This window comes from Gemmatimonadota bacterium (genome assembly GCA_009835325.1).
In the GTDB taxonomy this organism is placed as follows: Bacteria; JAAXHH01; JAAXHH01; order JAAXHH01; family JAAXHH01; genus JAAXHH01.
In genome coordinates this window covers 57,672-109,040 of the sequence record VXWP01000059.1, presented here as the reverse complement: position 1 = coordinate 109,040, position 51,369 = coordinate 57,672, and the positions used below count along the sequence as shown (strand labels likewise).

Sequence of the window (51,369 nt, the reverse complement as noted above, 5' to 3'; positions counted from 1 at the left end):
GTATCGGGGTCTGCGCAGGCCACGACACAGGCCATGCACACGCCCACGCCACAGGGCATGATCCCCTCGAGGGAGACTTGTCCGTCGATACCGGCTTCCCGGGCGATTTCCTGGCAACGCCGCATCATGGGCGTCGGTCCGCAGGCATAGAGATAGGCGCATCGACGTGGCGAGGAAGCCAGTTCCCGTTCCAGCAGGTCCGTCACCAGGCCGTGGTGGCCGGTCGTGCCATCGTCGGTCGCCAGCCTGGCGTCGACGCCGTATTCGCGGAATTTCTCTTCACCGCTCAAGAGACCCGCCGTTGCTGCGCCGAAGAGTACCGTCATGTCCGCCGGCCGCGCCCGTCCATCCCTTGCCGTCTCCTGGACCAGGGAGAGAAAGGGCGCCACGCCGACGCCCCCGGCGATCATGATCACCGGCCGTCCCGCACGGACGGGTTCGAAAGTCCTCCCAAGGGGGCCGAGCACGTCGACCCGTTCTCCGCGGCGGCGCGTCGCCAGGATCTCGGTGCCGCCGCCGACGATCCGGTATATGAGCCCGAAAACGCCGCGTTCCGGATCCCGTTCGGCTATGCTGAAAGGACGCCTGAGCAAAGGGGTGTGACGGAGCCAGGTCTGCCTGCTGCTGTTCTCCGAGACATCGGAAGCGATCAGGTGTACGAAGTGACCGGGCAGGGCGTGTCGTGTGATTTCGGGTGCCAGCAGGTCGATCCAGTACAGGCCGGGACCGATTTCACGGTTGGTGAGGATCTCGGCGTCGTACTGGCAGATGGGGATGGTGGACATGCTCCACTACAATACAGCCGGCCGGCCCGGATGTCAACGCATCATTTGTCCGGAGCCGGGGCCGAGGCCGGGTCTGGAGCCGGTGCCGGGGCCAGATCCGGGTCCGCGTTCGTGGCAGGAAGCAGTTCCTCCATGAGGCGGATCTTGTCGCGAACGGAATTCGCCTGTTCAGACCGGGGATGGCGTTCCACGATTTCGCGGTAGCGGTCGAGGGCGGTGTCCGGATCGTCGAAATGCGTCTCTGCAAGCCAGCCCAATGCATAAAGCGCCTGCGGCGCGTATTCACCATCCGGATCCCGTTGGAGGACCATTTCGTAGAGCCCGCGCGCGGAGTCCGGCCGGTCGGTTTCGAAAAGCAGCCGTTCCGCCTCGGCGAAGAGCCGGTCCGGGGGCAGTTCACCTACGATGGGTTTCGACCGCAGGATGGCTGCTTCCACGGCGTGCGCGGTCCCGGGATACCGAACGGCGATGGAATCGAAGACCGAACCGGCGTTATCCGTGTCATTCAGCATCTCGTCGAGTATCCAGCCCCTTGCGAATGCGGCCTTGGCGGCCATGGAGGGATCATTCGACGCTTCTTCTATGGCGCGGTACTGGCTCAGGGCCGAGTCGGCCATCTCCAGCTGAAACAGGTACAGTTCCGCCAGCTGGTATCGCAGGCCGACCGCGTCTTCCGTCAGTTGCGCGTAGTTCGACGAGGTATTCGAGTCGGGATCGCCGGAGGATTTCATCGCTTCCATCGCGGCCAGCAGGTTTCCGAGGTTACCGTCCAGGCGCCGCAGTTCGCGTATGGCGCCATGCTTCCTGTCGGCCTCATCCCCGACCCAGAATGAACGCGGACTCGTGCGCCGCGCCTCGTCATACCACTGCTCTGTCAGATCGAGATCTCCCGCGGTCCGGTATAGTTCCCCCAGTTCGAACATGGCCCGGGAGACTTCCTCCGCGTGACTCCGGTCGGACTCGAAATAGGTGATGAGCGACTCGTACGTGGAGACGGCCGAATCATGCAAGTCCATTTCAGCCAGGCACGCGGCGATCGCCAGCATCACCTCGGGGTGGTAGTCGCTGAAGGCGCGCTGATCCAGCAACGACTCGAATGTCCGCAGCGCAGCCGGCAGATCCCCCTCGCGCCGCAAGCTTTCACCCAGCATGAAAGCCGCCTGAAACTTGAGCTTCCGAGTACGTGCCTGGTCGATGGCATGGGCGAGTTGTTCCCGAGCTTCGGAGAACCGATGCTCCTCCAGCCTGGCAAGTGCGATGTGGTACCTGGCTTCCGCCTCCCGTTCATCGCCGGGCCGCGTTTCCAGCACTTCCTGGAACCGCGCGACGGCTTCCCCGTAGCGGGCGCCGCCCAGGGCGATCTTTCCCCGAAGCATCAGGGCGTCCGGAAACCGGTCGCTGTCGGGAAACTCCCTGACGAAGCGTTCCAGCTGCTCATCGGCCCGGGTGGAATCTCCCGCGTTGAGGAGGCTGTTGCCCAGGGAAAAAACGCAGTGGCCGGTAAATTCGCCGTCCGGGAACAGCCTCAGCACCTGCTCATATCGCTTGATAGCCTGCAGATGCTGTCCCTGTATCGACCGGACGTCGCCGATCAGGACCAGCGCGTCGTCTACATAGGAACTGCCGGAGTGGTCCCGAAGGACGAGACCCGCGTTTTCGACGGCAAGCTCGTAGGAGGCAAGGGCCAGGGGCGGTATGCCGCCATCGGGAGTCTGCTGGTTGAGACGTATACGCTCCCCTTCCTTGAACGCTTTCCTGGCGTTGTAGAAGGTATTGTAGTACGCGCATCCGATGATCACGCACACCAGGGTGAACAGGATCAGGGAAGTCCTGCGCATCTCAATCTCCGAACTTGTAGCCGACGCCCCGGACGGTCGTGATGATATGCACGCCGTGGCGTTCGATCTTCATGCGCAGCCGTCTCACGTGCACGTCCACCGTCCTCGTACCGCTGAAATAATCGTATCCCCAGACGGCGGTCAGCAACTCGTCCCGCGTAAACACCCGTCCCCTGTGCCGGGCCAGGTGCTTGAGCAACTCGTACTCCTTGAGGGTCAGGTCGATCGCCTTGCCCCGGATCGTGACTTCGTAGTTGCCCAGGTTGATCAGCAGGTCGCCCCATACGATCATGTCCTGGATCTGCACGCTGTGGCGCCGCCAGAGGACGTTCTTGATGCGAAGATCGAACTCGCGGACGTTGTATGGCGCGCAGATGAAATCGTCGATTCCCCGGGTGACGTCGAGGTCGCCGATGGCGTCACAGCCGGTCAGGACGATGACCGCGGGGGCGTGCCGGAACCCGCGCGACCGCAGTTCGTCCATCACGAAGGGAAGGACCGTCCGGGGCCGGTCCGTCTGGATGAGCAGGACGTCCGAATCGGGTATGCGAGCGTGGAGGTCTTCAACAACGGTGTACTGCAGTTCCGTTAAGGGGTAACCTGCGCCGCTCAACCACCTGATCAGCGGTTCGACGGGTTCCTGGCGGGCAATAAGGATCGATATTCGGGGAAGCCCGTTGCCGCTAAGTCTAACGGTCATGGGTTCTCACTACAGGCCCACGTTGGAAGGAGCAACCGGTTGCGACGAACGGGCTATCCCGCGAATGGCGTCAAAACGGAAGATCGTCGTCGGAATCGGACTCGGGCGAAGAAGGCGGCACTTCCGTCGCCGTGCTTTTGGTTCCTCCGGGCGCGTCCGATGCAAGCTCATTCTGCTGGCGGGCACTCAGCATTTGCATCTCGTTCGCCACGATCTCGGTCATGTACCGTTTCATCCCGTTCTGATCCTCCCAGGAACGGGTCTGCAACCGTCCTTCGACATACACCGGCGCGCCTTTCTTGAGATACTGGCCGCAGATCTCCGCCAGTTTCGAAAAGGCCACGATACGGTGCCATTCCGTTTCTTCCCGCCGTTCTCCGTCCTGCGTGTTCCACTGGCGCGTCGTGGCCATGCGGAAGTTGACCACGGCCCGGCCGGCAGGCGTATACCTCATCTCGGGATCCGCGCCGAGATTACCGATCAGAATGACTTTATTCAAACTGGCCATTGGGGATGCTCCTTATATGAAAATTAGTGAAATGAGTATAGCGCGATACACAGAGCGAGTCAAGCGAATTTCCCGCTGTCCCGGGACCGCCGCGCGGGATAAAACCGCTTGCTTATCCCCGGTATCGCACGCTATATTCGAATAGTCGAGGGACCTTTTCAAAACATCGTAACTATTGTTGACGGAACCCGACATCGGACGCGTCGGAATGCCCTCCCCCGGCCCGTTATCCGCCCGATTGGCCCATGACCCTCCCGGTTCACCTCTACCGATACGTGTTCAAGGCGCACGTCGGTCCCTTTCTTTTCTCCTTCGTGGTCATCACGTTCATCCTCGTGATGGACATCATATTTCAGATCGCCGACCTCATCATCGGCAAGAACCTCGACCTGTTCATCGTGCTCGAGGTTTTTTTCCTCAACCTGGCCTGGATCGTCGCCGTATCGATCCCCATGTCCGTGCTGGTCGCCAGCCTCATGGCCTTCGGCCGGCTTTCGGCCGATAACGAGGTCACCGCGCTCAAGGCAGGCGGCGTCAGTTTCTTCCAGATGGTCTCGCCGGTCCTGGCAGCGGGAATCCTACTGGGGAGCGGCCACCTGTTCTTCATGGACGTCATACTGCCCGAAGCCAACTACCGGGCGCGTTCGCTCATGAACGATATCCACCGTGCGCGTCCCACGTTACTCTTCAACGCAAACATATTCATGAAGGACATTCCGGGATACAGCATCCTGATCGACCGGGTCAACCCGAGAAACAACGAAATCTCCGGTATCACCATCTACGAGACGGGGAACCTGAGCTACCCGCGCCTCATGACGGCTGAGTCCGGTGAATTCCACGTCAACGAGACGGGCAGCCGGCTCGATCTCATGCTGTACGACGGAGAACTGCTTCAGCAGGACGAATCTTCGGGGCGCTATTTCAAAGAGATCTTCGAGCGGCAGCGGTTCACGATCCGCACCGAACCGGCCGGCGTCCAGCGATCGGAGGCGGGGATCCGGGGCGACCGCGAGCTGAACATCGAGATGATGCGCGCCAGAATCGATGAATGGCAACAGGAGATCGACGCAGCATCCGCAAAACTGGTACCCGGCCCGGTTCTCCCGGAGGCAAAGGCGGATTCCCTCGAGGCGGCGAGGGACCGGGCGGAGCGGACGGTATCGCTGAGGCAGCGGCAGAAGAACAGCTACATCGTGGAGATCCACAAGAAGTACGCCATTTCAGCGGCCTGTTTCGTCTTCGTGCTGATCGGCGCGCCGCTGGGGGTTCGCATCCGCCGCGGAAGCATCGGCGTCAGCGTGGGCGTCAGCCTGTGCTTCTTCTTGCTGTACTGGGCCTGTCTGCTCGGCGGTGAAGAACTGGCGGACCGCGACATGATCGATCCCGTCTGGGCGATGTGGGCGGCGAATATCGTCATCGGCGTTCCCGGCGCCTTCCTGGTCTGGGTTACCGGCCGGGACCGCATCTGACAGTCAGCCTGGTCAGCCTGGACAGCCTGGTCGCCCCTGGACACGCTTCAATTCGCTTCGATACCACCGGAGGAACGCCGTTACATGTCCCTGATCACCCGGTACGTACTCCGCCTGTTCGTCACCGCCATCGCCGTCAGCCTGGTCGCCTTCGTCAGCATCTTCTTCGTCGTCGATCTCATCGAGCAGCTGGATCGTTTCCTCGACCGCGAGGTGGCCCCGGTATACATCGCGCTCTACTACGTCTATTACACCCCCTATATCTTCGTACTCACGATTCCCGTCAGCCTGCTGCTCGCCAGCCTGTATACCTTCGGCCAACTGACCAGGCTGGGCGAGCTGACCGCCATGAAGGCATCGGGGCTCAGTGTGTACCGGCTTCTGCGGCCCATGCTCCTCGTCAGCGCGGTCGTAAGCGCGTGTCTGTTCTGGGCCGGTGAATGGCTCGTGCCCCATACGAGCATGAAACGGGCCGAAATCCAGTCGGAACACGTCGACCTGCAGGGCGGAGCAGGCCAGCACATCCGGAACGAAGTGTTTTTCAGGGGAGAGGGAGGGCGCCAGTTCTATATCCGCGTATTCGACGGACGCGACGCGGAGGGCACGGGGGTTTTCGTCACCGAATTCCGCGACAGCCTCGTCTCCAGCGTACTCACGGCGGAAAGCGCCGCCTGGAAAGACGGGCGCTGGCTGCTTTCCAACGGGGTGGAACGGCGGTTCCGGCCGGGAGGCGGATTGTCCGAATACATTACATTCGCCGAAATGGAACAGGACGGATGGTCCGAAACGCCGGAAGATTTCATGCGTGGGCAGAAACGTCCCGAGGAGATGAGCTACGACGAACTCGACCAGTTGATACAGAACGTCCGGCGCGGAGGCGGAGACGTGCAGGGCTACCTGGTGGACCTCAATCTGAAGATCGCCTTTCCCAGCGCGGGCCTGATCATCGTGCTGCTGGGCGGCGCGCTGGCCTCTCACCTGAGACGGGGCGGTGTAGCGGTGGGATTCGCCCTCAGTATCGGTATATGTTTCGTCTACTGGGGGCTGCTCCGCTTTGCCCAGGCCTTCGGACACGCCGGATTGCTCGAGCCCATGGCGGCGGCATGGGGCGCCAACGCCCTATTCTGCCTGGTGGCCCTGATTCTGCTGGTCAGAGCGCCGAAGTGAGATTCGCTGCGCGCAGCAACACCCTGGTCCGCCAGACGGGCTGCCCAGCCCATGGCGGCTCAGGCGTGGTTCCTTAGCTCCTCCGCCTTGTCGCAGTTCTCCCAGGTAAAACCCGCTTCGTTGCGGCCGAAGTGTCCGTAGGACGCCGTGGGTCGGTAGATCGGCCGGCGCAGGTCGAGGCTTTCGATAATACCCTGGGGCGTCAGGTCGAAGTGCTTGCGGATCAGACGGGTGATCTCCAGGTCGTCGGCAGCGCCGGTACCGAAGGAATTGACGTTGACGGAAACCGGCTCCGCCACGCCGATGACGTAGGCAAGCTGGATCTCGCATTTCTCGGCCAGTCCGGCCGCGACGACGTTCTTGGCCACGTAGCGGGCCGCGTAGGAAGCCGAGCGGTCCACCTTGGTCGGGTCTTTGCCCGAATAGGCCCCGCCCCCGTGGCGGCAGTAACCTCCGTAGGTGTCCACGATGATCTTCCGGCCGGTCAGGCCGGCGTCTCCCTGGGGTCCGCCGGTGACGAAACGGCCGGTCGCGTTGACGTGGTACTTGATCCGGCCCGGGTCGATCAACTCCTCCGGCAACGCGGGACCGATCACCTCGTTGACGATGTCCTCCCGGATCTGCTCGTTCGAAACGTCCGGGTCGTGCTGGGCGGCGATGACCACCGTGTCGATCCGGCGGGGCTGGCCATCGACGTATTCCACCGTGACCTGCGATTTGCCGTCGGGACGCAGATACGGGGCCGCGCCGTTCTTCCGGATCGCCGCGAGGTTACGGGTCAGCCGGTGGGCCAGGGTGATGGGCAGGGGCATCATCTCGGGGGTCTCGTTGGTCGCGTAGCCGAACATCATGCCCTGGTCGCCCGCGCCCTGCCGGTCCACCCCCATGGCGATGTCGGCGGACTGCTGATCGAGGGAGACGACCACGCCGCAGGACTCCCAGTCCAGCCCGAACCCGGAATCCGTATACCCGATGGATTTGACGGTCTCGCGGGCCACGCTTTGCGCATCCACGTGGCCGTCCGTCGAGATTTCTCCCCCGACGACCACCAGGCCCGTGGTGACGAAGGTTTCACAGGCCACGCGGGCGTAGGGGTCCTGTTCGATGACGGCGTCCAGCACCGCGTCGGAGATCTGGTCGGCGACCTTGTCGGGATGGCCTTCGGTAACGGATTCGGAAGTGAAGAGGTAACCGGGTGTCATGCGTCATGCTCCTGATGATCGACCCGTGGGTCGGGAACGATCGGGTTCGTGGTTTCGGTAATCGGTCAGACGAAAACTTCGCAGCGCGCGCCTTCCACGCCGTCGGGACTGTGCGGACCGTCGGGGCTGTGCGGACCGTCGGGGCTGTGCGGGCTGTGCGGGCTGCCCAGACCACCCCGGCCGACCGAAACGCGCCTTACCGTATCGGCCAGGACGGCATGGGGGGTAACGATGGAACCCCTGAGATCGCAGTTCTCGACACGGGCGTGGCTTCCGATGGTGGCGTCACGGACGACGGTGCACGCGACGGAAGCCCGGGACGAGATGGCGACGTGAGGTCCGATGACGGACCGGTGGACCCGGGCGTCGGACGCGATGTCTACCGGCGGAATGATCACGCTGCCGGGAATGTCGCAACGCCCCCCGTTCAGGTCGAGCAACCGCCTGTTGGCCTCCAGCAGGCGGTCCGGCGTGCCGCAGTCGTACAAGTCGTCGACTTCAAAGGGGACCAGGTGTTCGTCTCGTTCCACCATCCACTGCAGGGCGTCCGTCAGCTGATACTCGTTCCGGGTCCTTCGGCCGGACCTTACCAGGGTTGCCAGACCTTCCATGAGCGGCCGCGGACTGGAGAAACAGTAGATCCCGGCGATCGCGAGATCCGATGCGGGATGATCGGGTTTCTCTACCAGCCGGGTGATCCGACCGTCCTCGATTTCAACCAGTCCGTACCGGCTCAGGTCACCGGAGACCCGCTTGACGCCGATGGCGTTGCCGGACGGCTCCCCGGCCAGGAAAGCAAAATCAGAAAGATAGATGACGTCTCCCAGCAGGACCAGGAGCGGCTCGTCATCCACGAGGTCCGCACACAGGTGCACGGCGTGTCCGATCCCGAGCGGCTCGCGTTGCACGACGTACCGGGCTTCGAGGTCATCCCTCCGGTCGACGTACCGGCGGATGGCGTCGCCCGATGGCGAGATCACCAGCACGACGTCGCGGATGCCCATGCCGGTTACCTGGTCGAGCAGGTATTCCAACACCGGCTTGCCGGCGACGGGGACCAGGGCCTTGGGAGTCTCAAGCGTGACGGGGTGCAATCGGCTGCCGCTGCCAGCGACGGGAATGATGGCTTTCATTAAACTTCCTTGCACGTGTGCACCCTCTCCCGGCGGAACGCGCCGGGACCGAAAAGAACGGTTCAGTAAGTAACAGCGGACCAGGGCCGTGCGCAACAGAAATCATGGTCGCAGGTACCGAACGGTACGCTTGTTCAGAAGATCGAACCGAGCCAGGCGCCGAGGGCTTCCATCCGGCCGGTCAACAGGGAGATGCGCGCCATGACCGTGTACCCGAATGCCGCGCCGAAGGTCACCATCAGCACCCAGATGCCCGCGCGGGACACGTGTCCCAGCGCGCCCTTGTGCTCCACGGAGAAGAAGAAGTACACCAGGCCGCAGATCACGCCCAGGACGAGCACGATGTGGGAAAAGCTGGCGCCCCAGAGCAGATTACCCGAAGTGTCGAGCACCACGAGGGGGATCATGGTGCTCTGGACCTGGATGATGAAGTCCGAATCGAGGAAGCGGGGCAGGTTGAATCCCGCCGCGCCGCCTACGATGAAGGCCAGGGCCCAGCGGCTGAGCCAGGCCCAGCGGTCGATCAGGCGGGTGAGCAGCAGCAGTCCGAAGACGGCGGGGATGAGGTAGTAGTAGTCCGGCGACCGGCCCTCGGCGCCGGGCACGACGCTCGACATGAGCGAAGGGAACAGCTTGCCGAGCAGATTCGGCACCAGGTGGTCCCAGAACCCGACGGCCATCAGGTAAGCGGCCGAAACGCCGACGAACAGGTGTTCGGCGAACTTGTAGAAGGGATTGTCCCGGTACAGGAAACTGAGGATCATCAGCGTGAGGGCCGCGTCGATCCAGAGCATCAGCGTTACGTCCATAAGAAGTCCTCTACGTCCGGCGTCATACCCGGCCCCCCTGGCCTGTCCGGTCCGCCCGGCCAGACCGGCCGAGGAAGTAGGCCAGGTTGCCCAGCAGGACCAGCAGGACGATCAGCACGTGGGTCACGACCTGGGGACCCATGCGCATGGTGGCCTCCATCGTGGCGTTCCGGTAGGCCGGATACCGGTCCACCAGGGCGGACTCGTACTCGGAAGCCCCTTTGAGGCCACCCATCAAGCCGACCAGCTGCTGGGGATAGTAGGGATAGAGTTCCGGTGCCACCACGGCCGTACCGCCGCCCATGACGGGAATTCCCGCGATGTCGCCCGCGAACTGGATCCACTCCTTCAGTCCCGGGTCCCCCGCGGTCAGGCTCAGGATGATGACGTAATCCACCATCTCGTCCACGTCCGCGGTTATGGGAAGATCGTCGAGCGGCGTGCCCTCTGCGTCGGCGTTGACCAGCGTCCTGAAGTTGACCACCATGGTGTTGATCGCGCCGCCCAGACCGGCCTTGTACCCCAGGTTCACGTAATCCCGCCCGTATGCCTTGTCCGGGAACTCCACGGGCAGCATGTTGTCCGTGATCTTCTTGATCTGTCCCACCCCTTCGGGAAACAGGGTGAAGAAGGACACCTCGTGGCCGCGGGTCATCGTATGCCGTACGAGGGCCTTCGCCATGGGGTCCAGCTCGGGCGCGGTGTCCGGGCCGTAATCGAAGGAAAGGAACACCCGCGACCCGGACGGTAGCCGTTCCACGGTGTCGAAGATCGACTGTACGATAGGCGTGGGGCTGTCCTGGAAGCGGGGTTTCAGGAGCAGGGGGATGCAGACCGCCGCCCCGATGAGCACGAAGATGATCCGGCGATCGATCTGAAGGATGGAATCGGGAATCCGCATGCTTATTCTCCCCGGCCCAGGTAGTTGCGTTCGATCCCCAGGATGATGCGTAGAGATGTCGCGATGACCCCCAGGGCGATGCCGATCATGATGGCCCGCTGACCGGCGGTATTGGGCCAGGCCATGATCCAGTTGGCCAGGTTCGGCAGTTCGAGGAAGGCCAGGCTTTCCGGCATCCAGGCCGTCATCCACGCTCCTACGGGGGTCCTGCCCAGCAGGATGACCATGGCGGCCGACAGGAGGATGGTAGCCTCCTTCGTGCGCGCCCTGAAGGCGCGGTACGAAGCCGAGGCGACGAAGAAGGCCAGCAGGGAGAACATGGTGGCCGACAGCGGGTTGTAGACCCCGTCGAACATGAAACGCAGCCAGGAACCCGAGGCCAGGATCTCCCCGCCCATCCCGCCGGGGTTGCCCACCTTGAACAGGCCGATTACCAGGGTGACGAGGAAGGCCACCAGGGTGACCACGCTGTAGGGCCAGTCCGCGGCGCGGCTGGAAACGCGTTTCAGGTGTATCTTGAGCAGGCTCCCTCCGCCGAGGATGAACGCGAAGACGGTAATGATGGCGAAGTAGTCCGAGAAACTCTCGTAGAGCGTATTGAAGGGGCCCCGCGTCACGAAGTATCCCGTAATCAGGACCACGCCGATGATGAAGGTGATGATAAGGGGTATTCTACGGCGCATGGGATCTACCTGAATAGCCAGAGCACGATTTCGGAGACTTCGCGGACGGTTTCACTTCCGGTAATGGATTCCAGGGTGGCCAGCGCACTGCCGGCCAGGATGAATATGATGGCGATGCCCTTGCCGGCGTCCTGTCCCTTCAGGCTGCCCAGCATGCGTGGTTCCTTGGACAGGTACGCGCTCGCGGCGAACAATTCCTCTCCGATCAGCGTATAGTCGCAGGCCGCCACGAAGAAGGGCAATTGGGGAGGTCTTGCCGTTCCCGCGATCTGTATGGCCCCGATGGAGTTGCCCGTTTCCGCCAGGATAAGGGATTCGGCGTAGAACCCGCCCAGGTAGAAACAGGCGGCCGGCTTTTCCCGCACGATGATGCCGTCGACGGCCGCCGCGTATGCGAACTGCGCATCCGAGACGTAGTGGATGTCGTCCTCCTGGTAGGCGTCGGGACGGCCCGCGGAAAGGTAGGACTGCTGCACGGTTTCCCGGGCCACGCTCATGACGAGGGACTTGCGTACGGGCACGTGCAGCCTGGAATCGTAGCCCGCGATGATGGTGGCGAGATGGCCCAGCAGGTTCATGGACGCGATGGTCTGCACCTCGTCCATGTCGTTCAGGCCGGGGACGTATAGGATGGGCTTGCCCATCTCCGTCGCCCGTCCCACGGCTTCCTCCACCGTCTCCAGGCCGGCGATCTTGCGTATGAATAGCGGCCGGCCCGCGGAGGCCAGCACGACGTAAAGCAGGATAGCGCCCGTCAGGATGATCCCCAGGACCAGGGCCTGGGTCCGGTCCGCGTTGAACCAGCCGGATTCGGTGCCGGCCTGGGCCAGAACGGGATCCGCCTGCAGCAAGGAGAAGACCGCTGCGGACGCGAAGACCGCACGCAGCAAGGTGGAGATCGCCGCGAACGCGCAGACCGCACGCATCAGCCCACTCGAATGGGGTACACCACACAGTATGCGGGTGGTTGGGAAGCGGTGCATCAGGTCTCCACGATCTCCACGTTCGCCCGGGGTACCGTCACGAGCGCTCCGTTCGTCCTGCGCGCTTCCAGCACCCGGGCGAAGGCGCCCGTGGGAAGCCGCACGGGTTGTTCGGGCAGCGACGCCACGGTGGCGAGTTCCCCGAACCAGGGTTCTCGGATCAGCCGTACCAGCGAACCGGCTTCCAGGCCGCGGCCGGCCGGGGCCGCCCGATCCGAGGAGGCCTGATCAGCAGACGCCTCGTCGCCGTCGGATTTAATGATGATCTCGGGACGGATCACACCGGCCCGGATCTGCGTGGCGCCGCTCAGGGAAGCTTCGCGGTCCTGCATGGAACGGAGCAGTTCGAAGGTGCGTTCGGCCATGGGCAGCCGTCCGAAGCCTTCGGTGACGATCATGGTCAGTCCGATGTCTTCCCCGCCAGTCACCGCGACACCGATCTGGTATCCAAGGAGGTCGCCGATATCGTGGTACCGCATGCCGCCCACGACCACGCCGGACGCGCCGACCTCTATCAACTTACGCAACGCGTCAAGGGTGATCATGGATCCGCAGCAGACGATCCGGCCCCGCAGGCGGTCATCGATCATCTCACCGTTGACCTCGTCTTCCGGCGATTGGACGATCTGGTGTATGGGCGCGTGCGTTTCGCCCCCCACGCCGAAGATCCCCTGAATGCAGGCGCCGGCCGTTTCCACCACGACGCCCTCCCCCGGCAGCGTTTCGGTGACCGTGCCGTCGAGGTAGGCGTTGATCCGCACCGGCGTCGACGGTTCCCGGATGAGCACCTGTCCGGTCACTTCCGAGACCATTTCGATGGTGCCGCTCTCGGGACAACGAACGCTGGACTTGAACAGACCGAATATGCCCTTCGATTCGGCGATCAACTCGCCTCTCGCCACCGGTTCGTCCCGATGCTTGAGCATGCAGCCCGGCACTTCCTCCGGTGCGATGGCCAGTGCATTGGCGACGTTGACGTTGTGCACCGGGCCGGGTAGAAAAGTTTCGGCGACCACCGTGTCGGGCCGTACCCGGTCGCCGACATCTACCAGCACCTGTCCGCTCAGGGGCAGGCGGCGCGTCCTGGCGACGACGGTCCGCGGCGATACGCGCAGGCCGGATGTATAGGCGTGGGCCATCAGCCGGACTCCGGAAAAAGGTCGAGTGCGCGGTAATCCCTCTGCAGCGTTTCTATCCGTTCTGCCGCGTCCTCCGGCGGTTGAAGCGGCCTGCCGCGGGTGTCGATGATCACGCCCAGGGGGCCGTTCCGCACGGTACGGGCGACGGTCACGCCCCGTCCGGAACCGGCGTCGAACCCGCGGGACGGCGAGACCTCCAGGGCGACCTCCTCCGCCTCCCCGGCCGGAATCGCGGCCAGTTCGCCCACGGCCGCCTCGTGCGTCCATTCCGCGTCGTCCGTCCTCGCCTTTACGGTCGCGCACGGGGCGCCGGGCGATCCGGTACCCACGGGTGCGACGCACGGACCGAGATGGACGAGGCAATCCCGGTCGAAGACCTCCAGCGCCGCGGTTTCATGTACGGTCGACAGCACGCCCAGGTGGGGCACCATGAAGATGCTGTCCACCGCCAGGTTCGTGATGCCCTCCGGCTGGAAGGCGTCCACCATCATCAGCGCGGCCTGCGCCCGGCTCGGCGCGTGGGAGAGCACGCCCCCGCTGCCGATGACCAGGTCCAGGTTCATCAGGTCGACCAGGGTCCGGCCGCCCGTCTGCTGGTCGAAGGTGTCCGATATCGTTCTAAGCTGTTGCACGCCCTTCAACTCGACGGCGAAGTTCCTGTGCTGCTCGAAGGCCAGCCGCAGGGCCTCGCGGGCCACGGCCTGCTCGATGATCAGCTCCTCCATGGTCTGGGGAATGCTGGTGGGCCGGATCATCTTGTTGCCCATGCGGTCCTTCAGGTCGGCGTCGGTCAATTCAAAGGGCAGCCACCGCGCGATGTTCTCCAGTCCTGCCTCCGTCAACACGTTGGAAATGCTGTAGCTCATGCCGAGATTGGCGCTGACGGTCCGGTTGAACGCGCCGCCGAAGACCGAAAACACGTCGGTAGTCGCACCGCCGATATCAACGCCCAGCACGTCGATTCCGTTTCGTTCCGCGACGACCCGCACCATCCGTCCCACGGCGCCGGGCGTAGGCATGATCGGCACGTGGGTCCACGCCATCAGGTCGCCGTAGCCGGGCGCCTGGGCCATCACGTGTTCCATGAACAGGGTGTGGATCTGTTCCCGGGCGGGGCCCAGGTTCTCCGCTTCGAGCACGGGCCGCAGGTTGTCCACCTGGCTGAGTTCCGTCCGTTCGGTCAGGATCCGGGCAATGTCCTCGAGGGCGTCGGCGTTCCCGGCATAGATCACCGGCAGGTCGTAGCCGCTGCCCAATCGGGGTCTCGGGTCCGCCGCGGCGATCAACTCGGCCATCTCGACCACGTGGGACTTCGTGCCACCGTCCACACCGCCGGACAGCAGGATCATGTCAGGACGGAGCTGGCGTATGCGTTCGATGCGCTCGTGGGGCAGACGCCCATCGTTGGACGCCAGGGTTTCCATGACGATGGCGCCCGCGCCCAGGGCCGCCCGTTCGGCACTTTCGGCGGTCATGCTCAAGACCACGCCGGCCACCATCATCTGAAGCCCGCCGCCGGCACTGCTCGTCGAGACGTAGATGTCCACCCCTCGGCCGCCCTCGGCGGGCGACACGATCCGTTCTCCGTCGAGGATCTCGCGGCCGGACTGCTCCTCCACCTCGCGCACCGCGTTGAGGACGCCCCGCGTGACGTCCTCGAAGGGCGCTTCCACGGTTGTCGGCGCCTCGCCGCGGACGACGAGACGGTACGCGCCGTCCCGCCGCTCGATCAGGATGGCCTTGGTGGTCGTGCTGCCGCAGTCCGTGGCCAGGATGACGTTGATTTCTGTTGGAAGGGCCATGGAGTCAGTTTGCCGTGTCATCCGCCTCGGAGGCGTGATGCTCTATGCGCTGGATCAGGAACTCCACGTTCTCCCGGCGCTCGATGGCCTCGGCGATCCGGTCGTAGTCCGATGCGTCCACCACCATGTGTATGAAGGGACTCAGGAAAGCCATGAACTGGCCGCCCAGAAACGAGAGGGGTTTCATGGATTCCAGGAAGAGGACCGCGGGCGCGGTGAGCTCGCGTGCGGCTATGGCTTCGGCGATTCGGTCGAGCAGGGCCTGCTGCTCCGCCAGGGTCTCTGATGAATCAGGCAATGTACCGATAACCTTGCTCAGTTTACCACGAACTCCCGGCCCGCATGTTCAGCGATCCATTCGCGCAGCGGGATATCTTCCGGAAGAGGCGAGGTATAGCCATGGCCGCCCGAGGGTCCGGCGCCCAGGAGTTGCCGGCGGATGGGGTCGCTTCGGTCCATGTAGTGGTCCACCGTCATGTTGTCCCGGGGACGCAGCCAGCGGTAACTGTAGCCGTAGAACAACACTTTGCGGGTGAGATCGGAGTAGTTGATCCCGGAAGCGTGCCAGAGACGGCGATCGAAAAACACCGCGTCGCCGGCCGCGGCCCGAATCGGTACGGCGCCTTCCGGATCCAGTTCTGCGTTTTCGGGAAAGTCGATCGCCTCGTTTTGATGGCTGCCCGGAATGGCGTGGAAATTGCCCCGGTCGGTCGCCGTACAGTCGCTCAGGAAGAAGGCCACTTTCAGCGACACCCGCGGACGGGGCGTGGTCTCCAGGTCGATATTGAGCCTGCCGCTGTCCTGGTGCCAGCCCAGGCGCCGTTTTTTAGGCTTCTGATCCGCCGGCGACGGTGGCGAAACGATTAAATGGGAATGGTACAACTGGATGTGCCAGCCGAGAATACCCCAGACCTTGGGGAAGGTCTTCGGCCAGTCAAGCAGTTCCAGCAGCAGGTCGTCCTGGCCGATGATGTCGAAGTGGTTCTTGATACTGTAGGGGCTGCCCCCCATGTTCGGACGGCGTTCGGCATCGATGCGGTCCGCGATCCTCCCCAGTGCTTCGACCATGTCGCCCGGCAGGACGCTCTCCACGATGAAAAAACCCTGTTCATCGAATCGTCGCCGCTCTTCGTCCGTCAAACGGTAGGCAAGACAGGAAGGGTCCATGGCGGGGCTCCGGGTTCGAAACACCTGAACTTCGCGTAACGTGCTTGTATTTTCTTAATGATTCACCACCTGATGGTCAACCTCTTTGAAGACGGGGCCTGCCGCGCCCGGGTGACGGCCGGACGTGCCGCCGCGCCGGGTCCCGGTTCGCCACCGCGCACTATTCATGCTTCCCGAACCAGGAACTTCGCCCGGATCTCGGGACTTTCTTTGTACCCGATCCGAATTGCCCGGGCCCGCACCCGGTACTCGCCGGCCTCGAGCCGGAGCGGTTCGGTATACAATAGCCAATGGGGGTTGTCCCCGGCCTCGAGCGCGTAGGCGATGGATGCGCCCTGCGTTGCGCAATGCAGTTGCAGCAGCATGGGTCCATCATAGGTGCCGCCCTCCGGAGCGGGTTCGATCCCGGGACTTTCGGCGCATATGGGCACGCAGACCACGGGGGCGGTCTCGGGCTGGCGGCCTTCCGGATACCAGGTCCGGACCATCTCGCTTTCGGGGATGCGGCCCATGTCCCCCACTTCTTCGATCCATGCATCGAGCGCTTCGCGCATCCGCTCCAGGTCGCCGCGGATCCGGGGATTACCGGCCAGGTTGTGAACTTCATGAGGATCGGCCACCGTGTCGTAAAACTCCTCGACGGGCCGGGGGTACCGGAACAGGGCCGACTGCGCCTCGTCGAGGCCGCCCTCCACGCGAAGCCGCCAGATCTCCTGCATGATCGGATGACGGTTGCGGTAAGGAATCCAGGAAAGATACGGCAGATCGGGCCGGTAGTTCCGGATGTACTTGTATCGGCCGTCGCGCACGGCCCTGACCATGTCGTAGGACACGTCGTGGCGGTCCCTGCTGGCGTAGACATAGTCCCGTGACGGCCGGGCCTGCTCCCCGAGAAAAGCGCGGCCCTGGATATGGTGCGGGATTTCTACGCCGGCCAGGGACAGCATCGTGGGACCCAGGTCGATCGTGCTGACCAGGTCTTCGCATACCCGCCCGCCTTTCAGGTCCGGTCCCCGCGCGATGAGCGGCACATGTATGCCCGCGTCATAGGGCCAGCGCTTGCCCCGGGGCAGGGGACCATGATCGCTCCAGTTGAAGACGTAGGTATGGTCGGCGAGTCCGTCTGCTTCCAGCTGCTCCAGTAGCGTGCCAAATTCCCGGTCGTTGTGGGCGATATGGGTGTACATGCGGGCCAGGGTCTCCCTGACCTTCGGCGTGTCGGGCAGGTGGGGCGGCGGCTCGATGGCTTCGGGATCGAACTCGGGCGACGGGCACTTCTCCGGCCACATCCCGCTTTCATGGCTGCGCATGAGGTTGAAGACGGCGAAGAAAGGCTGGTCCGGATCGGGCCGGTTGCGCCAATGGGCCGCGTCGCCCTGGTCGTCCCAGGCCGTCAGCGGCGGCTCGAACTGGTAGTCGGTCTTGAAGTTGTTCGTGCAGTAGTAGCCTGCCGCCCGCAGGTACTCGGTGAAACACTTGACGTAGTGGGGCGGAACCGCGGAATATGGCGTGGGCAACTCGGGTACAGCGGGATCGGCGTGAGTGGTCCGCATGTGGTGCGTACCGACGGAAATCGCGTACATTCCTGTGATGATGGCCGAACGGGCCGGAGCACATACCCCCGACGTGGAAAAACAGCGCGTCCACCGGCACCCCTCAGCCGCGAACCGGTCCACGTTCGGCGTGCGGGCTACCGGGTCTCCGTAGCAACCGTAGTAAGGGCCGGTGTCCTCGAAGGAAATCCACAGGAGGTTGGGTCTGGAACGGGAAGGCATGGGGCGCACTCGTCTCACTGTATACAGCAGGACTGAAGAAACCAATTAGATTCAAGCTTCAGTGATTTACGAACAGAGCGGGCGTTCGACCTACGTCCCGATCACAATCCCGTCACCGTCTCCTCGGCCAGTTGGTCGACGACCGCCTTCAGGTCACCGGTTTCATCATAGGTTCTGAGTTGCCGGTCCGCGCTGCTCCCCCGCTCGAGCATGACCCGGATGTACTCGATCTCCTCCCGGACGCCGAGTGGATCCACGACGTCGTCCACGATATCCAGCAGTTCTTCGATGAGGAATCGCAGGGGCACTTCCTCTTCCTTGCCGAAGTCGACCAGGCTCCCGTCCAGCCCGTCCTTGATGGCGCGCCACTTGTTCTCGGCCACCAGGTCGCGCCGGTAGTACCGCCATGACTGGTTCTCTCGCCGAAGCCGGATCAACTTGGCCGCCACCGCCCTGACCAGGGCCACGATGGCCACCACTTCGTCGATTTTGGTGATGCAGTCGCAGATGCGGAGTTCCAGTGTAGGAAAACGGGGATGGGGCCGCACGTCCCACCAGATTTTCGTGGGCTCGTCCATGCAGCCGGTCTTGATCATCGTCTGGATGAAATGGTCGTACTCGACGGCCGAGTCGAACCGATCGGGTATGCCGGTCCGGGGCAGCTCGGAGAACACGATGCTCCGGTAGGATTTGAGCCCCGTGTTGTCTCCCATCCAGAAGGGGGACGAAGACGACAGGGCCAGGATGTGGGGTAGGAAATAGCCGATCTGGTTCATGGTGTCGATGCGCAGTTCCCGATCGGGAATGCCGACGTGGATGTGCATGCCGAAGATGAGCAGGCGGCGGGCGACGTATTGCAGGTCGGCGACCAGGCTGCGATACCGGTCTTTCTCGGTGATTTCCTGCTCCTGCCAGCGGGAAAAGGGGTGGGTGCCGGCCGCCACGATCCGGTGGCCGCTCTTTTCCGCGATTTCGGACACCATGCTCCGAAGACGGGCGATCTCCCTTCGGACTTCCTTGATGTCCCTGCAGACCTCGGTACCCATTTCCACCTGGGACTGAAGGAATTCCGGCTTGACCTGGTCGCGAAAGACCCGCTTCCCTTTTTCTAAAAACTCGGAGATGTAGGAAGTCAGTTCCCGCGACTCGGGGTCGATGATCTGATATTCCTCTTCGACGCCGAGGGTCATTTCTTCTAAGGTCATGGTACGTGCCGCTCCAGTTAACCAGGTCCGGTCGATGGACCGTTGTTCATCCTGCCGCCGGTGATCCTGTTGACTGATACGGGTTGACTACTACGTGCTCGGTTATTACGAATCTGCTTGTTGCGCGTTGTTAAGCGCGCGACTTCCGCGATCCGAACCAGACACCCACCGCCCCGACAAGCGGGTTGAGCCAGTTGAACCATGCCGGATGAACAGCACCCGCGGTCGCCTCCATCAGCGACACATCGTCGGGACGCGGTCCTGCCGCCATCTCCACCGGCGTCAGAGCCCTCACCACCCCGAACACGATCACGAGGCCGATCAAAATCGTGGCAGCCCTGGCATCGTGCCCTATCCGGACGCAAACCAGGCCGGCGATGTACGCCCCTACGAACCCCAGCACGAGCGAACCGAGCGCCCAGCCGACAGGTACTTCCCACGAACCCGGCTGGAAAGCGCCCGTGGGTCCCACGGCCACCCACAGCAGCGAGAAGAGTACGAAGAGTACGGCGGCCATGACAACGTAGCCGACGATGGCCGCGAGGATGTTCCTGAGCATCATGTTCCTCCCTGAAAACGAGCGCCATGCCCGTGGACCACATGATGGACGACGAGGTCTAGGCGATCGTCACGCCTGGTCCTTCTCCGCCATAATCTGAATCAAGTTGCCGCACGTATCGTCGAAGGCGGCGATAACAACGGTGCCGGCATCCGTTGGCGGCTGTACGAACCGCACGCCCTTTGCCTCGAGACGCTCGTGTTCGGCTGCGACGTCGTCGACCGAGAAGGCAGTCCAGGGAATGCCGTCCTCCACAAGGGCCTTCTTGAACGGTCGCATAGGGGGATAGGCGTCAGGTTCGAGCACCAGCTCCGTTCCATCCGGATCCTCCTTGGATACCAGGGTGATCCAGGAATGTTCTCCCAGGGGTATGTTGTGCTTCAACTGGAAGCCCAGTGTTTCCGTGTAGAAGCGAAGCGCCTTCTGCTGGTCATCTACGGTGACGCTGGTGTGTGTGATTCTCATTGCTCGATGTCCTCCTCTGTTGGGTATGAAGCGTGAGCCCGAGAAACTAAGCGGTATTTAAAACCACGGGCTGTCCCGCGTCAATGGACGCGTGCACGGCGTCGATGACCCGCATGTTGCCCAGGCTGTTCTCCGGTGGAATCCGGTGCGGCCGGCCGGATTCGAGACATTCGCCAAGGTGTCGCAGTTGATTGGTGAATTGAAAGACCGGGGTGAACCGGATGGTCCTTTCTTCCCCGTCGTTTTTTCTGATTTCCAGCACGACCGGGTGATCTTCGTTGTTCCAGGCCATGTCCATCCGCATGTAGCCGTCCGTACCGAACACCTCGAACTCCTGGGAACTATGGAACCGGAAGGAAAAGGCGCACTGCGCGCTGATCTCGCCGGGGAATTCGAGTTGCGCCAGGACGGACTCGGGCACCCGTGACCGCTGGCCGTAGTGGCCGCGCGCATGGACCTGTTCCGGTTCGCTTCCCGTGATGAACCGGGCGTGGTGTATGCAGTAGCAGCCCAGGTCGTAGGTGGCGCCGCCGCGCTTGTTCCTGTTGAACCGCCAGTTGTAGTCCGGTCTCAGATTATCTGGATCTACCGCCGCGGTAAAGGTACTGCGGATCAACTTGACCTTGCCGATCTCGCCGGCGTCGATGAGCTCCTTCGCCCTGATATGGCACGGGTGGTGGCGGAACTTGAAGGCCTCGGCGAGCAGGACGCCGTGATCCCGCGCGGATTCGATCATGGCTTCGCATTCGGCCGCCGTCGAACTGATGGGTTTTTCACAGAGAATCGCCTTGACCCGGCCGGTCCGCGCGGATTGGATACTGAGATCCGCGTGGGAATCGCCCCAGGTACAGATGGAGAGGATGTCGATTTCCTCGTCCTGCAACATGCGCTCCAGATCCGTGTAGCGTCGGGAGACCCCGAAGGTCTCGCCGAACCTGTCCAGCGCGTCCTGGGAGACGTCGCAAATCGCGGCGAGTTCCGCTTCGGGCACCTCCCGGGCCGCCCTGCCGTGACAGTGCGCGATGCCGCCCACGCCGACGATGCCTACGTTGAGGGCCATGGTGAACTCCCTTTCGGTCAGATCGAACGTTTCAAGTCCAGAACCTTCGCCGCCGGTCCCACCAGGAACAGCGCGTACAACGGTGCGTTCACGATTTCGTAGAGCCGCAGTACCATTTCCGCCAGCGCCACCAGAAAAGCCACCCCGATTCGGCCGTTGCGAGATGAGACGGACGTGGCGGGATCCGTGACCATGAAGAAGGCCATGAGCTGGTACATGGGGCCGGTAATGGGCGCGACCTCGGACAGGAACGGGGTTCCGGTCAACAAGGACCGCGCGAACGCGAGCACGACGAAGGAGGCGGCGTACGTGAAGGTAACGTGAAAACGCTTCGCCCGCCAGAGGATGACCGAACCCAGCACCCAGATCACGGCCATGGCCCAGAGGTCGTTGCCCCACTGCTCGCTCAGGGCGGCCACGGTCCCGGGCGCCGCGAAGAGCACCACGCAGATGCCCAGGTTGGATGGGTTCCACAGGTGCCGGCCTCTGAAGCGGAGGACGTATTTCGACAGGATGGAAAGCAGGCTGGCGATGGCGTAGGGCCACAGGGCAAGCGACCTCAGCAGAATCCCGCAACTGATACCGGTGATGTACGCGCTGGCGGGGTTGGGCCACCGGCCCGTCAGCAGGCGTCCAAGGGCCAGTTCCGCCACAAGGGCAACGACGATTGCCGTGAAGAGCTGCGACAGGTCGTGGAGGAATCCCACGTATAGCTGGCCGAAGACCAGGATCAGAGTTATCAGGCCGGAGGACAGGTACCGCGGGTCGATCTGCCATCCCGCCCCCTTCGGCGGTCCCGCGGTGGATCCGGACTCCGCGGCCCTGGTTGCGCCCATCATCCCTCCGGTTCGGTCACGGTGTGCAGCCGATTGATATCGGGACGTTCCAGCGTCTGCACCGTCCCGCCCGGCCAGCGTATCTCGACCCGTTCGATCTCCGTGGCGGCTCCCAGGCCGAAATGCCGCCTCCGCTGGCTCTGGGCGGCGAAACTCGCGCCCGCCGTCACGACCTGGAGCTGTTGCCGGCCGTCCCTGAATACCCGGACCTCCGCGCCGATGGCGCTCGCGTTGCCACGGGTGCCCTTCAATTCGAAGGCAATCCACGCGTTCTCATCGGCGACCTCGTTCCGGTACAGGATCAGGGGACCATCCTGGTTGGCCACCACCACGTCGAGCACGCCCCTGTTGAAGAGGTCCGCGAGGGCGACCCCCCTGCCGTCGTACCGGTCGTTTACGCCGACGGATGCCGCCACATCGTAGAAGCGCCCGGTGCCGTCGTTCAGGTACAGCCTAGACCGCTCGAATCCCGACAGGCTCTGATCGCCCATGGGCGCCCAGTTCCGCACGTCCTGGAAGATGTTGTTGTTGCCCATGGCGACGCGCGACATCTCGTACCAGTAGTCCTCTTCCGGATCGGCTGATACGAAGCCGTTGGTGACGAAGAGGTCCACGGAACCGTCGTTGTTCAGGTCCCCGAACTGCGCGCCCCAGGCCCAGCCCGCGTCTGCGATTTCACCTTCCGCGATGTTGATCATCCGGCCGTTTTCCGCGATCAGGTTGCGGCGGAGATTGTTCCCCTGGAACAGGTAGCCACGCTTCGAAATATTCGTCACGTAGACGTCCGCCCGTCCGTCGTTGTACAGGTCGCCGAAGGCCACGTTCATACCGCTCTTGGAGGTCTCCTCCAGCGTGGTCCCGGCGGGCTGCTCGAAACGCTTTCCTTCGATATTGAGGAGGAGCACCTCGGGACCGTAATCGTTGGCCAGGTACAGATCGGGCCAGCCGTCGCCGTTCAGGTCCGCCGCGCCGACGGACATGGTCCACCGCGTGCAGTCCGCCCCGTACGCTTCCGTCACGTCCTCGAAGCGGCCGTTTCCCCGGTTCAGGAAGAGGTAATTGTGGCCGCCGTTGTTCGCGTATTCGAAACTCTCCTGCATGATTCGCGTCGTCGTAACCTGCCACAGGTCATGGACTTCCGAGAAATACCCGCCCACGTAAAGATCGATCAGGCCGTCCCGGTCGACGTCCGTCCACACGGCGCTGTTGGCGTTCATCCACCGGTCGAGCCCGGCCTGCCCGGTCGCGTCCTCGAAGGTACCGTCGCCCCGGTTCCGGTACAGGCGCTGCCGGCCCCACATGTAGATGAAGACGTCCTCGAATCCGTCGTTGTCGTAATCCCCCCACACCGAGCCCATGGAAACGCCGCCGTCCCCGTTCAAATCGGCCAGACCGGCTTCCCGGGCAACCTCCACGAAGCTTCCGTCGCCCAGGTTCCGGTACAGGGCATTCGGCGTACCCTTCCGGCTGCTGGTCACGTACAGGTCCTGCCAACCGTCATTGTCGAAATCCGCGACCGAGACGGATGCCCCGAGGGCCGAGATATGGGGCATGATCGGGTCGAGTTTCGGATCGAGTTGCGGCTTCGCATGGACGAAATCTATGCCGGCCGCCGCCGTCGCGTCGGTCAGCAGGAACCCGTATCGACCCGGGTCTGCCGAGTCTGCCTCACGTACGTCTGCCTCGCGGGACAGCCACCGGTCAAAGAAAAAGGGCGAAATGATCAGAAGGATGAACAGCGCGGTCGACGATGTCCGTATCGTACTGGAGGAGGCTGGTGACATGGCCTGAAAGGGCAAGATTTCCAGCGGGTGGACAGACGGGAATGCCACGTGTATTACAATTGGTCCGAGTGCCGTTTCAAGGTAGAAACCCGGCACTGGCCTGTCAAGATGCATTGACACACCGGGCCGGAAGCACTATAAACTCACCGACAGCCCGATCCGCAGATCGATCGAAGTTCCCACGGTGAATCATACTCTACTGGATTGATTTATGAGGACTATCCCTATGCGCGCCATCCCATCGCTTCTTCTGCTAGCCTTACTGAGTGCCCTTTCAGCATACGCCCACGCCCAGACTTCCCTGCTGGACCGGATCCAGGAACGGGGCGAGATCCGGATCGGGACGACCGGCGACTACAAGCCTTTCACCTATCTGAATCCGGAGACCGGTACCTACGAGGGCATGGACATCGACGCGGCGCAGCTGCTCGGTGAAGCCCTCGGCGTCAGCGTCCGGTTCGTGCCGACGACCTGGAGCACGCTTTCGGACGACACCATGGGTGACCGGTTCGACCTGGCCATGAGCGGCATTACGCGGACACTCGATCGGCAGAAGATCCTCGCGCTAACCAACCCGTATGTCACCATCGGAAAGTCGGCGCTCATCAGAAAGTCCGACCGTAACCGTTTCAGGGGACTGCAGGACATGGACCGGCCCTGGGTGCGGATCGGGGTAAACCGAGGCGGCACCAACGAAGCCTTCGTGCGGGCTAACATCCGGCAGGCTGCGATCGTCATGTTCGAGAACAACCTGGACGTCCAGCCGGCCGTGGCGGCCGGTGACGTGGACGTGATGTTCACGGACAACGTGGAGGCGGTGATCTACGCGAGACAGAATCCGGTGCTGTACGCCGTGAGTCCGGGTGAACCGTTGACCCGGGAAGATATAGGATACATGACCGTCCGCGGCGACCAGCCCTTCGTCAACTTCCTGAACCTGTGGCTGTTTCAAATGGAACAGAAGGGAACGCTCGATGCGCTGAGGAGCAAGTGGATCGGGGAGTACTGATATAGGATTACTGACATAATTGTATTGCGAAGTCGCCTTTCCCTCCCTATCTTAGATGCGGCCTCATTCAAATCCCAAATCCTGAAAAAGGAGCGAGTCTTTGGCCGGTGCCCCGGACTATAGCGACGATGTGTTTTTTAATGAAGTCGACCTGGACGCCCACAGCGCCAAGACCGTAGAGTCCGAGGCCATCGAATTCTTCCCTACCGATTACCGCATCGGCCGGACCAAGTACATCTTCGTCACCGGCGGCGTCATGTCCGGCGTGGGAAAGGGCGTCTTCAGCGCCTCCCTCGGACACCTGCTCAAGCATTACGGATTCACGGTCTCCCAGATCAAGATCGACGGCTACCTGAACCAGGACGCCGGCACCATCAACCCCTACCGCCACGGGGAAGTGTTTGTGCTCGAGGACGGCACCGAATGCGACATGGACCTGGGTACCTACGAGCGCTTCCTCGACGATAACCTGAACCGGAACAACTACATCACGTCGGGCCGGGTGTATCGCATCATCCTCGACAAGGAACGGCGGGGCGAATACCTGGGCCGGGACGTGCAGGTCGTCCCCCACGTGACCGGCGAGATCAAGAACCTGATCCGGACAAAGGCCCACGAGGGCCCCTACGACATCCTGGTCGTCGAGATCGGTGGCACGGTCGGAGACATCGAGAACATCCATTTCATCGAAGCCGCCCGCGAGATGCTCTACGACGAGGGACGGGACAACGTCATGTCGGTCCACGTCACGCAGGTGCCCTACAATGCGTCCGCCGGGGAATTGAAGACCAAGCCCACGCAGCACAGCGTAAAGGCGCTGCTGCAACTGGGCATCCAGCCCGATATCGTGGTGTGCCGCTCGGCCATACCCCTGAACAAGAGCGTCCGCCAGAAGATCAGCCTCTTCTGCAACATCGCCGAGGACCGCGTGGTCAGCAGCCCGGATACGGATTCCATCTACCGGGTGCCGGCCCTGCTCGACCGCCAGGAGACGGTGCAGATCGTCGCCGACAAGCTCAACGTCAACCTCCCGCAGCGTACCGACCAGCGTCCCGAGATGTTCGACATCTACCTGAAGTACCTGTCCGGCAGCCACCCTGAAATACGTATCGCCATCACCGGCAAGTACACGGCCCTGCACGATTCCTACGTGAGCATCCTCAACGCCCTGGACCACAGCAAGGTCGCCGTGGGCGCGGAGATCGCCACCGAGTGGATAGACACGACCGATTTCTCGAGTGATCAGCCGCTGGACGAGGGCATGCTGGACGGGATTTCCGGCATCATCGTGCCCGGCGGCTTCGGCGAGCGGGGCGCCGAGGGCAAGATCCGGTTCATACAGTACGCCAGGGAGAACGGGTTGCCGTTCCTGGGCCTGTGCTATGGCTTCCAGCTGGCCGTGGTGGAGTTCGCGCGCAACCAGTGCGGCATGCTGGAAGCCGCCCACGCGGAATTCGACGCGGAGACGGAGACGCCGGTCATCTACCTGTTGCCCGACCAGCGGAAACTGACCGGCATGGGGGCCACGATGCGGCTCGGAGGACATGAAGTGAAAGTGAAGGCCGGCACGGAAGCCCACCGCTGCTACGGATCTGAAGCGGCCGTCGAACGGTTTCGCCACCGGTACGAGTTCAACAACCAGTACAGGGAACTCATCGAGCACAAGGGCATGGTATTCTCCGGCATGACGCCCGACGAGGAGATCATGCAGATCCTGGAAATCCCCACGCACCCCTTCTTCGTAGGAACCCAGTTCCACCCCGAGTTGACCAGCCGTCCTTACAGACCCCACCCCTTGTTCAGAGGCCTGGTCCAGGCCGCATTGACATACGCGGAATCAGCAGAAAACCGGCAGGTGGCCATGGAGGCCGGGCAAGCGGAATAGCTTAGAAGATGGACGTGCGTCCGGTCGGTCAGGGCAGGTACCCGGGAACTGGTTACAGGCTCTGTCGGCTCAGTTGGCCTGTTTCGTCAGCCTGGATTTGATGCGGGCGGCGGTCCGCCGGTGCATCACACCGCGCTTGACAGCTTTATCCAACTTGGAATAGGCCTGGCCGAGGAGTCCGGGCGCCGCTTCGGCGTCCGAATTCTCGCGCAGGCGCTTGATGGCAGTCCGGAGGGCGGACTTGACCGTGGCGTTACGCCGCTGACGCACGCTTTCCTGGCGCAAACGCTTCTTGGATGAAACGAGGGTCGGCAACTTATACTCCCTTAAATACGCTGAATCGTCAATACACCGCACGGCGTCTCGGCCGAAGCGGCCCGTTGTGATGCGGCCTGTCGTCCGGCGCGCAAGTTCCGGTTTGAAACCAGCACCAAATTACCTGGCGAGCCGCCCGAAGTCAAGGTTAAATTGAATCCCGGCGCCAGACCTCTCGAATCCAAATAACGGACACCCTTCCCATGGCTGTCGAACCGACTGAAATCGAAAAGAAGCTCAAGTCCCTCCCCGGCAAACCGGGCGTGTACCTGATGAAAGACGCCCGGTCGCGCATCATCTACGTGGGCAAGACCCGCGCGCTGCGCCAGCGGATCCGCTCGTATTTCCAGAAGACCCGGCTCACGGCGCCCAAGGCCGTCGCCCTGGCCAGCCGGATCCGGGACTTCGACTACGTGGCCACAGAGTCGGAGGTCGACGCGCTGCTCCTGGAAGACCATCTCATCAAGGAGCACAAGCCGAAGTACAACGTGATGCTGCGCGACGACAAGTCCTTTCCCTTCATCATGGTGACCAACGAGGCCTTTCCGCGGGTCGTCGTTACGCGCAACGTCCGGCAGGACGGGGCCCGCTACTTCGGCCCCTACACCAACGTGAAGGCCATGCGAAGGACGATCGACCTGGTCCGGAAGGTCTTCCCGCTGCGCACCTGTCCCAGCGCGAAGGCGTGGCCGTCTATGGACCGGCCCTGCCTCGATTATTACATCGACCGCTGTCCCGGACCGTGCAAGGGGCACATCGGCGAGGAGGGCTACGGCGAAATCATCGAGCAGGTGTGCCAGTTTCTCACCGGCAGGACGAAGGACCTGCTGAAACAGCTGAAGGAACGCATGGCGCGGGCATCGGAGCAACTGCAGTTCGAACTGGCGGGACGCATTCGCGACCAGATCGTCGCCATCGAGAAGACGACGATTCGTCAGCGGGCCTTTTCGAGCAGGGAAGTGGACCGGGACATCATCGGGCTCGCCAGGAACGGAACCGACGTGTGCGGGGCGGTCCTGCAGGTCCGGGAGGGCAAGCTGCTGGGCAAAGAGCACTTCTTCCTTACGGCGCCGGAGGAGTCGACGGAACCGGAAACGCTGGGCGCCTTCCTGACTCAGTACTATCTCGCCGCGCAGCTCTGGCCCGACGAGATCCTGCTGAGCGGGGAACCGGACGGCATGGAGACGTTCCGGGAATGGATGGCCCGGCAGCGTGGATCCAAGGTCGAAATCGCCGTGCCCCGCCGGGGCGACAAGGCCGCCATGGTCCGGCTGGCCGTGCAGAACGCCGAACTGCAGCTGAACACCCACGCGCTGAAACGGGCCGAAGCCAGGGTTCGCCGCAGCATGCCCGCCTCGGTGGGATCCCTGCAGGAAATCCTTGGACTCGAAGTGCCGCCTAGACGCGTCGAGACCTTCGACATCTCCAACATTCAGGGTTCGGACCCGGTGGCCTCCATGGTCTGTTTCGTGGACGGCCGCCCGCGCAAGTCGGACTACCGGAAGTTCAAGGTCAGGGACGTGATCGGCCCCAACGACTTCGCCATGATGCAGGAAGTGGTCGGCCGGCGGTACCGGCGGCTGATCGACGAGAACAAGCCCCTTCCGGACCTCATACTCATCGACGGCGGAAAGGGCCAGCTTTCCAGCGTCCGACAGGTCCTGAACGAGCTGGGCCTGGTTGACCTGCCGGTCATCGGCCTGGCGAAGCGCCTGGAGGAAGTCTTCCGGCCGGGCCAGTCCGAACCGATCCTCGTCCCCCGGTCCTCCCCGGCCCTGAAGATGCTCATGCAGGCCCGGGACGAAGCCCACAGGTTCGCCGTGACCTTTCACCGGCAGCAGCGGGGAAGGCGCATGATCCGTTCGGAACTGGACAACATACCCGGGGTGGGACCGAAGCGGAAACAGCAGTTGATCCTGGCGCTCGGCTCCGTGGAGAACATACGCAAGTGCTCCGAGGAGGAACTGAGGACGGTCCAGGGCGTGGGCAAAGACGCGGCGCGGAAAGTGTACCGGTATTTCCATCCGGAAGTATCCTGAATGGTCCGTGCAGGGCAGTCAGAAGCGGCCGAAGGCGGCGCGGAATCAGATTGCGCGGGGTTCGCCGAATCAGATTGCGCCGGAGGGGGAAGCGACTTAGTATGTCTGTAGCCGTTCCCGGGTTTAAGTTTGAATAATCCCGATGCGGTTTTTGAATACTCCAATGGGTTCGGATGGGCAGGATGACAACCGGATCACAGGCGGATCGCATTGATACAATGACAGATTCCTAAACGTCTTCGCATCGGGTTCCGGAGGTTACATACGTGGGTAAGGTTCTCAGGTCATACGAGTTGCTGGAAGAACGGATGAAAGACATCTACTTCGATTTCTATCGGGAGACCTACCGGGAGGGCACGGCGCTCGACAACAAGACCAAGGAACTGATCGCCATAGCCGCGTCGTTGAGCGCGGGATGCCAGAACTGCCTGGAAGGTCATCTCAAGAAGGCCATGAAGTACGGCGCCGACGGTGCGGAGATCCGGGAAGCCGTGGCCATCGCCGTGGGGGTGGCGGCCGCCACGATCGTGGACCGCAGCGACCTGGCGAATTTCGAAATGAATTTCAACGAACTGCTCAAGAAAGCGGCCGGGGCCGAGAAGGCAGGCAGCAAGACCTGATGTGCCGTGTCCCGGGTCGGATTCGCCGGTCTGGGGGCTCGCCTTATGTAATCTGGAGATACAAGACCATACGGCACGGTCGGAACAAGAAAACGATCGGATGAACGGGAGGAAAGTGTGAGAAGCAAATATGCAACGATTTTGTGCGCAATGTTTACCGCGGCCTTTGTCCTGTCCAACGTACAGGCGCAGACCGCGGACCAGGGTGCGCAGCCCCTGACCGACGACGAGCAGAAGATCGTCGCCTATATCATGAAGCAGGTCTCCGAATCCAAGGCCGGCAAGCCGAACTTCGGACCGGAAACGGCCATGGCCGTGTATAAGGAGCTCGGGATCCAGGTTACCCCGAACATGGTTCCCCGCGTACGGGCGGCCGTCGTGGCCGAATTGAAGGCCATCGAGGCCCGGCTCATGCTGAAGGAAGGCAGTGCCGCGCCCGATTTCAACCTGCCGGTCCTGGGCGGCGGCGAGGCCAGTCTTTCCGCCTTGAAGGGGAAGGTGGTCGTGGTGAACTTCTGGGCCACCTGGTGTCCGCCTTGCCTCGTGGAGATGCCGGTGCTGAACGGACTCTACGAGACTTACCGGGACCAGGGGTTGGAGGTGCTCGGACTCTCCCTCGACGAAGAGGGGCTTCCCATCACGAAACCCTTCGTCGAAAAGCTGAACGTAACCTATCCCATCGTGGAAGCGGACCGGAAGACCTACCAGGCATACGGCAATGTGCTGACCATACCCCACACCTTCGTGATCGATCGCGAAGGCACCGTATCGAAGCGGTTCGTCAACAACCAGACGAAAGACGCATTCGAGGCCGCGATCAAGGCCGCACTGGCGAGGAAGTAGGCGGCCCAGGGTTCATGGGCTGACGGCTGACAGGCCGGCGTCCTGAGGCTGACCCGGGACCGCCTATCGATCCCGATCCCCCCTGTAGGTTTCAATCGCATCCATGTTCAGAGAGACACCCAGACCGGGCCGGTCGGATACACGGATCTGTCCGCCCTCGATCCTCTCCGGCGGTTCGATGAGTTCGTGTCTCCACGGCACCTCTCCCCAGGCGTATTCCAGGATCTGAAACCCGGGATGGGCGGCCATGGCCTGCACGCCGGCCGCGATGGTCAGCGGCCCGAAGGGACCGTGTGGCGCGGTGGGAGTTCCCCGGCCCTCCGCCATGGCGGCGACCTTCTTCAGTTCCCAAAGCCCACCCACGATTGTAACGTCCGGCATGATCACGTCCATGAGACCCTGGTCCAGGACGGGCCAGTATCCCTCCCGGTACATCAGGCTCTCGCCTCCGGCCAGCGGTACGTCGATGTGATCCTTGATAGCCCGGTAGCCCTCGTGATCTTCGTCGGGCACGGGTTCCTCGTACCAGTACAGGTCCAGGTCCCTGAGTGCGTCGAAGACCTCGCATCCTCCCCGGGCGGTGAAGTGGCTGTGGCAGTCGATCAGCAGGGACACGTCCGGACCGATCGCGGCGCGCACCGCTTCCATGCAGACGATGCCCTCCCGGGCGTCCGAAGCCCGGTCGATACCGGCAGGCATCCCGTCGAAGGGCGCGAGTTTTACGGCGTTAAATCCGTCCACGACCGCGGCGGCCGCGTTCCGGGCGAATCCCGCGGGCGTCCGGTCGGTGGTGGCCCGGTTGATGTTGGCGTAGAGGGGGATCTCATCGCGGCAGCGGCCTCCGATGAGGTCGGCCACCGGCACGCCCAGGACCTTCCCCTTGATGTCCCACAGGGCCTGGTCGAGGGCGCTCAGCGCCATCACTTTCGACCGGTCGACGGGCGAAGGAAGGAGTTCGGCCAGTATGCGTTCGATGGCGCCGGGATCGCGTCCGGCCAGCACCGGTTCGATCTGCTGCAGGAAGTCCACGCTACCGGATCGTGCGCCGCCGGGATTCACCTCGCCATAGCCGGTGATCCCTTCGTCGGTGTGCACCGCCAGGAACGTCCAGTCTCCCCGGTGGTTCACGTGGACGGCGTGGGTCTTCAGGGCGGTTATCTTCATGATCTAACGCTACATTCTGTCATTGATTGCGGCAATGCATTTGTTTATATATCGCCTTGGCCGGGTCGTTTGGCAATGCCTAGGTCGGAGCGGTGGCAGATGGAAGCCTGTGGCTCCGGCAGCATATCTATGAAACACGAGAACATATCCGGACAAGGGTCCGGCAGCGGTCAAGGAATCGAATCGACGAAGGGAGTGGCATGAGTGCGCAACGAGTAGCGGTCATTACGGGAGCGGGACGCGGCATGGGTGCCGCCATCGCGAGGAACCTGGCCGGCCAGGGGTGGGCCGTCTCGCTGCTGTCCCCCTCCGGTGCGGCGGAATCGCTCGCCGGGGAATTGGGCGGGATCGGCGTGACAGGGTCCGTCACGGACGAGGCCGACCTGAAGAAACTGGTTGACCTTACCATGGACGCCCACGGCCGCATCGACGGCGTCGTCAACAGCACGGGGCATCCGCCCAAGGGCGATCTCCTGGACATTCCGGACGAAGACTGGCACGAGGGACTGGACATCGTGTTCCTCAATGTGGTCCGCATGGCGCGACTCGTCACGCCGACCATGACGGACCAGGGCGGCGGATCGATCGTAAATATCTCGACTTACGCCGCCTTCGAACCGGAGCATTACTTTCCCGTATCGACCGCCTTCCGGGCGGCCCTTGCGAGTTATACGAAGATTTACGCCGACAACCACGCCGGCGACAACATCCGGATGAACAACATCCTGCCGGGGTTCATAGACAGCCTCCCGGAATCGGAGGCCTTCAAGTCGCGCATTCCCATGGGACGCTACGGCACCGTGGAAGAGATCGCGGAAACGGCCGCTTTCCTGCTGTCGCCCGGCTCCGGTTATATCACCGGCCAGAACTTGCGCGTCGACGGGGGCATCACCCGGTCGGTCTGAGGGGAAATCATGAAGCAGGCCGACCTGGCGTTCTTTCGTCAGAACGGATTCATCAACCTCGGAAAGGTCCTTGCGGACGAAGAGGTAGATCGTTTTCTGAATCTCTTCGACGAGGACCGCCGCAGGTACCCCTATTTCTGGCATCCCTACGGCCACCACCAGGAGGCCAATTACGACGCCCTTATCACCACGCCGGCCTTCGACGGACTGATACGCCATCCCGCCATCTACGGCACCATCGAGGAACTGATGGGCGATCCGCTCTGTTTCGGAGAAATCGGACTGCGGTCCATGGGACCGTACAAGGGGGAGTTCCACCAGCGCTGGCACCGCGACAAGGTCCACTGGCTCGACCATCCCCTCCGCATGGACTACATCCAGCTCATAGTTTATTTCACCGACGTGGCTGAGGATACCCACTGCTTCTCCATCTCGCCCGAAGGGGTCGATCAGCCTGTTTTGAAGGAGAGCAGCGCGCAACTGGAACGGGGCGTCTACGACCTTCACGGACCCGCGGGCACCTGCGCCCTGTTCAACGTATCGGTGCTCCACACGGCCACGACGCGTCCCACGCGGGCCGTGCGGAAGACCGCGCAGATCTACTACGGCCACCGGGACCGGGACCCGCTGGCCAATGATTCGGGGATTCCAGCCACCCTCTGGCGGGACAGCGATGACCCGGAAACTCGGGCCTTCTACGGCGTTCTGAACGAACGCACCAAGCTTTACATGGCGGCTTTTGGTAGGTAGGCGGGCAACTTCCTGCGATCAACTGAATTCCAGATCGCCAGCGTCATTTATCCGCCGATAGTAGCAACCGGTCCGGTACTGGCCATCGCTGTCCTTCGTATGACAGGCTCCACCGCCCTGGGGCGTCACGAGATAGACCACGGAATTCTGCTCGCAGTTCACGCGGATTTCATCGATTCCCAGTGCGTTTCCCGATGTGGCGCCCTTCACCCAAAGCTCGTTCCGCGACGTACTCCAGAATGTGGCGATCCCGGTCTTCAGGGATTCGTCCAGGGCCAGGCGGTTGATGTAGGCCAGGATCAGCACTTCCTTTGTAGTCGAATCCTGAACGACCACCGGCAGGACGTCCTCCTGGATGCCCGCGATCTGCCTGAGTTTCGAGAAATCGAGGGATTCCTTCGAACCCTCTTCCAGGTGGTCGGATACTGATGATGTCGCCATGGTTTCTCCAAGTATCTACAAAGTATCTACATGTGCGGTCGTGAGAGGGCGGCGCAGGGATCGGCAGCCAGATTAAACGCACCAAGGTCTTTTAAAGCAGATGATCGTCTGCCGCATGACGGGCGCCGACGCCCTTATGCATGCGTAAAAGCTGCTTCTGCCGGGGCGAAAGCTCCGCAAACCACTCGTCCCGGAAACCGTCGTGGGGATCGAGCTGGAAGAGGAGCATGGACTTGCGGTAATGCCCGAACAGGGCGTGCCGGTTTCGGTCGGTGGTATTCGCGCCGCCGCCGTGCCAGCACTGGCCGTTGAAGATCAGCACGCTGCCCGCGGTAGCCTCGGGCTGGTAGACGTGCGGAACCTCCATGCCCTCCGGCGGACCGGCCCACCCGCTCTTGTGCGAACCGGGGACGATCCGGGTACCGCCGATCGCCTCATCGAAATCGTCCAGCATCCAGATGGTGTTCATCATCACGGGGGAAACCGGGTTTAGCATGTGCTGCGGTATGTCGCTGTGGAAGTCCTGGTAGCCGTCCCCCGGCCGAACGATGCGGGAGCTCAGGCTGCCCAGCACGAGGGTTTTGTCCAGCATCCGTTCCAGGACGGGCAGGACGACGGGGTGATCGATGACCTGGAGGAACACCGGGTCCAGGGTAGGCAGGTTCCGTACCAGCAGCGACGTGCCTCCGCGGTTCTCGTAACCGGCCTCGCCGTGCGCTTCGGCGACGCGGATCAACGCGTTGCGCAGGATGTCTACCTGGGAAACCGACAGTACCTCGGGCAACAGGGTGAAGCCAAAGGTGTCGATTTCGGCGAGAGCCTGTTCGAACGAATCCATCAATCGCTTCCGATGGTGCGCTTGAGATAGGCCTTCAGCCGCTCCCAGGCGTCCAGCGCGGGTTCCTCGTTCTTCGGATCGCGCTCCACGTACAGCCAGAACCCGTGGTTGACGTCGTCGTAGATGTGCACGTCGTTCTCCACGCCGGCCTCACGAAGCGCGGCCACAAAGCGTTCTACCTGTTCGGGAGAGGGACCGCGGTCGAGTCCGGCGAAGGTGCCGTAAATCTCGTGGTGTATGGCGCTGAGTCTTTCGGGATCGTCGAGCAGGCGCCCGTAGAAGATGGCGGTGGCGTCATGGTTCTCGCCGCCCAGGGCGTAGCTCAGGGCGACTCCGCCGCCGTAGCACCAGCCCATGGCCCCGATCTTGCCGTTTACGTCCTGCCGCGATCTCAGGTAGGCCGCCGCCGCGTCCAGGTTGCGGATGATCTTGTCCATGTCGTCCAGCGTTTCCCGCACGAGCGCCATGTTCTCGTCGCGGTTGCTACCCGTCCGGCCCGAATACAGGTCGGCCGCCAGGGCTACGTAGCCCTCCGCGGCCAGCGCGTCGGCCACCTGCCTGACACGGTCCACCAGGCCGTTCCATTCGTGGATCAGGATGACGGCGCCCCGGGGACCCGGCCCTTCCGGTTCGGCGAGATAACCCCTGGTCGCCTGGTCTTCATCGAAATAAGCCAGGTCGCCGCCGCGGGGTGCGCCGGCCTTGCCGATAATGGCTTCGGGGATCTCGCTCTCGGACGTCGGCGCGTACGGTATCTGCTGCCCGTGGATCGCCAGCGCCGCAACGGCGAGAATGATGAAAGCAGTGAACGTAACGGGCATCGCATATCGCCTGCCGTATGGTTTTTCGGCCATGATGTCTACCCCTCTTTCAAACCGGGAGGCCCTGCTTCGAGACGACGGATCGAAAGCTCCGCGGGCAATTACTGTTTTCCATGCACGACGGGTTTCAATATACTTATCAAAACGTAGTGAATCAATCGTGAAATCCTATGTGATGTCCATTGTGAAGGCCACCTTTCTTATCGCATGATGGCCCGCGGGAGAACCCATGAAAAACAAGCTGAAAGAGAAGCTGCGCAACGGCGAAGTGACCTACGGCATTTCCGTCGGCACCGCAAATAACGACATCGTGGAGCTGGCGTCGAACCTGGCCTTCGACTGGATCTGGTTCGATGGCGAACACGGCCCGTTGAATGCCGAGATCCTTCATCCCATGATCCAGGCGACACGGGGCCGGGACGTCACCCCGCTCGTCCGCGTGCCCTGGAACGACATGGTGCATATCAAGAAGGCGCTGGACATCGGGGCGGAAGGCCTGATCATCCCCTGGGTCAACAACCGGGAGCAGGCGGAGTACGCCGTCCGCGCGGCCAAGTATCCGCCCATGGGCATCCGCGGGATGGGCGCCCGCTTCCTCAATACCGCCGGTCTGGACCTGGCCGAATACCTCCGGACCGCCAACGAAGAAACCTTCATCATGGTCCAGATCGAAACCGTCGAGGCCGTGGAGAACCTTGAAGACATACTCACCACACCCGGTGTCGACGCTTTCCTGGTCGGACCGAACGACCTCGCGGCCTCCCATGGCTACGTGGGCCAGCCGACGCACCCGGAGATGGAGAAGATCATCAAGGGAATCATGGACCGGGGAAAGGAACTCGGCGTGCCCGGTGGATTCGCGTTCATCTCGATGGAAGCCAACCGGAAGCGTATTGCGGAGGGATTCCAGTGGATCACTCTCGGAAGCGATATGGGGTTCCTGGCCCAGGCTGCCCGGGCAGCGCTTGCCGAAGTGGGCAGGTAGGCTTTCGGGTCGGCCCGCCGGCGAGGATCGGTCCGCTGGCGAGGATCGGCCGACCGGGCGGGCCGATTAGTCCTCGTTCCGGTCTTTCGAAAGCCGACGTCGAATGGCCATGGCGTGTGCCGACAGGCCTTCGGCCTCTGCAAGCCGGATCGCGGCCGGTCCCAACCGTTTCTCAGCCTTTTCGTTGACCGCGAACAGGCTGGTGATCTTCAGGAAATCGCGAACGCTCAAGGGAGAATGGAACCGGGCGCTGCCTCCGGTGGGCATGATGTGACTGGGGCCGGTAACGTAGTCGCCCAGGGCCTCGGAGGAATGTTCTCCCACGAAGATCCCCCCGGCGTTTTGAATGCCGTCCACCAGCGGCCAGGGATCCGCCAACAGCAGGCACAGGTGCTCCGGTGCGTAGCTGTTAGCCAGTTCGGCCGCCGCTGCAAGGTCCGATACGAGCACGATCCCTCCGTGCTGTGCCAGGGATGAACGGATGGTATCCGCCCGGTCCAGCTCGGTCAGCTGGTCCTCCACGGCCTGCTGCACCGACAGGGCCAACGTGGAGGACGGCGTGATCAATATGGCGCTCGCCATCGTATCGTGCTCGGCCTGCGCCAGCAGGTCGGCCGCCGCGAGGTCCGGTCTGGCCGTCTCGTCGGCGATGAGCAGGGTCTCGGTGGGGCCGGCGAGTTGGTCGATATCCACGATCCCGTACACCAGGCGCTTGGCCAGGGTCACGAAGACGTTTCCCGGACCCACGATCTTGTCGACACGGGGAACGGTCGCGGTGCCATGGGCCATCGCCGCGATCGCCTGGGCGCCGCCGATGCGGTAGACCTTGTCCGAGCCTGCCACGGAAGCCGCGGCCAGCACGGCGGGCGGCACTGCGCCGTCCCTGCCGGGCGGCGTAACCACGACGACTTCCCGGACGCCCGCGACCCGGGCCGGGATCACGGCCATCAGCAGCGAGGAAGGATAGGCCGCGCCTCCTCCGGGTACGTAAACGCCCACCCGGTCCAGCGGCCGGACGATCTGGCCGGTACCGCCCTCTTCGTCCCAGTGCGTCCAGGACCCGCCCGGCTGCCGCGCGTGGAAAGTCCGTATGCGGCCGGCCGCGGTCTCCAGGGCATCGCGCAACCCGGATGGCAGCGATGCGGCCGCCTCGTCGATTTCGGACCGGGTAACCTCGAAGGCCTCCAGCGCGTTTCCGTCCAGCAGGCGGGCGTATCTCCTGATCGCATCATCCCCGTTTTCTTTGACGTCGTCGATGATCCTGGCTACCGCTTGTTCCGTCGTCAGGGGCTCGCCGAACATCTCCCTGTTCCGTGCTTCGATTTCCGGCGAGTGCATGGCCTCGTTCAGCGGACGACGCCGCAGGATGCTCGATCCGGCTTCTTCGGCGGACAGTATCCGGATGTTCATCTTCCCCTCACTGGTGTGGTCATGAGGTATTCCTCGTCCCCGGCTTCAGCGGTGCAAGCGCTTCGACTATGGGACCGCAACCGAATTTCACACAGTCCGTCGCCGGTAGCCCGGTCTCCCCTTCGACCCGGTCCACCTCCCGCCTTGCATCGTCCATGGACATGCCGAAGCAGTTGAGCGATACGGCCACGACCCGACAGGGGAACAGAGGCCTGGCAATGGACTCGTGGGCCGTAATCAGTTCCGTATAGGATGGCACGGCCACGGGGAGGTTGCGCATCACGTCCCTCCCCGGCTGGTGGCACAGTACCAGGGCCTGCGGCGCCGCGCCGTGGAGCAGACCGAGCGATACGCCCGAATAGGAAGGATGCAGAATCGTGCCCTGCCCTTCGATGACCAGCAGTTCACGGTGCTTGTGTTCCAGCACGAGTCTTTCCGCCGCGCCAGATATGTAGTCCGCCGCCACGGTATCCACCGCGATGCCCGATCCGGCGATCATGATGCCGGTCTGCCCGGTGGCCACGAACTCGCTGTCCCAGCCTGCCTCGCGGGCCGCGCGGTCGATTTCGATCGCGGCGATCTTCTTGCCGATGCTGGAATCGGCGCCGACGGTCAGTACACGCAAGTTGGGGAGGCCGTGGACCCGATGCCGCCCGATGTCCAGGTCCCCGGGCGGCTGCCGCACGTCCCAAAGCCGCACGCCTTTTCGCCCGGCATGCCGGGCAAACGCCTCGTCTTCGTTGAGAAAAGTGTGGAGCCCGTTCACCACCTCGAGCCCGTGCTCGATGGCCTCGTGGATGACTTCCCGCCAGGCGTCGGGCAAAACGCCCCCGGGCGTCGCGATGCCGATGACCAGCGAGGTCGGTTCGAAGGCCATCGCTTCCTGAAGCGTCGCCACGATCGGGATGCCCGTACCCACCTCGAGCACGTCTTCCAGCCGCTTGCCGGCGTGCACGCTGTCGAGCACCGCCACGGTCTCGTCCGACTTATAGCGGACCAGCGACGCGGCCGTCTTGGAGGAGAACGTGCCCAGTTGGCCCTCGGTGAGGATTACCATTCGCCTGGTTTGCATATATCCTTCGATCCTCAACTGAACGAAACAACTCTGCCGGTTTCCAGGGATTCCTCGGCAGCGTCCAGTACCTTCATGAGCTCCAGCATCTCAAGAGGCTGGACGGCCAATTCGGCGCCTTCGCTCAGCACGGCCGCGATGTTCCGGTAGTAGTCCACCCAACTGCCTTTCACCGGATCCAGGATCGTTTCCTCCGCCTCCCCGTCCCGTTCCGCTACCACCCGTACACGGTCTTCGGGTGCCTCCACCGCATCCTCGATCCTGCCCTTCTTCATCCAATCCTCCTGCGGATCGAGTCCCGTCTTTACCAGGGATCCCCGAGTGCCCAGCACGTACCAGTGGGGCTTGGATATATGCGAAAGATTGCTGATTTCCATCCGGTATTCGGCACCTGATTCGAAATACAGCGTGCAGGTGACATGATCTTCTATGTCGCCTTTCCACAGGCGTTTGTGGCCGTTGCAGAGGACCGATGAGGGACGGCCGGCCAGCAGCTGCAGCCCCTGGTCGACCAGGTGCGCGCCCCAGTCGAAAAGCAGGCCGCCGCTGTCCGCCCGGCTCGTCCGCCAGCCCCTGGAGGCCCGAAACCGGTGCACCGCCCTTTCGACCAGGAAGGGATCACCAAGCAGGCCATCCTCTATCGCCTTGCGCACCGTCAGATATCCCCAGTCCCAGCGGCGGTTGTGGAAGACGCTCAGCATGACCCCGCGCCGCCGGCTGACCGCGATCATCTCCTCGGCTTCGGCGGCCGACATGCACATGACCTTGTCGACGACGACGTGTCTACCGGCCTCCATGGCCTCGATGGCCAGGGATGCATGGGTATGGTGAGGCGTGGCCAGGATGATCAGCTGGATGCCGTCGTCCGCCAGTAGATCGGTCAGCGTCTCATGGGTATCCGCGGACCAGTCCCGACGCGCCTGTGCACGGCGTTCAGGATCTCGGCTGGCCACAGCGGTGAGTTGCAGCCCCTCGGTCCGCGAAACCAGGTAGGCGTGGAATAACCGTCCCGCCAGTCCGTAGCCTACGATGCCCGTTCGTATCATGACGGTACCCCACTCACACGCCCGCGTCCATGCCACGAGGGCTCATACCCCGTTGTCGTCCTCAGTCCCGCCGGCTATGCGGGGGACAATATACGGGATGGGCCGGATGCATGGCAAACGCGAATTGGGGGTTTTATAATGTCCGTGACATTCCACCGGTGACGCGCTAATTTGCCGTTTCAACCATCTTCAACCCGCACCTCCCGATCTCTTTCCGGGGAACCACCCGATCCTGAGGCCATCCATGGCATCATCACGACCGAATGTGCTCTGCATCCTCACCGACGACCAGGGCGTCTGGGCGGCGGGCTGTTACGGCAACGGGGAAATCCGCACGCCGCACATCGACCGGATCGCGGAGACCGGGGTTCGCCTCGATCGGTTCTTCGTGGCCACGCCCGTCTGCTCCCCCAGCCGCGCGACGCTGCTGACCGGGCGGATCCCCTCCCAGCATGGCGTGCACGACTGGATCAGGGGAGGCAATGTGGGCGAGGGCGCGGCTTCCTACCTCGAGGGAGAAACGGCGTATACCGATGTGCTCGCGGCCCACGGCTGGCGATGCGGCCTCAGCGGCAAGTGGCACCTGGGCAACAGCACCCTGCCCCAGCACGGGTTCTCCCACTGGTTCACCCACCAGTTCGGCGGCGGTCCGTACAATGATGCGCCTATGGTCCGGAACGGCGTCCCGGTCACTGAACCGGGATACGTTACGAACGTCATCACCGAAGATGCGCTGGCCTTCATCGACCGCCACGCCAACCAGGATGATCCGTTCTACCTGGGCGTCCACTACACCGCGCCCCACAGTCCGTGGAGCGGCCATCCGCAGGATATCGTCGATTCCTACGACGACTGCCCCTTCGACTCCTGCCCCCAGGAGCCCGTCCACCCCTGGGCCATCGGCCTGACCCGCGAGTGCATGGGTGACCGGGAAAGCCTGAAGGGCTATTTCGCGGCCGTCACGGCCATGGACCTCGACGTCGGCAGGTTGCTGGACCGGCTCGATCATCACGGCATCCGCGAAGACACCCTGGTGGTCTTCCTGAGTGACAACGGTTTCAGCCTGGGACACCACGGATTCTGGGGCAAGGGCAACGGAACCAGCCCGTTGAATATGTACGAAAATTCCATCCTGGTGCCAGCGCTCGTCAGCCAGCCTGGGCGACTGCCCGAAGGCGCCGTGCAGCAGGCGATGATCAGCGCCTACGATTTCATGCCCACGCTCCTGTCCTATCTGGATCTGCCCGTTCCCTGGGACCGCAACCTGCCCGGGCGAAACGCCGTGGACGCCTGGATGTGCCGGTCAGCTTGGCCAGTTCGGGCGGCCTCGTCCGGTTCCGGCCGGGACGACCGGGCCGCTCCGATGAACCGGGACGACCGGGCGGCTTCGTCCGATGCCGGCCGGGACCACGTCGTGGTATTCGACGAATACGGAGGCACGCGCATGATCCGCACCGAATCGTGGAAATACGTGCACCGGTATCCCTACGGACCAGACGAACTGTACGACCTGGAAAACGATCCCGACGAACGGGCGAATCTCGCGGACGATGCCGGTTACGCCGGCAGGCGCCGGTCACTGCGCGGCGAGCTGGAGGGCTGGTTCGAACGCTATGCCGACCCGGACCAGGACGGCCGGGCCAGGCCGGTCTCCGGCGCCGGCCAGCTAAGGCCCATCGGCGGCGCATGGGATGACGACTCGCCGGCTTTCGAACAACTGAAATCGTGAAGGAGACCTCGATGGCTGCAAGCAAAATCGCCGTTACGCTCTATACGTTGCGCGACTTCGTGCAGACGCCGGCCGACATCGCGGACACCCTGAAGAAAGTCAAGTCCATCGGCTATGATCATATTCAGCTTTCGGCCCTCGGTCCCGTCGACCCCGCGGAGCTTGGCAGCATGATCAGGGACGCCGGCCTGCACGTCTGCGCCACGCACGTGCCCTTCGAACGGCTGCAGGATGAGCCGAACAAAGTGATCGAGGAGCACCGCCTCTGGGGTTGCGAGCATATTGCCGTCGGGTCCATGCCGCGGTCCTACTGGGACGATCCGGACGGGTTCTCCCGGTTCGCGGCGGACGCGTCGGCCGTGGCGCTCAGGTTGAAGAAAGCCGGCATGTCCTTCAGCTACCACAATCACCATACGGAACTCGTGCGCGTAGGCGGACGGACGGGCCTGGCCATCCTGGTGGAAGACAGCGACCCCGCCCTGTGCTTCGAGATCGACACCTACTGGATCCAGTACGGCGGGGGCGATCCGATCCACTGGATTGAACGGGTAAGCAACCGGTGCCCGGTCATCCACTTCAAGGACCTGGGCGTGTCGGGCAGGGAACAGATGATGGCCGAGATCGGCGAGGGGAACATGAACTGGCCCGGTATCGTCGCCGCCTGCGAGACCGCCGGAGCCCAGTGGTACGTGGTCGAGCAGGATACCTGCGCCGGCGATCCCTTCGACAGCATCGCCATCAGCTTCCGCAACATGACCGCCATGGGACTTTGATCCAGCTTCCGATCGTTCGGCCGCCCGGGATCGGCCAGCCGCCCGGGATTTACGCGCCACGATCACCACACATTTCGACTTGAGGGTACCATGATCGACCTTTCAGGCAAAACGGCGCTGATCAGCGGTTCCTCCCGCGGGATCGGCAAAGGCATCGCACTGGAAATGGCCCGCTCCGGTGCGGACGTGGCCGTCAACTACTTCCGCCACCGGGAGGACGGCGAGGAAGTCGCGGACAAAATCCGGGCCATGGGGCGGCGTGCGGTCGTCATTGGCGCGGACGCTTCGGACCGGTCCGCGGTGGACGAGATGGTGGAACAGACAGCCGAGGAACTCGGCGGACCCGATATCGTCGTGGCCAATGCCTACTATTCGACGCGGGAGCCCTTTCTCGAGATGGACGTGGATGAACTGCGGAAAACCTACGATGTCAGCCTCTTCGGCGCGTTTCACGTGGCTCAGTCCGGCGCTCGGAAGATGGTGGCCGGAGGGAAGGGCGGCAGCATCCTCTTCATCAGTTCGGTCATGTCCTTCCTGCCTTTCCCCACTTCGCTCGCCTACTCTTCGGCCAAGGCCGGCATGAACCACATGGCGGCCATCATCGCCCTGGAACTGCTGGAGCACCGCATCCGCGTGAACGTGATCGAACCCGGGTGGACCGACACGCCGGGCGAGCGGCAGTACTCCACGGAGCAGGAACTCGAGGAAGGCGGCAGGCGGCTTCCCTGGGGCCGGATGGGCACGATCGAGGACCTGGGCAAGGCCGCCACTTTTCTTAGTTCCGACGCCGCAGACTACATCACCGGGGAAGTCCTGCGCGTAGATGGTGGATTCTGGCTCAAGCGCGGCACGGCCTCCATCAAGGAGTGACTTCCGGCGCGAGCGGGCGCGATCAGACGAGACCGGCCCGGCCGGGCTTGACCAGGCATGACCAAGCTGACCACGAAACCCATATCCCTTAAAACCGCCGGCCTGGGTCTGGCCTTCGCCTGTTTCGTCGCTTTCTGGGGACAGCACGCTTCGGCGCAGCTGAGCTACAATTACCTGACCTTCCCCCAGATGCCGCTGTGCCTGGTCGTTCCCTTCGTCTTCCTGGTCCTTCTTCCGAACGTACTGATCCGCGCCATAAACCGGGACGCCGCGCTCACGAGGCCGGAACTCCTGGTCATCTTCGCCATGGGACTGATCGCGGCCATGGTGCCCGACTGGGGGATGGTCCGCTATCTCATCAGCGTCATCACCGCGCCGCACTACTTCGCCAGTCCGGAGAACCAGTGGGAGGCGCACTTCTTCGCCTACCTGCCGGAATGGACGGTCATTCCCAACGACAAGGGACAGGTTTCCGATTTCTTCGCGGGGCGGCCGTCCGGGATGCCGATTCCGTGGCAGGACTGGGTCATCCCGCTCTTCTGGTGGATGTCGGCCCTGGGCGCGCTGCTTTTCATGGGTGCCTGCCTGGTCGTGATCTTCCGGAAGCAGTGGGTGGAACACGAACGGCTTCAGTTTCCCATGGGCGAGGTGGTGCTCCGCCTGCTCGAAACAGATCAAGGCGCGTCCGGGCCGTCCGGGAGGTGGCCGGCCCTCTTCGGTAACCGGCTGTTCCAGGTCGGCTTCGCGGCCGGCCTGGCCGTCATGACCTGGAACATCATCGGCTTCTGGGGTGTGCTGCCCCACATCCCCCTTCCCGGTCCGGTATTCAACGTGGTCATCGACCCGGCCTACCCGCCCATCGCCATCCGGCTCGTGCCCTACGTGCTGTGTTTCGCCTTCTTCGTCAACGTCGAGATCCTCTTCAGCGTCTGGTTCTTCCAGGTGCTGGGCATACTGGAAACCGGTCTGCTCAACCGTTTCGGCGTGGTTTCGCCTGCCGAGACGATCGTGCCCCGCGGCCTGGTGGCCATCCAGTTCTGCGGCGGACTGATCATGTTCGCCCTGATCAGCGTCTGGATGGCCCGGAAACATATCCGAAATGTCCTTCGGAAGTCCCTCGGCAGGGAAAGCGACCTGCGCGACGAGAACGAGATGTTCTCCTACCGCACGGCGGTCATCGGCCTGGTACTGGGCTTGCTCTTCATGACCGCCTGGCTGCACGCCATCGGATTCTCCGTCCCCGTCGCCCTGCTCTTCCTGTTCCTCTTGCTGGTGTTCTATTTCGGCATCGCGCGCATCCTCGCCGAAGCGGGCCTGATCAACCTCGACCTGCCGATCAACGCCCACGCCTTCACGGTGGGAATGGTGGGCTCGGCCAACCTGTCGGGGTCGACCCTGACCGGTCTCGGACTGACCAACGCCTTCGCGCGGAACTGGCGGACTTTTACTATGGTAGGGCTTTCACACGTCGCTTTCTGGCGAAACTACCTCGGGGAGAACCGCGGACGGCTGTTCCTGCTCGTGATGCTCGCGTTCGTCAGCGGGACGGCGATCTCGACGGGATACGTCGTCTATTCCGGTTACGCGGAAGGGGCGGACAACCTGCACATCAATCTGAGGAACACGGGGAACCTGTTCTTCGACCTGGTGGTGAAGTGGATGAAGAACGCCACGCAGGTCACCGCCCTCGAAATCCTGTTTCTCACGGTCGGCATGGCCGTCAGCAGCGTGCTGGCCCTGGGCAGGTACCTCTTCTACTGGTGGCCGCTCAATCCCATCGGGTTCGCCATCGGGGCCTCGGCGCCCATACGGGGGCTTGCCTTCACCCTCTTCGTCGCCTGGCTCGTGCAGGTCATCCTGCTCCGTATCGGCGGCGTCCGGCTGTACCGGAAAGCGCAACCGCTTTTCCTGGGTATCCTCGTCGGTTACGTGGCCGGGGTCCTGGCCGCCTACATCGTCGATACGATTTACTTCCCGGACACGCCGCATATTACCGAGATCTTCTAGACCGCCCTACCAGTTGTGCACGTTGTGTCCCTGGCCCGGGAACCAGATGACATCGACGACCAGGGAGAGGGTCACGCCCGCCGCGTAACCCAGCAGCACGCCGATCACCGCTGGCTGCATCCTCCGGTACATTTCGAAGCCACCCAGGCGCAGCAACAGCACCTTAATCAGCCAGATCGTGAAGATCGACGTGATTTCGAAGTTGATGATGTCCGCGTAGGCTACGACGTAGCCGATGGGATGGAAGGGCCAGCCGGGGAAGCGGTACTGCATGAGCAGGAGACCCGTGGTGATCCCGACGCCCAGGAGCAGGAAATAGATCTCCTCGTAGGACAGGGTGTACGGATTGTTGAACCACGTGGCCAACTGGTCGTAGAACCCCTCGGCCCGGAGCGGCGCGAAATCATGGGCGCCCGTCCCGGATGCCCCGGCGTAGATCGTATAGCCGTTCGTGACGATGAAGGTCAGTACCAGCACCGCGCCCACCGCGGCGAACAGGCCCTTCCTGGACCGGGTAAACCCTTCGGATACCTTCAGGCTGTGTATCAGGGAAGAAAGACCGATGCCCCGGTGGTTGTGAGAGATGGCGTGGGTGAGTCCCAGGGCCGTGAGATTCGAGGGCGAGAGGTTGGTCGATCCGATGACGCCCACCGTCATTTCGTTCGAGTTGACCGGAAGGTCGAGAAAGACCAGACCGGTCTCGGCGACGATGCGGGTGACGCCGATGTACAGCGCCAGGGTGATCGCGAGGAAGAGCACCGCCACGTCGACCGACATGCCCATGCGGTTCAACCAGAACAGCAGGTAGCACAAGCCGCCCGCCAGTCCAAGCAATGCCGTGCGGTAGGACAGCAATTCCATGGAATCGTCGAGTTCCGGCGCACGGCCCAAAGCCTTGCGCCACACGGCCTTCAGGTGATGTCTCCCGATCCACAGGCCCCAGAGCACGAATACCCAGAACCCGCCGAAATGCTGGGTCTTTACGATGAACCCGGAGCCGCCGGCCATACCCGACGCCGATACGCCCAGCTGGTTGAGCAGGCTGATTTCCAGCAACGCGAGGAGGTGGAAGAACCATATGCTGAAGAGCACCTTGAGGTCGGCGAAGTAGGCGAAACACATCATAAAGAGATTGAACTGCACCTGGGTCTCGGGAACGGATTGCGCCAGTTGGATCTGCGTTCGGAAGGGCGCGCCGATGGGTATGGCCGGTACGTAACCGAAATAGGCCAGGCAGTTCCAGGCCAGCAGGGCGAAGGTGAGCGCGAACCCCACCTGGAGGTACCGGTTCGCCATGAACGCCGGCACCAGTCCGCCCCGGGTCGTCCCCGCGATCAGCATCGACGGAATCTGGACCGCGGGGAAGGACAGCCGCTCGTGCTCGACCCACTGCCGCCGGAAAATCACCGCAATACAGGCCATGACCAGGAACAGCGCCGCCAGCATGCACATCCACCAGAAGAGGGGAACGGTCCAGTCGACCCACAGTAGGACGCTCTGGCTGGCGCCTTCGTAGAACCCCGTCGCGGCCCCGAGGTCGTCCCGTACGACCAGCCAGCCCGGAAGATGAGGGAAGAAGGTATCCGCCCACCGGTTCTCCGGTGTGGCGTAGTAGAAGGGCGACGCCAGGATGCCGACGAAGTAGTCTACGAAGGCCTTTCCCGGAATCGTCGAAGAGACCAGGCAGAAGAGGAAGAGCACGGCCAGTTCACCCGCCGTAAACGCCCGTTCGGGCCGCCACCTGCGCAGGGGGATCTGCATGCAGAAGATCACGACGAGAAAGGAAACCAGCGCCGCGATCGAGAGATGGCTCAGGGTGAGCCTCGGGCCGTGCATGACGTAATTGGTGTGGGGCGTCCAGATCGCGATGAACACGGCGAGCGCGCTGCCCAGGATGAGCACCCTGGGGGTCAGGCCGTTCACGGTTTGGTTGAAGGGTGAAACCTGGTTTGAATCGGTCGGCATCTGGGGACGTTGATTCCAAATCTGCGGGGTGAACCGGTACGCATGGCGTGCTGGCACGGCGTCGCGAATAAGGGTTTTCAATATATCCACGCTCCGCCGGTTTCGGCTAATGTTTTATGCGGGAATATGCGGTCCAAAACCGCCGGGATGGGTCTCGTGGCCATGGCACGCAGACCCGTTTTTTTCTATTGCCATGCGGCCGCTCATCATCTAATTTGCGCTAATGTGTTTTATCTGTGAAATCCGGCCGATTCACGATCTGGTTTCAAGAGGATAACCTATGTCGACAACCGGTGTTTCGCTGAAGGCCGGCGGTTTCGGCCAGACGCGCCGCAGAGACGCCTGGTGGGTGCAGCAGTTGGTGACATTGGGCGTATTCTCCGCCTTCGTCGTCTACTCCACGTGGGCGGCCTTCCAGGGCGAGTTCTACGCCTGGGGGCCCTATCTTTCGCCCTTCTATTCACCCGAAATCTTCGGCAGTTCGTCCCATGCCCTGTTCGGTCCCAGGCCCGAATGGTGGCCGGCCATGCTTCCGTTCTCACCGGCCTTCCTGATCCTCTGGGCGCCTGCCGGATTCCGCATCACCTGCTACTACTACCGGGGGGCGTACTACAAGGCCTTCTGGGCCGACCCGCCTTCCTGCAGCGTTTCCGAACCGAGAAAGAAATACCGGGGCGAACAGTCCTTTCCGCTCATACTCCAGAACGTTCACCGGTACTTTCTCTACGCTGTGTTCATCATCTGGATCTTCCTGGCTCACGACGCCTGGAAGGCCCTGTGGTTCACGGACGCGGCGACCGGTGAGACGACCTTCGGCATCGGGATCGGCACCCTGGTGTTGACCCTGAATGTCGTCCTCCTGGGCGGCTACCAGTTCGGCTGCCACTCCCTGCGCCACCTGATCGGCGGCAACCTGGACCTGCTCTCGAAAGCGCCCGTGCGGCACGCGGGTTATAACTGCGTTTCGTGCCTGAACAGAGGACACATGAACTGGGCCTGGCTCAGCCTTGTCTGGGTCGCTTTCGCGGATGTATATGTACGCCTGGTGGCCATGGGCGTGTGGACGGATTGGAGAATCCTCTAATGGCGGAATACCAGCGCCACGAACATGACGTGCTCGTGATCGGCGCCGGCGGCGCAGGACTCCGGGCGGCCATCGAAGCCTCGGCTACCGGTGTATCGGTGGGCCTGGTGTGCAAGTCCCTATTGGGCAAGGCCCATACGGTCATGGCCGAAGGCGGCGTCGCGGCGGCGCTGGCCAATGTGGACGACCGGGACGGCTGGAGCGTACACTTCGCCGACACGATGCGGGGCGGCCAGTACCTGAGCAACTGGCGCATGGCCGAGCTGCACGCCCGGGAGGCGCCGGACCGCGTACGCGAACTGGAAGCCTGGGGCGCCCTTTTCGACCGGACGACCGACGGCCGCATCCTGCAACGCAACTTCGGCGGGCACAAGTACCCCCGTCTCGCCCACGTGGGCGACCGCACCGGTCTGGAGATGATCCGCACCCTCCAGGACTACGGGATCCACCAGGGCATGGAAGTGTACATGGAACACGCCATCGTAGCCCTGTTGAAGGACGGCGACCGGGTCGTGGGTGCCTTCGGCTACGACCGGGAGCGGGGACGGTTCCGGGTGTTCCGCGCAAAAGCGGTCATCCTGGCCACGGGCGGCATCGGCCGGGCCTTCAAGATCACGAGCAACAGCTGGGAATATACGGGGGACGGCCACGGCCTGGCCTACGACGCCGGGGCCGCGCTGCTGGACATGGAATTCGTGCAATTCCACCCGACGGGCATGGTATGGCCGCCGAGCGTGCGGGGCATCCTGGTCACGGAAGGCGTCCGCGGCGAGGGCGGCGTCCTGACGAACAGCGAAGGCAACCGGTTCATGTTCGACGACATCCCCGACCTTTACAAGAACTCGACGGCGGACAACCCCGAAGAGGGCTGGATCTATACGCAGGGAGACAAGGAGGCCCGCCGGCCGCCCGAATTGTTGACGAGAGACCACGTGGCCCGCTGCATCGTACGGGAAATCCGGGAAGGCCGAGGATCGCCCCACGACGGGGTCTACCTCGACATTTCGTGGATCAGGGAGAAACTGGCCAACGCCGAAGAGCATATCAAGCGCAAGCTGCCGAGCATGTACCACCAGTTCAAGCAACTCGCCGACATCGACATCACGAAGGAGGCCATGGAAGTGGGTCCCACGACCCACTACGTGATGGGCGGCGTGCTCGTGGACGCAGACACGCAGATGTCGACCGTGCCCGGTCTCTTTGCCGCCGGAGAATGCGCGGCGGGCCTGCACGGAGCCAACCGGCTGGGAGGCAATTCCCTTTCCGACCTGCTGGTCTTCGGCCAGCGCGCCGGCAAGTACGCCGCGGAGTTCGCGCGGGAGAACGGCAACGGCGCCATCGACGACGGACAGATCGACGCGGCCGTAAGCGAGACCCTGGCTCCCTTCGACCGCGAGCAAAGCGTCGAAAATCCCTTCGAGATTCAGTACGAGTTGCAGGAACGGATGCAGGAACTCGTCGGCATCGTGCGCAACGAGGGCGACATGCAGCGGGCCCTCGAGGTCGTCGACGATCTGCGTCAGAGGGCCGAGAAAGTCTCCGTGGTCGGCAACCGCGAATACAACCCGGGATGGCACACCGCGCTGGACCTGAAGTTCCTGCTGATCGTCTCGGAGGCGGTTGCCCGGGCCGCGCTGGAAAGAAAGGAAAGCCGCGGCGCCCACTTCCGGGAAGACTACGAAGATAAGGTCGAAGCCTTCGGCAGCCTCAACATCACCCAGCATAAAGGCGCCGACGGCGAGATGGTGATCAACCGCGTTCCGGTCACACCGCTCCGGGAGGACCTGGCAGCGATCATCGAGGAGAACAGATAATGGCGACGGCCAACTTCCGTATCTGGCGGGGCGATGGCGAGAGCGGCGGGTTCGAGGACTACTCCACCGAGATCGACGAGGGCATGGTCGTACTGGACGCGGTGCACCAGATCCAGGCGGAGTCGGCCCCCGACCTGGCGGTGCGCTGGAACTGCAAGGCCGGCAAGTGCGGCTCCTGTTCCGCCGAGGTCAACGGCAATCCCAGGCTGATGTGCATGACGCGCATGAGCGACCTGCCCGAGGACGAAACCATCACCATCGAACCGATGAAGGCCTTCCCTACCATCCGGGACCTGGTGACGGATGTATCCTGGAACTTCGAGGCCAAGATGAAGATCAAGCCCTTCAGGCCCCGCAAGCCCGATGCCGAGGACGGCACCTGGCGCATGGACCAGGATGACATCGAGCGGGTTCAGGAGTTCCGCAAGTGCATCGAGTGCTTTCTCTGCCAGGACGTCTGCCATGTGTTGCGGGAACACGACCTGCACGAAGAGTTCATCGGGCCGCGCCTCATGGTGCACAACGCCGCCCTGGAGATGCATCCCCTGGACACCGAGGACCGGCTCGGCGACCTCAAGGAGGACCAGGGCATCGGCTACTGCAACATCACCAAGTGCTGCACCCACGTCTGCCCCGAAGAAATCACCATCACGGACAACGCCATCATTCCCCTGAAGGAACGGGTCGTCGGCGAATTCTACGATCCGCTCAACCGGCTGCTGCGCATCTTCAAGTCGAAGGACAGCAACGAGCCGGCCTAGTTTTACGCCTCGAAGTAATCGATGTACAGGTTATCGGGCCTACGGTCTACTCCGAATCGGTCTTATTGGTACGGCGTAAGGCCATTCCCCTTAGGACGCCCTCCTGTTTTGCCATGCGTTCTCTCAGGTCTGACTGACCCTGCTCCAAAGCGACAAGACGAAGATTAATCTCCCGCTTCGACGCCAGAATAAGTCCGGCCAGGGCAACACCCACACTGATTATCCCAATCAACTCGACGCTCATTTCAAA

General features: G+C 62.9%; 47 protein-coding genes. 17 read left to right on the top strand and 30 right to left on the bottom strand.

Going from position 1 to position 51,369, the window contains the following annotated elements; genetic code table 11:
- The 4 genes from F4Z81_07725 to F4Z81_07710 all read right to left on the bottom strand — a co-directional run.
- On the bottom strand, positions 1-785 hold a 785-nt coding region (locus F4Z81_07725; protein ID MXW04943.1), incomplete at its 3' end, for a dihydroorotate dehydrogenase electron transfer subunit.
- 41 nt (positions 786-826) lie between these two features.
- A complete protein-coding gene (locus F4Z81_07720; GenBank protein ID MXW04942.1) occupies positions 827-2,623 on the bottom strand; it encodes a tetratricopeptide repeat protein in 1,797 nt (598 codons plus the stop codon).
- A gap of 1 nt (position 2,624) precedes the next feature.
- Entirely contained in the window at positions 2,625-3,107 is a 483-nt protein-coding gene (locus F4Z81_07715) for a response regulator transcription factor (GenBank protein MXW04941.1), read from the bottom strand.
- 286 nt (positions 3,108-3,393) lie between these two features.
- Positions 3,394-3,831 carry a single-stranded DNA-binding protein gene (locus F4Z81_07710; protein MXW04940.1) on the bottom strand — a complete coding sequence of 146 codons (438 nt, stop codon included), beginning with the start codon at positions 3,829-3,831 and terminating at the stop codon, positions 3,394-3,396.
- Between the two features lie 245 nt (positions 3,832-4,076).
- On the opposite strand from F4Z81_07710, the gene F4Z81_07705 reads away from it, so the two are divergent.
- Complete coding sequence (locus tag F4Z81_07705; protein ID MXW04939.1) at positions 4,077-5,303, top strand: YjgP/YjgQ family permease; 1,227 nt, start codon at positions 4,077-4,079, stop codon at positions 5,301-5,303.
- A gap of 84 nt (positions 5,304-5,387) precedes the next feature.
- Positions 5,388-6,470, top strand: a complete 1,083-nt coding sequence (locus F4Z81_07700) for a YjgP/YjgQ family permease (protein MXW04938.1) — start codon at positions 5,388-5,390, stop codon at positions 6,468-6,470.
- 59 nt (positions 6,471-6,529) lie between these two features.
- On the opposite strand, the gene F4Z81_07695 is transcribed toward F4Z81_07700, so the two are convergent.
- The 16 genes from F4Z81_07695 to F4Z81_07620 all read right to left on the bottom strand — a co-directional run bounded on the left by F4Z81_07695 (position 6,530) and on the right by F4Z81_07620 (position 24,087).
- The gene (locus tag F4Z81_07695; protein MXW04937.1) at positions 6,530-7,672 is read right to left on the bottom strand and encodes a methionine adenosyltransferase; all 1,143 of its coding nucleotides are present in this window, start codon (positions 7,670-7,672) and stop codon (positions 6,530-6,532) included.
- A 65-nt stretch (positions 7,673-7,737) separates the two neighbouring features.
- Positions 7,738-8,805, bottom strand: coding sequence for an NTP transferase domain-containing protein (locus F4Z81_07690; GenBank protein ID MXW04936.1), 1,068 nt, complete (start codon positions 8,803-8,805; stop codon positions 7,738-7,740).
- Between the two features lie 134 nt (positions 8,806-8,939).
- On the bottom strand, positions 8,940-9,614 hold the full coding sequence (locus F4Z81_07685) for a hypothetical protein (GenBank protein MXW04935.1): 675 nt from the start codon (positions 9,612-9,614) through the stop codon (positions 8,940-8,942).
- Positions 9,615-9,636: 22 nt separating this feature from the next.
- Positions 9,637-10,515: a hypothetical protein gene (locus F4Z81_07680; protein ID MXW04934.1), complete on the bottom strand. Its 879-nt coding sequence runs from the start codon at positions 10,513-10,515 to the stop codon at positions 9,637-9,639.
- A gap of 2 nt (positions 10,516-10,517) precedes the next feature.
- The gene (locus F4Z81_07675) at positions 10,518-11,198 is read right to left on the bottom strand and encodes a hypothetical protein (protein MXW04933.1); all 681 of its coding nucleotides are present in this window, start codon (positions 11,196-11,198) and stop codon (positions 10,518-10,520) included.
- Positions 11,199-11,203: 5 nt separating this feature from the next.
- Positions 11,204-12,181: a hypothetical protein gene (locus F4Z81_07670; GenBank protein ID MXW04932.1), complete on the bottom strand. Its 978-nt coding sequence runs from the start codon at positions 12,179-12,181 to the stop codon at positions 11,204-11,206.
- Entirely contained in the window at positions 12,181-13,320 is a 1,140-nt protein-coding gene (locus tag F4Z81_07665; protein ID MXW04931.1) for a hypothetical protein, read from the bottom strand. The genes F4Z81_07670 and F4Z81_07665 overlap by 1 nt, the downstream gene beginning before the upstream one ends.
- Complete coding sequence (locus tag F4Z81_07660; GenBank protein MXW04930.1) at positions 13,320-15,122, bottom strand: methylaspartate mutase; 1,803 nt, start codon at positions 15,120-15,122, stop codon at positions 13,320-13,322. Before F4Z81_07660 ends, F4Z81_07665 begins: the two co-directional genes overlap by 1 nt.
- 4 nt (positions 15,123-15,126) lie before the next feature.
- Positions 15,127-15,420 (bottom strand): hypothetical protein, encoded by a 294-nt coding sequence (locus tag F4Z81_07655; protein ID MXW04929.1) that lies wholly within the window; start codon positions 15,418-15,420, stop codon positions 15,127-15,129.
- A 17-nt stretch (positions 15,421-15,437) separates the two neighbouring features.
- Positions 15,438-16,289 (bottom strand): phytanoyl-CoA dioxygenase family protein, encoded by an 852-nt coding sequence (locus tag F4Z81_07650; GenBank protein ID MXW04928.1) that lies wholly within the window; start codon positions 16,287-16,289, stop codon positions 15,438-15,440.
- Positions 16,290-16,453: 164 nt separating this feature from the next.
- The gene (locus tag F4Z81_07645) at positions 16,454-18,064 is read right to left on the bottom strand and encodes a sulfatase-like hydrolase/transferase (protein MXW04927.1); all 1,611 of its coding nucleotides are present in this window, start codon (positions 18,062-18,064) and stop codon (positions 16,454-16,456) included.
- Positions 18,065-18,165: 101 nt separating this feature from the next.
- Positions 18,166-19,269, bottom strand: a complete 1,104-nt coding sequence (locus F4Z81_07640) for a carboxylate-amine ligase (GenBank protein ID MXW04926.1) — start codon at positions 19,267-19,269, stop codon at positions 18,166-18,168.
- 130 nt (positions 19,270-19,399) lie between these two features.
- A complete protein-coding gene (locus F4Z81_07635) occupies positions 19,400-19,831 on the bottom strand; it encodes a hypothetical protein (GenBank protein ID MXW04925.1) in 432 nt (143 codons plus the stop codon).
- Positions 19,832-19,897: 66 nt separating this feature from the next.
- Positions 19,898-20,293, bottom strand: coding sequence for a VOC family protein (locus tag F4Z81_07630; GenBank protein ID MXW04924.1), 396 nt, complete (start codon positions 20,291-20,293; stop codon positions 19,898-19,900).
- Positions 20,294-20,339: 46 nt separating this feature from the next.
- A complete protein-coding gene (locus F4Z81_07625; GenBank protein MXW04923.1) occupies positions 20,340-22,130 on the bottom strand; it encodes a Gfo/Idh/MocA family oxidoreductase in 1,791 nt (596 codons plus the stop codon).
- 58 nt (positions 22,131-22,188) lie between these two features.
- A complete protein-coding gene (locus F4Z81_07620) occupies positions 22,189-24,087 on the bottom strand; it encodes a CRTAC1 family protein (protein MXW04922.1) in 1,899 nt (632 codons plus the stop codon).
- A gap of 97 nt (positions 24,088-24,184) precedes the next feature.
- Here F4Z81_07620 and F4Z81_07615 point away from each other — a divergent pair, with 97 nt between their 5' ends.
- Entirely contained in the window at positions 24,185-24,982 is a 798-nt protein-coding gene (locus tag F4Z81_07615) for a transporter substrate-binding domain-containing protein (protein MXW04921.1), read from the top strand.
- A gap of 256 nt (positions 24,983-25,238) precedes the next feature.
- A complete protein-coding gene (locus tag F4Z81_07610; GenBank protein ID MXW04920.1) occupies positions 25,239-26,867 on the top strand; it encodes a CTP synthase in 1,629 nt (542 codons plus the stop codon).
- 69 nt (positions 26,868-26,936) lie between these two features.
- Here F4Z81_07610 and rpsT read toward each other — a convergent pair whose 3' ends face one another.
- A complete protein-coding gene (rpsT, locus tag F4Z81_07605; protein MXW04919.1) occupies positions 26,937-27,182 on the bottom strand; it encodes a 30S ribosomal protein S20 in 246 nt (81 codons plus the stop codon).
- Positions 27,183-27,385: 203 nt separating this feature from the next.
- Here rpsT and uvrC point away from each other — a divergent pair, with 203 nt between their 5' ends.
- From uvrC to F4Z81_07590, 3 genes are all read left to right on the top strand, one after another.
- Complete coding sequence (gene uvrC, locus F4Z81_07600) at positions 27,386-29,221, top strand: excinuclease ABC subunit UvrC (protein MXW04918.1); 1,836 nt, start codon at positions 27,386-27,388, stop codon at positions 29,219-29,221.
- A gap of 266 nt (positions 29,222-29,487) precedes the next feature.
- Positions 29,488-29,841, top strand: a complete 354-nt coding sequence (locus F4Z81_07595) for a carboxymuconolactone decarboxylase family protein (protein MXW04917.1) — start codon at positions 29,488-29,490, stop codon at positions 29,839-29,841.
- A gap of 150 nt (positions 29,842-29,991) precedes the next feature.
- Positions 29,992-30,684, top strand: a complete 693-nt coding sequence (locus tag F4Z81_07590; protein ID MXW04916.1) for a TlpA family protein disulfide reductase — start codon at positions 29,992-29,994, stop codon at positions 30,682-30,684.
- Positions 30,685-30,747: 63 nt separating this feature from the next.
- On the opposite strand, the gene F4Z81_07585 is transcribed toward F4Z81_07590, so the two are convergent.
- Positions 30,748-31,848 (bottom strand): mandelate racemase/muconate lactonizing enzyme family protein, encoded by a 1,101-nt coding sequence (locus tag F4Z81_07585; protein ID MXW04915.1) that lies wholly within the window; start codon positions 31,846-31,848, stop codon positions 30,748-30,750.
- Positions 31,849-32,048: 200 nt separating this feature from the next.
- On the opposite strand from F4Z81_07585, the gene F4Z81_07580 reads away from it, so the two are divergent.
- Complete coding sequence (locus F4Z81_07580; protein ID MXW04914.1) at positions 32,049-32,753, top strand: SDR family oxidoreductase; 705 nt, start codon at positions 32,049-32,051, stop codon at positions 32,751-32,753.
- 9 nt (positions 32,754-32,762) lie between these two features.
- Entirely contained in the window at positions 32,763-33,503 is a 741-nt protein-coding gene (locus F4Z81_07575; GenBank protein MXW04913.1) for a phytanoyl-CoA dioxygenase family protein, read from the top strand.
- 18 nt (positions 33,504-33,521) lie between these two features.
- Here the strand turns inward: F4Z81_07575 and F4Z81_07570 are convergent, their stop codons facing one another.
- The 3 genes from F4Z81_07570 to F4Z81_07560 form a co-directional block, all read right to left on the bottom strand.
- Positions 33,522-33,944: a phosphoribosyl-AMP cyclohydrolase gene (locus F4Z81_07570; GenBank protein ID MXW04912.1), complete on the bottom strand. Its 423-nt coding sequence runs from the start codon at positions 33,942-33,944 to the stop codon at positions 33,522-33,524.
- A gap of 91 nt (positions 33,945-34,035) precedes the next feature.
- Positions 34,036-34,782, bottom strand: a complete 747-nt coding sequence (locus F4Z81_07565) for a phytanoyl-CoA dioxygenase family protein (protein ID MXW04911.1) — start codon at positions 34,780-34,782, stop codon at positions 34,036-34,038.
- Complete coding sequence (locus F4Z81_07560) at positions 34,782-35,636, bottom strand: dienelactone hydrolase family protein (protein ID MXW04910.1); 855 nt, start codon at positions 35,634-35,636, stop codon at positions 34,782-34,784. Before F4Z81_07560 ends, F4Z81_07565 begins: the two co-directional genes overlap by 1 nt.
- A 196-nt stretch (positions 35,637-35,832) precedes the next feature.
- Between F4Z81_07560 and F4Z81_07555 the strand changes: the two genes are divergently transcribed.
- Positions 35,833-36,588 carry a hypothetical protein gene (locus F4Z81_07555; GenBank protein MXW04909.1) on the top strand — a complete coding sequence of 252 codons (756 nt, stop codon included), beginning with the start codon at positions 35,833-35,835 and terminating at the stop codon, positions 36,586-36,588.
- 66 nt (positions 36,589-36,654) lie between these two features.
- Here F4Z81_07555 and hisD read toward each other — a convergent pair whose 3' ends face one another.
- The 3 genes from hisD to F4Z81_07540 are packed head-to-tail and all read right to left on the bottom strand — an operon-like array spanning position 36,655 to position 40,116.
- Positions 36,655-37,992, bottom strand: a complete 1,338-nt coding sequence (gene hisD, locus F4Z81_07550) for a histidinol dehydrogenase (protein MXW04908.1) — start codon at positions 37,990-37,992, stop codon at positions 36,655-36,657.
- Between the two features lie 25 nt (positions 37,993-38,017).
- A complete protein-coding gene (locus tag F4Z81_07545; GenBank protein MXW04907.1) occupies positions 38,018-39,070 on the bottom strand; it encodes a DUF1611 domain-containing protein in 1,053 nt (350 codons plus the stop codon).
- 14 nt (positions 39,071-39,084) lie between these two features.
- Complete coding sequence (locus F4Z81_07540) at positions 39,085-40,116, bottom strand: dehydrogenase (GenBank protein ID MXW04906.1); 1,032 nt, start codon at positions 40,114-40,116, stop codon at positions 39,085-39,087.
- A gap of 244 nt (positions 40,117-40,360) precedes the next feature.
- On the opposite strand from F4Z81_07540, the gene F4Z81_07535 reads away from it, so the two are divergent.
- The 4 genes from F4Z81_07535 (at position 40,361) to F4Z81_07520 (ending at position 45,495) form a co-directional block, all read left to right on the top strand.
- Positions 40,361-41,845, top strand: coding sequence for a sulfatase-like hydrolase/transferase (locus F4Z81_07535; GenBank protein ID MXW04905.1), 1,485 nt, complete (start codon positions 40,361-40,363; stop codon positions 41,843-41,845).
- An 11-nt stretch (positions 41,846-41,856) separates the two neighbouring features.
- Positions 41,857-42,618: a sugar phosphate isomerase/epimerase gene (locus tag F4Z81_07530; GenBank protein ID MXW04904.1), complete on the top strand. Its 762-nt coding sequence runs from the start codon at positions 41,857-41,859 to the stop codon at positions 42,616-42,618.
- A 93-nt stretch (positions 42,619-42,711) separates the two neighbouring features.
- Positions 42,712-43,488: an SDR family oxidoreductase gene (locus F4Z81_07525; protein MXW04903.1), complete on the top strand. Its 777-nt coding sequence runs from the start codon at positions 42,712-42,714 to the stop codon at positions 43,486-43,488.
- A gap of 57 nt (positions 43,489-43,545) precedes the next feature.
- Positions 43,546-45,495 (top strand): hypothetical protein, encoded by a 1,950-nt coding sequence (locus F4Z81_07520; GenBank protein ID MXW04902.1) that lies wholly within the window; start codon positions 43,546-43,548, stop codon positions 45,493-45,495.
- 6 nt (positions 45,496-45,501) lie between these two features.
- On the opposite strand, the gene F4Z81_07515 is transcribed toward F4Z81_07520, so the two are convergent.
- Positions 45,502-47,460, bottom strand: a complete 1,959-nt coding sequence (locus F4Z81_07515) for a hypothetical protein (protein MXW04901.1) — start codon at positions 47,458-47,460, stop codon at positions 45,502-45,504.
- Between the two features lie 280 nt (positions 47,461-47,740).
- Between F4Z81_07515 and F4Z81_07510 the strand changes: the two genes are divergently transcribed.
- The 3 genes from F4Z81_07510 to F4Z81_07500 are packed head-to-tail and all read left to right on the top strand — an operon-like array spanning position 47,741 to position 51,119.
- A complete protein-coding gene (locus F4Z81_07510) occupies positions 47,741-48,544 on the top strand; it encodes a succinate dehydrogenase (protein MXW04900.1) in 804 nt (267 codons plus the stop codon).
- A complete protein-coding gene (locus F4Z81_07505) occupies positions 48,544-50,358 on the top strand; it encodes a fumarate reductase/succinate dehydrogenase flavoprotein subunit (GenBank protein ID MXW04899.1) in 1,815 nt (604 codons plus the stop codon). The genes F4Z81_07510 and F4Z81_07505 overlap by 1 nt, the downstream gene beginning before the upstream one ends.
- The gene (locus F4Z81_07500) at positions 50,358-51,119 is read left to right on the top strand and encodes a succinate dehydrogenase/fumarate reductase iron-sulfur subunit (GenBank protein MXW04898.1); all 762 of its coding nucleotides are present in this window, start codon (positions 50,358-50,360) and stop codon (positions 51,117-51,119) included. Before F4Z81_07505 ends, F4Z81_07500 begins: the two co-directional genes overlap by 1 nt.
- Before the next feature lie 46 nt (positions 51,120-51,165).
- Here the strand turns inward: F4Z81_07500 and F4Z81_07495 are convergent, their stop codons facing one another.
- Positions 51,166-51,363 carry a hypothetical protein gene (locus tag F4Z81_07495; protein ID MXW04897.1) on the bottom strand — a complete coding sequence of 66 codons (198 nt, stop codon included), beginning with the start codon at positions 51,361-51,363 and terminating at the stop codon, positions 51,166-51,168.
- Between the last annotated feature and the right edge of the window lie 6 nt (positions 51,364-51,369).

Excerpts from the sequence above, each read along its gene's own strand:
- F4Z81_07560 (MXW04910.1), bottom strand. The coding sequence starts at position 35,636 with ATGGCCGAAAAACCATACGGCAGGCGATATGCGATGCCCGTTACGTTC.
- F4Z81_07695 (MXW04937.1), bottom strand. The coding sequence starts at position 7,672 with ATGACACCCGGTTACCTCTTCACTTCCGAATCCGTTACCGAAGGCCAT.
- F4Z81_07530 (MXW04904.1), top strand. The coding sequence starts at position 41,857 with ATGGCTGCAAGCAAAATCGCCGTTACGCTCTATACGTTGCGCGACTTC.
- F4Z81_07650 (MXW04928.1), bottom strand. The coding sequence starts at position 16,289 with ATGGACCCTTCCTGTCTTGCCTACCGTTTGACGGACGAAGAGCGGCGA.
- F4Z81_07615 (MXW04921.1), top strand. The coding sequence starts at position 24,185 with ATGAGGACTATCCCTATGCGCGCCATCCCATCGCTTCTTCTGCTAGCC.
- F4Z81_07515 (MXW04901.1), bottom strand. The coding sequence starts at position 47,460 with ATGCCGACCGATTCAAACCAGGTTTCACCCTTCAACCAAACCGTGAAC.
- F4Z81_07610 (MXW04920.1), top strand. The coding sequence starts at position 25,239 with ATGTCCGGCGTGGGAAAGGGCGTCTTCAGCGCCTCCCTCGGACACCTG.
- F4Z81_07720 (MXW04942.1), bottom strand. The coding sequence starts at position 2,623 with ATGCGCAGGACTTCCCTGATCCTGTTCACCCTGGTGTGCGTGATCATC.
- F4Z81_07710 (MXW04940.1), bottom strand. The coding sequence starts at position 3,831 with ATGGCCAGTTTGAATAAAGTCATTCTGATCGGTAATCTCGGCGCGGAT.
- uvrC (MXW04918.1), top strand. The coding sequence starts at position 27,386 with ATGGCTGTCGAACCGACTGAAATCGAAAAGAAGCTCAAGTCCCTCCCC.
- F4Z81_07700 (MXW04938.1), top strand. The coding sequence starts at position 5,388 with ATGTCCCTGATCACCCGGTACGTACTCCGCCTGTTCGTCACCGCCATC.
- F4Z81_07545 (MXW04907.1), bottom strand. The coding sequence starts at position 39,070 with ATGCAAACCAGGCGAATGGTAATCCTCACCGAGGGCCAACTGGGCACG.
- F4Z81_07570 (MXW04912.1), bottom strand. The coding sequence starts at position 33,944 with ATGGCGACATCATCAGTATCCGACCACCTGGAAGAGGGTTCGAAGGAA.
- F4Z81_07665 (MXW04931.1), bottom strand. The coding sequence starts at position 13,320 with ATGGCCCACGCCTATACATCCGGCCTGCGCGTATCGCCGCGGACCGTC.
- F4Z81_07635 (MXW04925.1), bottom strand. The coding sequence starts at position 19,831 with ATGATGCTCAGGAACATCCTCGCGGCCATCGTCGGCTACGTTGTCATG.
- F4Z81_07585 (MXW04915.1), bottom strand. The coding sequence starts at position 31,848 with ATGAAGATAACCGCCCTGAAGACCCACGCCGTCCACGTGAACCACCGG.
- F4Z81_07640 (MXW04926.1), bottom strand. The coding sequence starts at position 19,269 with ATGACCTTAGAAGAAATGACCCTCGGCGTCGAAGAGGAATATCAGATC.
- F4Z81_07690 (MXW04936.1), bottom strand. The coding sequence starts at position 8,805 with ATGAAAGCCATCATTCCCGTCGCTGGCAGCGGCAGCCGATTGCACCCC.
- F4Z81_07555 (MXW04909.1), top strand. The coding sequence starts at position 35,833 with ATGAAAAACAAGCTGAAAGAGAAGCTGCGCAACGGCGAAGTGACCTAC.
- F4Z81_07510 (MXW04900.1), top strand. The coding sequence starts at position 47,741 with ATGTCGACAACCGGTGTTTCGCTGAAGGCCGGCGGTTTCGGCCAGACG.
- F4Z81_07630 (MXW04924.1), bottom strand. The coding sequence starts at position 20,293 with ATGAGAATCACACACACCAGCGTCACCGTAGATGACCAGCAGAAGGCG.
- F4Z81_07535 (MXW04905.1), top strand. The coding sequence starts at position 40,361 with ATGGCATCATCACGACCGAATGTGCTCTGCATCCTCACCGACGACCAG.
- F4Z81_07565 (MXW04911.1), bottom strand. The coding sequence starts at position 34,782 with ATGGATTCGTTCGAACAGGCTCTCGCCGAAATCGACACCTTTGGCTTC.
- F4Z81_07685 (MXW04935.1), bottom strand. The coding sequence starts at position 9,614 with ATGGACGTAACGCTGATGCTCTGGATCGACGCGGCCCTCACGCTGATG.
- F4Z81_07520 (MXW04902.1), top strand. The coding sequence starts at position 43,546 with ATGACCAAGCTGACCACGAAACCCATATCCCTTAAAACCGCCGGCCTG.
- F4Z81_07680 (MXW04934.1), bottom strand. The coding sequence starts at position 10,515 with ATGCGGATTCCCGATTCCATCCTTCAGATCGATCGCCGGATCATCTTC.
- F4Z81_07705 (MXW04939.1), top strand. The coding sequence starts at position 4,077 with ATGACCCTCCCGGTTCACCTCTACCGATACGTGTTCAAGGCGCACGTC.
- F4Z81_07620 (MXW04922.1), bottom strand. The coding sequence starts at position 24,087 with ATGCATCTTGACAGGCCAGTGCCGGGTTTCTACCTTGAAACGGCACTC.
- F4Z81_07590 (MXW04916.1), top strand. The coding sequence starts at position 29,992 with ATGTTTACCGCGGCCTTTGTCCTGTCCAACGTACAGGCGCAGACCGCG.
- F4Z81_07670 (MXW04932.1), bottom strand. The coding sequence starts at position 12,181 with ATGCACCGCTTCCCAACCACCCGCATACTGTGTGGTGTACCCCATTCG.
- F4Z81_07505 (MXW04899.1), top strand. The coding sequence starts at position 48,544 with ATGGCGGAATACCAGCGCCACGAACATGACGTGCTCGTGATCGGCGCC.
- F4Z81_07675 (MXW04933.1), bottom strand. The coding sequence starts at position 11,198 with ATGCGCCGTAGAATACCCCTTATCATCACCTTCATCATCGGCGTGGTC.
- F4Z81_07580 (MXW04914.1), top strand. The coding sequence starts at position 32,049 with ATGAGTGCGCAACGAGTAGCGGTCATTACGGGAGCGGGACGCGGCATG.
- F4Z81_07660 (MXW04930.1), bottom strand. The coding sequence starts at position 15,122 with ATGGCCCTTCCAACAGAAATCAACGTCATCCTGGCCACGGACTGCGGC.
- F4Z81_07540 (MXW04906.1), bottom strand. The coding sequence starts at position 40,116 with ATGATACGAACGGGCATCGTAGGCTACGGACTGGCGGGACGGTTATTC.
- F4Z81_07500 (MXW04898.1), top strand. The coding sequence starts at position 50,358 with ATGGCGACGGCCAACTTCCGTATCTGGCGGGGCGATGGCGAGAGCGGC.
- F4Z81_07625 (MXW04923.1), bottom strand. The coding sequence starts at position 22,130 with ATGGCAGATCGACCCGCGGTACCTGTCCTCCGGCCTGATAACTCTGAT.
- F4Z81_07495 (MXW04897.1), bottom strand. The coding sequence starts at position 51,363 with ATGAGCGTCGAGTTGATTGGGATAATCAGTGTGGGTGTTGCCCTGGCC.
- F4Z81_07715 (MXW04941.1), bottom strand. The coding sequence starts at position 3,107 with ATGGACGAACTGCGGTCGCGCGGGTTCCGGCACGCCCCCGCGGTCATC.
- F4Z81_07575 (MXW04913.1), top strand. The coding sequence starts at position 32,763 with ATGAAGCAGGCCGACCTGGCGTTCTTTCGTCAGAACGGATTCATCAAC.
- F4Z81_07645 (MXW04927.1), bottom strand. The coding sequence starts at position 18,064 with ATGCCTTCCCGTTCCAGACCCAACCTCCTGTGGATTTCCTTCGAGGAC.